Origin of the sequence: Nonomuraea sp. NPDC003709 (genome assembly GCF_040610775.1) — a bacterium.
Classification (GTDB): Bacteria; Actinomycetota; Actinomycetes; order Streptosporangiales; family Streptosporangiaceae; genus Nonomuraea; species Nonomuraea angiospora_A.
This window is the reverse complement of sequence record NZ_JBEXMW010000026.1, coordinates 112,741-167,567: the sequence shown is the minus strand read 5'-3', so window position 1 is coordinate 167,567 and position 54,827 is coordinate 112,741. Positions and strand designations below refer to the sequence as shown.

Annotated in this window: 57 protein-coding genes, 1 tRNA gene and 1 riboswitch (2 of these 59 only partly in view); of the genes, 29 read left to right on the top strand and 29 right to left on the bottom strand. The window is 70.3% G+C overall.

Annotated features, from left to right (window positions below; all coding sequences use genetic code 11):
- Window positions 1-431, bottom strand: the 5' portion of a protein-coding gene (locus ABZX61_RS52655) for a TetR family transcriptional regulator (RefSeq protein WP_350730083.1). Its footprint begins 178 nt before the window's first position; 431 of the gene's 609 nt are visible here — the first part of the coding sequence; its start codon is at window positions 429-431; the stop codon falls past the left edge of the window.
- 159 nt (window positions 432-590) lie between these two features.
- Here ABZX61_RS52655 and ABZX61_RS52650 point away from each other — a divergent pair, with 159 nt between their 5' ends.
- The 6 genes from ABZX61_RS52650 (at window position 591) to ABZX61_RS52625 (ending at window position 7,782) form a co-directional block, all read left to right on the top strand.
- Complete coding sequence (locus ABZX61_RS52650) at window positions 591-2,186, top strand: DHA2 family efflux MFS transporter permease subunit (RefSeq protein ID WP_355207302.1); 1,596 nt, start codon at window positions 591-593, stop codon at window positions 2,184-2,186.
- A gap of 50 nt (window positions 2,187-2,236) precedes the next feature.
- Window positions 2,237-2,539: a DUF3039 domain-containing protein gene (locus ABZX61_RS52645; RefSeq protein ID WP_355207299.1), complete on the top strand. Its 303-nt coding sequence runs from the start codon at window positions 2,237-2,239 to the stop codon at window positions 2,537-2,539.
- An 89-nt stretch (window positions 2,540-2,628) separates the two neighbouring features.
- Window positions 2,629-3,501, top strand: a complete 873-nt coding sequence (locus tag ABZX61_RS52640) for a zinc metalloprotease (RefSeq protein WP_355207296.1) — start codon at window positions 2,629-2,631, stop codon at window positions 3,499-3,501.
- Window positions 3,502-3,526: 25 nt separating this feature from the next.
- Window positions 3,527-4,909 carry an MFS transporter gene (locus ABZX61_RS52635; RefSeq protein WP_355207294.1) on the top strand — a complete coding sequence of 461 codons (1,383 nt, stop codon included), beginning with the start codon at window positions 3,527-3,529 and terminating at the stop codon, window positions 4,907-4,909.
- 82 nt (window positions 4,910-4,991) lie between these two features.
- Complete coding sequence (locus tag ABZX61_RS52630) at window positions 4,992-5,906, top strand: hypothetical protein (RefSeq protein WP_350730091.1); 915 nt, start codon at window positions 4,992-4,994, stop codon at window positions 5,904-5,906.
- A 124-nt stretch (window positions 5,907-6,030) separates the two neighbouring features.
- Complete coding sequence (locus ABZX61_RS52625) at window positions 6,031-7,782, top strand: DEAD/DEAH box helicase (protein ID WP_355207290.1); 1,752 nt, start codon at window positions 6,031-6,033, stop codon at window positions 7,780-7,782.
- Window positions 7,783-7,791: 9 nt separating this feature from the next.
- On the opposite strand, the gene ABZX61_RS52620 is transcribed toward ABZX61_RS52625, so the two are convergent.
- The 3 genes from ABZX61_RS52620 to ABZX61_RS52610 form a co-directional block, all read right to left on the bottom strand.
- Window positions 7,792-8,244 carry a GNAT family N-acetyltransferase gene (locus ABZX61_RS52620; RefSeq protein ID WP_350730095.1) on the bottom strand — a complete coding sequence of 151 codons (453 nt, stop codon included), beginning with the start codon at window positions 8,242-8,244 and terminating at the stop codon, window positions 7,792-7,794.
- 74 nt (window positions 8,245-8,318) lie between these two features.
- On the bottom strand, window positions 8,319-9,458 hold the full coding sequence (locus tag ABZX61_RS52615; protein ID WP_355207287.1) for a hypothetical protein: 1,140 nt from the start codon (window positions 9,456-9,458) through the stop codon (window positions 8,319-8,321).
- Window positions 9,448-10,542 (bottom strand): helix-turn-helix domain-containing protein, encoded by a 1,095-nt coding sequence (locus tag ABZX61_RS52610; protein ID WP_355207284.1) that lies wholly within the window; start codon window positions 10,540-10,542, stop codon window positions 9,448-9,450. Before ABZX61_RS52610 ends, ABZX61_RS52615 begins: the two co-directional genes overlap by 11 nt.
- Window positions 10,543-11,020: 478 nt before the next feature.
- Between ABZX61_RS52610 and ABZX61_RS52605 the strand changes: the two genes are divergently transcribed.
- Both ABZX61_RS52605 and ABZX61_RS52600 read left to right on the top strand, forming a co-directional pair.
- A complete protein-coding gene (locus ABZX61_RS52605; protein WP_350730099.1) occupies window positions 11,021-11,161 on the top strand; it encodes a hypothetical protein in 141 nt (46 codons plus the stop codon).
- A 174-nt stretch (window positions 11,162-11,335) separates the two neighbouring features.
- Window positions 11,336-11,713: an STAS domain-containing protein gene (locus ABZX61_RS52600; RefSeq protein ID WP_350730101.1), complete on the top strand. Its 378-nt coding sequence runs from the start codon at window positions 11,336-11,338 to the stop codon at window positions 11,711-11,713.
- On the opposite strand, the gene ABZX61_RS52595 is transcribed toward ABZX61_RS52600, so the two are convergent.
- The 3 genes from ABZX61_RS52595 to ABZX61_RS52585 form a co-directional block, all read right to left on the bottom strand.
- The gene (locus ABZX61_RS52595; protein WP_355207280.1) at window positions 11,714-12,226 is read right to left on the bottom strand and encodes a hypothetical protein; all 513 of its coding nucleotides are present in this window, start codon (window positions 12,224-12,226) and stop codon (window positions 11,714-11,716) included.
- 147 nt (window positions 12,227-12,373) lie between these two features.
- Window positions 12,374-12,943 carry a nicotinamidase gene (locus tag ABZX61_RS52590; protein WP_350730104.1) on the bottom strand — a complete coding sequence of 190 codons (570 nt, stop codon included), beginning with the start codon at window positions 12,941-12,943 and terminating at the stop codon, window positions 12,374-12,376.
- Window positions 12,944-13,004: 61 nt separating this feature from the next.
- Window positions 13,005-14,294 carry a nicotinate phosphoribosyltransferase gene (locus ABZX61_RS52585; protein ID WP_350730106.1) on the bottom strand — a complete coding sequence of 430 codons (1,290 nt, stop codon included), beginning with the start codon at window positions 14,292-14,294 and terminating at the stop codon, window positions 13,005-13,007.
- Window positions 14,295-14,334: 40 nt separating this feature from the next.
- Here ABZX61_RS52585 and clpS point away from each other — a divergent pair, with 40 nt between their 5' ends.
- The 5 genes from clpS to ABZX61_RS52560 all read left to right on the top strand — a co-directional run bounded on the left by clpS (window position 14,335) and on the right by ABZX61_RS52560 (window position 17,021).
- Complete coding sequence (clpS, locus tag ABZX61_RS52580) at window positions 14,335-14,628, top strand: ATP-dependent Clp protease adapter ClpS (RefSeq protein WP_185071427.1); 294 nt, start codon at window positions 14,335-14,337, stop codon at window positions 14,626-14,628.
- Between the two features lie 28 nt (window positions 14,629-14,656).
- The gene (locus tag ABZX61_RS52575; protein ID WP_350730108.1) at window positions 14,657-15,181 is read left to right on the top strand and encodes a DUF2017 domain-containing protein; all 525 of its coding nucleotides are present in this window, start codon (window positions 14,657-14,659) and stop codon (window positions 15,179-15,181) included.
- Window positions 15,182-15,190: 9 nt separating this feature from the next.
- Complete coding sequence (locus tag ABZX61_RS52570) at window positions 15,191-15,592, top strand: M67 family metallopeptidase (RefSeq protein WP_355207274.1); 402 nt, start codon at window positions 15,191-15,193, stop codon at window positions 15,590-15,592.
- 207 nt (window positions 15,593-15,799) lie between these two features.
- On the top strand, window positions 15,800-16,072 hold the full coding sequence (locus ABZX61_RS52565; RefSeq protein WP_185071430.1) for a MoaD/ThiS family protein: 273 nt from the start codon (window positions 15,800-15,802) through the stop codon (window positions 16,070-16,072).
- 1 nt (window position 16,073) lies between these two features.
- Entirely contained in the window at window positions 16,074-17,021 is a 948-nt protein-coding gene (locus tag ABZX61_RS52560; RefSeq protein ID WP_355207272.1) for a cysteine synthase, read from the top strand.
- A gap of 58 nt (window positions 17,022-17,079) precedes the next feature.
- On the opposite strand, the gene ABZX61_RS52555 is transcribed toward ABZX61_RS52560, so the two are convergent.
- Together ABZX61_RS52555 and ABZX61_RS52550 are read right to left on the bottom strand one after the other, a co-directional pair.
- Entirely contained in the window at window positions 17,080-18,906 is a 1,827-nt protein-coding gene (locus ABZX61_RS52555; RefSeq protein WP_350730112.1) for a hypothetical protein, read from the bottom strand.
- Between the two features lie 178 nt (window positions 18,907-19,084).
- Window positions 19,085-19,411 carry a hypothetical protein gene (locus ABZX61_RS52550; RefSeq protein ID WP_350730114.1) on the bottom strand — a complete coding sequence of 109 codons (327 nt, stop codon included), beginning with the start codon at window positions 19,409-19,411 and terminating at the stop codon, window positions 19,085-19,087.
- A gap of 110 nt (window positions 19,412-19,521) precedes the next feature.
- Between ABZX61_RS52550 and ABZX61_RS52545 the strand changes: the two genes are divergently transcribed.
- The 3 genes from ABZX61_RS52545 (at window position 19,522) to ABZX61_RS52535 (ending at window position 22,078) form a co-directional block, all read left to right on the top strand.
- Window positions 19,522-20,313, top strand: coding sequence for a thioesterase family protein (locus tag ABZX61_RS52545; protein WP_355207267.1), 792 nt, complete (start codon window positions 19,522-19,524; stop codon window positions 20,311-20,313).
- 104 nt (window positions 20,314-20,417) lie between these two features.
- Window positions 20,418-21,329 carry a glutamate racemase gene (gene murI, locus ABZX61_RS52540; protein ID WP_350730117.1) on the top strand — a complete coding sequence of 304 codons (912 nt, stop codon included), beginning with the start codon at window positions 20,418-20,420 and terminating at the stop codon, window positions 21,327-21,329.
- Complete coding sequence (locus ABZX61_RS52535) at window positions 21,326-22,078, top strand: MBL fold metallo-hydrolase (RefSeq protein WP_350730119.1); 753 nt, start codon at window positions 21,326-21,328, stop codon at window positions 22,076-22,078. Before murI ends, ABZX61_RS52535 begins: the two co-directional genes overlap by 4 nt.
- Here the strand turns inward: ABZX61_RS52535 and ABZX61_RS52530 are convergent.
- Entirely contained in the window at window positions 22,063-23,301 is a 1,239-nt protein-coding gene (locus ABZX61_RS52530) for an MFS transporter (RefSeq protein ID WP_355207264.1), read from the bottom strand. The genes ABZX61_RS52535 and ABZX61_RS52530 overlap by 16 nt on opposite strands.
- 68 nt (window positions 23,302-23,369) lie before the next feature.
- Between ABZX61_RS52530 and rph the strand changes: the two genes are divergently transcribed.
- From rph to ABZX61_RS52505, 5 genes are all read left to right on the top strand, one after another.
- The gene (gene rph / locus ABZX61_RS52525) at window positions 23,370-24,089 is read left to right on the top strand and encodes a ribonuclease PH (protein ID WP_350730356.1); all 720 of its coding nucleotides are present in this window, start codon (window positions 23,370-23,372) and stop codon (window positions 24,087-24,089) included.
- On the top strand, window positions 24,086-24,676 hold the full coding sequence (rdgB, locus tag ABZX61_RS52520; protein WP_350730123.1) for an RdgB/HAM1 family non-canonical purine NTP pyrophosphatase: 591 nt from the start codon (window positions 24,086-24,088) through the stop codon (window positions 24,674-24,676). Before rph ends, rdgB begins: the two co-directional genes overlap by 4 nt.
- Window positions 24,677-24,722: 46 nt before the next feature.
- Window positions 24,723-26,489: a molybdopterin-dependent oxidoreductase gene (locus tag ABZX61_RS52515; RefSeq protein WP_355207259.1), complete on the top strand. Its 1,767-nt coding sequence runs from the start codon at window positions 24,723-24,725 to the stop codon at window positions 26,487-26,489.
- A gap of 702 nt (window positions 26,490-27,191) precedes the next feature.
- A complete protein-coding gene (locus tag ABZX61_RS52510; RefSeq protein ID WP_355207256.1) occupies window positions 27,192-27,842 on the top strand; it encodes a toxin glutamine deamidase domain-containing protein in 651 nt (216 codons plus the stop codon).
- Window positions 27,839-28,108: a hypothetical protein gene (locus ABZX61_RS52505; protein ID WP_355207253.1), complete on the top strand. Its 270-nt coding sequence runs from the start codon at window positions 27,839-27,841 to the stop codon at window positions 28,106-28,108. The genes ABZX61_RS52510 and ABZX61_RS52505 overlap by 4 nt, the downstream gene beginning before the upstream one ends.
- Window positions 28,109-28,252: 144 nt before the next feature.
- Here ABZX61_RS52505 and ABZX61_RS52500 read toward each other — a convergent pair whose 3' ends face one another.
- From ABZX61_RS52500 to ABZX61_RS52485, 4 genes are all read right to left on the bottom strand, one after another.
- The gene (locus tag ABZX61_RS52500) at window positions 28,253-30,742 is read right to left on the bottom strand and encodes an FtsX-like permease family protein (protein WP_355207251.1); all 2,490 of its coding nucleotides are present in this window, start codon (window positions 30,740-30,742) and stop codon (window positions 28,253-28,255) included.
- Between the two features lie 4 nt (window positions 30,743-30,746).
- Complete coding sequence (locus tag ABZX61_RS52495; protein WP_355207249.1) at window positions 30,747-31,502, bottom strand: ABC transporter ATP-binding protein; 756 nt, start codon at window positions 31,500-31,502, stop codon at window positions 30,747-30,749.
- A gap of 91 nt (window positions 31,503-31,593) precedes the next feature.
- Entirely contained in the window at window positions 31,594-32,289 is a 696-nt protein-coding gene (locus tag ABZX61_RS52490) for a response regulator transcription factor (RefSeq protein ID WP_355207246.1), read from the bottom strand.
- 13 nt (window positions 32,290-32,302) lie between these two features.
- Window positions 32,303-33,475, bottom strand: coding sequence for a histidine kinase (locus ABZX61_RS52485; protein ID WP_355207243.1), 1,173 nt, complete (start codon window positions 33,473-33,475; stop codon window positions 32,303-32,305).
- 176 nt (window positions 33,476-33,651) lie between these two features.
- On the opposite strand from ABZX61_RS52485, the gene ABZX61_RS52480 reads away from it, so the two are divergent.
- A complete protein-coding gene (locus tag ABZX61_RS52480) occupies window positions 33,652-34,137 on the top strand; it encodes a hypothetical protein (protein WP_355207240.1) in 486 nt (161 codons plus the stop codon).
- 80 nt (window positions 34,138-34,217) lie between these two features.
- Here the strand turns inward: ABZX61_RS52480 and ABZX61_RS52475 are convergent.
- Window positions 34,218-34,300: transfer RNA gene (locus tag ABZX61_RS52475), tRNA-Leu, on the bottom strand.
- Between the two features lie 105 nt (window positions 34,301-34,405).
- Entirely contained in the window at window positions 34,406-34,879 is a 474-nt protein-coding gene (gene bcp / locus ABZX61_RS52470) for a thioredoxin-dependent thiol peroxidase (protein ID WP_355207238.1), read from the bottom strand.
- Between the two features lie 152 nt (window positions 34,880-35,031).
- Here bcp and ABZX61_RS52465 point away from each other — a divergent pair, with 152 nt between their 5' ends.
- The gene (locus ABZX61_RS52465; protein ID WP_350730141.1) at window positions 35,032-35,361 is read left to right on the top strand and encodes a DUF3618 domain-containing protein; all 330 of its coding nucleotides are present in this window, start codon (window positions 35,032-35,034) and stop codon (window positions 35,359-35,361) included.
- 25 nt (window positions 35,362-35,386) lie between these two features.
- Here the strand turns inward: ABZX61_RS52465 and ABZX61_RS52460 are convergent, their stop codons facing one another.
- A complete protein-coding gene (locus ABZX61_RS52460) occupies window positions 35,387-36,580 on the bottom strand; it encodes an amino acid deaminase/aldolase (RefSeq protein ID WP_350730143.1) in 1,194 nt (397 codons plus the stop codon).
- Window positions 36,581-36,716: 136 nt separating this feature from the next.
- Here ABZX61_RS52460 and ABZX61_RS52455 point away from each other — a divergent pair, with 136 nt between their 5' ends.
- Window positions 36,717-37,316: a DUF6286 domain-containing protein gene (locus ABZX61_RS52455; protein ID WP_350730145.1), complete on the top strand. Its 600-nt coding sequence runs from the start codon at window positions 36,717-36,719 to the stop codon at window positions 37,314-37,316.
- A 46-nt stretch (window positions 37,317-37,362) separates the two neighbouring features.
- Entirely contained in the window at window positions 37,363-37,911 is a 549-nt protein-coding gene (locus tag ABZX61_RS52450; RefSeq protein ID WP_355207234.1) for a hypothetical protein, read from the top strand.
- A 22-nt stretch (window positions 37,912-37,933) separates the two neighbouring features.
- On the opposite strand, the gene ABZX61_RS52445 is transcribed toward ABZX61_RS52450, so the two are convergent.
- Genes ABZX61_RS52445 through gcvT form a run of 3 tightly spaced genes read right to left on the bottom strand, consistent with a single transcriptional unit; the run spans window position 37,934 to window position 40,837 of the window.
- The gene (locus ABZX61_RS52445) at window positions 37,934-39,310 is read right to left on the bottom strand and encodes an L-serine ammonia-lyase (protein ID WP_355207232.1); all 1,377 of its coding nucleotides are present in this window, start codon (window positions 39,308-39,310) and stop codon (window positions 37,934-37,936) included.
- Window positions 39,311-39,365: 55 nt separating this feature from the next.
- Window positions 39,366-39,755, bottom strand: a complete 390-nt coding sequence (gcvH, locus tag ABZX61_RS52440; protein ID WP_350730150.1) for a glycine cleavage system protein GcvH — start codon at window positions 39,753-39,755, stop codon at window positions 39,366-39,368.
- Window positions 39,752-40,837, bottom strand: coding sequence for a glycine cleavage system aminomethyltransferase GcvT (gene gcvT / locus ABZX61_RS52435; RefSeq protein ID WP_355207230.1), 1,086 nt, complete (start codon window positions 40,835-40,837; stop codon window positions 39,752-39,754). Before gcvT ends, gcvH begins: the two co-directional genes overlap by 4 nt.
- Before the next feature lie 132 nt (window positions 40,838-40,969).
- Window positions 40,970-41,067: riboswitch (glycine riboswitch) on the bottom strand.
- A 94-nt stretch (window positions 41,068-41,161) separates the two neighbouring features.
- On the opposite strand from gcvT, the gene ABZX61_RS52430 reads away from it, so the two are divergent.
- Window positions 41,162-41,992 carry a hypothetical protein gene (locus ABZX61_RS52430; RefSeq protein WP_355207227.1) on the top strand — a complete coding sequence of 277 codons (831 nt, stop codon included), beginning with the start codon at window positions 41,162-41,164 and terminating at the stop codon, window positions 41,990-41,992.
- Between the two features lie 14 nt (window positions 41,993-42,006).
- On the opposite strand, the gene ABZX61_RS52425 is transcribed toward ABZX61_RS52430, so the two are convergent.
- From ABZX61_RS52425 to ABZX61_RS52410, 4 genes are read right to left on the bottom strand one after another with little or no spacing between them, the layout of a single operon-like run.
- Window positions 42,007-42,696, bottom strand: coding sequence for a gamma-glutamyl-gamma-aminobutyrate hydrolase family protein (locus tag ABZX61_RS52425; RefSeq protein WP_355207225.1), 690 nt, complete (start codon window positions 42,694-42,696; stop codon window positions 42,007-42,009).
- A gap of 34 nt (window positions 42,697-42,730) precedes the next feature.
- Window positions 42,731-43,495 carry a 3-oxoacyl-ACP reductase gene (locus ABZX61_RS52420; protein WP_355207222.1) on the bottom strand — a complete coding sequence of 255 codons (765 nt, stop codon included), beginning with the start codon at window positions 43,493-43,495 and terminating at the stop codon, window positions 42,731-42,733.
- Between the two features lie 2 nt (window positions 43,496-43,497).
- Entirely contained in the window at window positions 43,498-44,841 is a 1,344-nt protein-coding gene (locus tag ABZX61_RS52415; RefSeq protein WP_355207219.1) for an aldehyde dehydrogenase family protein, read from the bottom strand.
- A gap of 9 nt (window positions 44,842-44,850) precedes the next feature.
- The gene (locus ABZX61_RS52410) at window positions 44,851-46,221 is read right to left on the bottom strand and encodes a glutamine synthetase family protein (RefSeq protein ID WP_350730160.1); all 1,371 of its coding nucleotides are present in this window, start codon (window positions 46,219-46,221) and stop codon (window positions 44,851-44,853) included.
- Window positions 46,222-46,345: 124 nt separating this feature from the next.
- Between ABZX61_RS52410 and ABZX61_RS52405 the strand changes: the two genes are divergently transcribed.
- Entirely contained in the window at window positions 46,346-47,050 is a 705-nt protein-coding gene (locus ABZX61_RS52405; RefSeq protein ID WP_355207216.1) for an FCD domain-containing protein, read from the top strand.
- Between the two features lie 46 nt (window positions 47,051-47,096).
- Complete coding sequence (locus tag ABZX61_RS52400) at window positions 47,097-47,852, top strand: hypothetical protein (RefSeq protein WP_355207214.1); 756 nt, start codon at window positions 47,097-47,099, stop codon at window positions 47,850-47,852.
- A gap of 21 nt (window positions 47,853-47,873) precedes the next feature.
- Here ABZX61_RS52400 and ABZX61_RS52395 read toward each other — a convergent pair whose 3' ends face one another.
- The 5 genes from ABZX61_RS52395 to ABZX61_RS52375 all read right to left on the bottom strand — a co-directional run bounded on the left by ABZX61_RS52395 (window position 47,874) and on the right by ABZX61_RS52375 (window position 53,520).
- Complete coding sequence (locus ABZX61_RS52395) at window positions 47,874-48,674, bottom strand: SGNH/GDSL hydrolase family protein (RefSeq protein WP_355207211.1); 801 nt, start codon at window positions 48,672-48,674, stop codon at window positions 47,874-47,876.
- The gene (locus tag ABZX61_RS52390) at window positions 48,671-49,246 is read right to left on the bottom strand and encodes a PadR family transcriptional regulator (RefSeq protein ID WP_355207208.1); all 576 of its coding nucleotides are present in this window, start codon (window positions 49,244-49,246) and stop codon (window positions 48,671-48,673) included. The genes ABZX61_RS52395 and ABZX61_RS52390 overlap by 4 nt, the downstream gene beginning before the upstream one ends.
- Window positions 49,247-49,305: 59 nt before the next feature.
- Window positions 49,306-50,793 carry a High-affinity nickel-transporter gene (locus ABZX61_RS52385; RefSeq protein ID WP_355207205.1) on the bottom strand — a complete coding sequence of 496 codons (1,488 nt, stop codon included), beginning with the start codon at window positions 50,791-50,793 and terminating at the stop codon, window positions 49,306-49,308.
- Complete coding sequence (locus ABZX61_RS52380) at window positions 50,790-51,989, bottom strand: tetratricopeptide repeat protein (RefSeq protein ID WP_355207202.1); 1,200 nt, start codon at window positions 51,987-51,989, stop codon at window positions 50,790-50,792. The genes ABZX61_RS52385 and ABZX61_RS52380 overlap by 4 nt, the downstream gene beginning before the upstream one ends.
- 154 nt (window positions 51,990-52,143) lie before the next feature.
- The gene (locus ABZX61_RS52375; RefSeq protein ID WP_355207199.1) at window positions 52,144-53,520 is read right to left on the bottom strand and encodes a DUF4331 domain-containing protein; all 1,377 of its coding nucleotides are present in this window, start codon (window positions 53,518-53,520) and stop codon (window positions 52,144-52,146) included.
- 229 nt (window positions 53,521-53,749) lie between these two features.
- Between ABZX61_RS52375 and ABZX61_RS52370 the strand changes: the two genes are divergently transcribed.
- On the top strand, window positions 53,750-54,827 hold the 5' portion of the coding sequence (locus ABZX61_RS52370) for an ABC transporter ATP-binding protein (RefSeq protein ID WP_350730173.1). Its footprint extends 629 nt past the window's final position; 1,078 of the gene's 1,707 nt are visible here — the first part of the coding sequence; its start codon is at window positions 53,750-53,752; its stop codon lies beyond the right edge, outside the window.

The window sequence follows — 54,827 nt, the reverse complement described above, 5'->3', positions numbered from 1 at the left end:
CTGCGTGCGGCGATCACCTCGATGAGGCGGCGCTCGGTCGCCGCGCCCCTGGCCACGGACATGCCCACCAGCCTCGGGTGGTCCTCCATGAGCCGCCGCAGCTTCAGGAACCTCGCCCTGTCCTCGCCCGTTGAACCCTCCAGGTCGCCGACGACCGCGCGCATGGCGTGCATGAGCGAGGTGAAGGACGACTCATCTTCCGGGCGGGACGCCAGCGTCTCGAGCATGATCTCCTCGCCGTGGTCGTGGTGCCACAGCGCCAGGTGATCCTTGCTGTTGAAGTAGCGGAAGAAGGTGCGCGGGGAGATTTCGACGGCCCCCGCGATCTGCTCCACCGTGGTCGACTCGTATCCTTGTTCGAGGAACAGGTCGAGCGCGGCGTCGAGGATCGCCAGGCGCGTCTTCTCCTTCTTGCGTTCCCGTAGACCCACAGCAGTCACTCCCTCGAAACCTTTCTGTCACAGTGTGCCATAAGTCATACGACGACGAATAAAACTCGTTTGTCATTAGTCAGCGACTGTCATAGATTACCTGAGGCTTACGAGATCTATGCCCCGGTATGGGGCGGTTCGTGTACTTAGGGGGACTTCATGGCTCACGCGAAGGCGGTGGATGCGCCGTCATCGCACGGCCCGGTGAAAACGGGGACCGGCGGCAATCCTTGGCTCGTGCTGCTGGCGGTCAGCTTGGGCGTCATCATGGTCATGCTCGACGGCACGGTCGTGGGCATCGCCAACCCGTCGATCCAGGCCGACCTCAAGGCCTCGCTGTCCGACCTGCAGTGGGTGACCAGCGGTTACCTGCTGGCCCTGGCGGTGTTCCTGATCACCGCCGGCAAGCTCGGCGACCTGTTCGGGCACAAGCGGGTCTTCCTGATCGGCGTGGCGGGGTTCGCCATCTCCTCGGTGGGCATCGGACTCAGCGCCGAGCTGGCCGACATCATTCCCGGCCTCTCCCCGGTGGGCGCGCTGATCGCCCTGCGGGTGCTGCAGGGCCTGTTCGGCGCGCTGCTCCAGCCAGCCGCCCTGGCGCTGCTGCGTGGAGCGTTCCCGGGTGAGAAGCTCAACCAGGCCATGGGCGCCTGGGGTGCGATCATCGGCCTGTCCAGCGCCGCCGGCCCGATCGTGGGCGGCCTCCTGGTCGAGAACGCGAGCTGGGAGACGGTCTTCTTCATCAACGCCCCCGTCGGCCTCGCCGCCCTCGTCCTCGGCACCATCCTGATCAAGGACAACCGCGCGCAGACGCTGGCGCGGATCGACTGGCTCGGCGTGCTGCTGCTGTCCGGCGCGATGTTCTCGCTCGTCTGGACGATCATCAAGGCTCCGGAGTGGGGCTGGGGCGACAGCACGACGCTGACCTTCGCGGGCCTGTTCGTGGTGCTGATCGGCGCGTTCATCTTCTGGCAGAGCAGGGCGAGCCAGCCGCTGGTGCCGCTGTCGCTGTTCAAGAACGCCTCGATCTCCATCGGCACCGTGCTGATGATGATGGTCGCGTTCGCCATGTTCGGCGCGATGTTCTTCCTCGGCTTCTTCTTCCAGGGTGTGCACGGCCTGTCCCCGCTGGAGGCCGGCCTGCGCATGCTGCCGATGAGTGCCGGCATGATCGTCGCCTCGCCGCTGGCGGGCATGGCGATCGGCAGGCTGGGGCCGAAGATCACGATGGCCACGGGCCTGCTGATCACCGCGTTCTCGATGTTCCTCATGTCCCAGCTCAGCATCGACGCGTCGTTCATCGAGAGCGGCATCCCGTTCCTGCTGCTGGCCTTCGGCATGTCGCCGGTGTTCGTGGGCGCCACGGAGATCATCGTGGGCAACGCCCCGGTGAATCTGACCGGCGTCGCGGGTGGCGTGCAGCAGTCGGCCATGCAGGTCGGCGGCGCGCTCGGCACCGCGATCCTGGGCGCCGTGATGGCCGGCGAGATCTCCGACAAGCTGCCCGGCTACCTCGGCCCGGCGGCCCAGGCCATCCCGCCCGCCCAGCTGACGGGGCTGGAGAAGGCCGCCGCGTTCGGCACCGTCCCGCCCGGCGTGCCGCAGCAGATCGGCGACGCCGTGCACAACGCCTTCATGGACGGCATGCACGTGGCCTTCCTGGTCAGCACCGGCATCGCGGTGCTGACGGCCGTACTGACGCTGTTCGTCAAGGCCGGCAGGAAGACCGAGGGCGCGCCCGTCCACATGGGCTGAGCCTGATTCCACGTACGGCCCCCGCCACGCGGCGGGGGCCGTATCGCTATATGGGGGACCTGGTCGTCGTCGGGCATAAACTCTGTGGGGTGAGCACGACGAAGATCCTCCCAGAGCAGGAGACCACGCCCCGGACGTCGCACGGCGACGGCGATCACGAGCGGTTCGCCCACTACGCGGACAAGCACAAGATCACGGAGAGCATGGTCACGGGCACGCCCATCCGGGCGCTGTGCGGCAAGGTCTGGGTGCCCAGCCGCGATCCGAAGAAATATCCGGTATGCCCGGAGTGCAAGGAGATCTACGAGGGCCTGCCCCCGGGTGGCGGCGACGGCGGCGACAACAAGCAGTGAGTGTTGCTGACCGGTAATCTCCCCAGGTCAAGCTACGGTCGGTAGCCAGACCGGCTCGATACGTAGTGGGGGATTGCATGGTCCGGCGCGTGACCGCCGTCTCGTTGGCATGTCTGCTCGCGGTCGGGTTCACGCCGCCGCTCCGTACCGAGGCGGCGCAGGTGTCGCGTTGCGCGGGCCACGTCCCCCGCAGGACGGGGCCGCGCTCGCCCAAGCCCGAAGACGTGGCCAAGGTCCTCGTCGAGCTGGGCAAGCGGCTCGCCGGCGTGACGACGCCCACCCAGGTCACCGTGCCCACGCGCGTGCACGTCATCACGCGCGGTGAGCGCAAGGTGACCGACGACGACGTCAAGGCCCAGATCGACGCGCTCAACTCCGCGTACGGCGGCACCTACGGCGGCGTCGACACCGGCGTGCGCTTCCGCCTGGACGGCGTCTCGGTCACCGACAACGCCCTGTGGTTCAACGACCCCGTCGGCAACGAGCGGCCGATGAAGGTGGCGCTGCACCAGGGCGGCGCCGACACGCTCAACCTCTACATCGCCCAGCTCAGCGAGCAGATGCTGGGCTTCGCCAGCTACCCGTACTGGTATGACGAGACGCCCAGGCTGGACGGCGTCGTGATCGACTGGCGCAGCCTGCCCGGTGGCGCGATGACCAACTACAACCGCGGCTTCACCGGCGTGCACGAGATCGGGCACTGGCTCGGCCTCTTCCACACGTTCGAGAACGGCTGCGAGCTGCCCGGCGACGGCATCGCCGACACCCCGATGGAGGCCCGGCCGACCGAGGCCTGCCCGGCGGGCAAGGACAGCTGCGCGCAGCACCCCGGCCTGGATCCGGCGCACAACTTCATGGACTACGCGCACGACAAGTGCATGTCGGAGTTCACCGCGGGGCAGGCGGAGCGCATGCATCAGATGTGGGCGGTGTACCGGAACGCGACCACCCCGGCAGCCTAGATTTCCGGCAAATTACGATATGTAGGTGACAGGTCCAAAGGCACTCGACACTCCCTACGAATCCACCCGCATCCTCAGCCCCGAATACCGCGTCGCGACAGTCGGTATCGTGCTGACGATCACCCTGGTCGCCTTCGAGGGCATGTCCGTCGGGGTCGTCATGCCGGCGGTGGCCCACGAGCTGAACGCCCTCGACCTGTACGGGATCAGTTTCTCCGCCTTCCTCATCGCCAGCCTCTTCGCGAACGTGGTGGCGGGCCTCTGGTCGGACCGCCGCGGCTACCAGTTGCCGTTCCTGTCAGGGGTGGTGCTGTTCGTGGCGGGGATGGCACTGGCCGGGGCGGCGCACTCGGCGGGGATGTTCCTCGTGGCGCGGGCCGTGCAGGGGCTGGGCGCGGGCGCCTCGATCGTGGCGCTGCTCGTGATGATCGCGCGGGTCTATCCGGAGGCCCTGCGGCCCAAGGTCTTCGCGGCCGTCTCCGCGGCCTGGGTGGTGCCCGCCATGGTGGGGCCGGCCGTGGCCGGGTTCGTGGCCGTGCAGTGGGGCTGGCGGTACGTCTTCTACGGGATCATCCCGCTGGTCGTGCCCGCGCTGGTGATGCTCGTGCCCGCGCTGCGCATGCCGTCCTCCTCCCATGAGCCGTCCACCGGCCCGCGCTCCAGGCCGGTCGCGATGACGCTGGCCGCCACCGCCACGGCGGGCGGGGCCGGGGCGCTGCTGCAGGGCGTGGACCTCCTGCACAGGCGCCCCGTGGTCGGGGCGCTGGAGGCCGTCGCGGGCCTGGCGTTCCTGGTCTACGGGCTGTACCGGCTGCTGCCTCCCGACGCGCTGCGGTTCGCGCGCGGGCTGCCCACGACCGTGCTGATGCGGGGCTTCTTCTCGGCCGCCTTCTTCGGGGTGAACTCCTTCATCCCGCTCGCGCTGCAGGAGGTGAAGTCCTTCGACCTCAAGCTCGCGGGGATCGCGCTGACGACCGGGGCGCTGGGGTGGTCCGCGGGGTCGTTCCTGCAGAGCAGGCGGGAGGGGGAGGCGTACAGGCGGATCCGGCTGGGGGCGGGGTGCGTCACCGTCTCGATCCTGATCTGCATGCTGTGCGTCGTTCCCGGGGTGACCGGCTGGGTCGCGGTGCCCGCGTGGATCGTGGCCGGGTTCGGGATGGGGTTCGGCATGACCACGGTCAGCGTCACCGCGTTGCGGCAGTCCCCTCTGAACGAGCAGGGGGCGAACTCCGCCGCCCTGTCGGTCACGGACATGCTCGGGTCCGCCCTGGCGATCGGGGTCGGGGGCGCGCTGGTCAATCTGATCGGTCACGCCCCGGACGAGATCGCCACCGGGTTCGTCGTGATCTCGTTCCTCATGGCCGCCGTCGCCCTCGGCGCCACGCTCCTCGCCGGACGCACCCGCTGATTTCCGCCCCTCCTGTCACACCGATCACGGTTCTCCTGACCATCGCCGCGCGAGGTGATAGGACAGCGGTCAGGGAGGTGCCATGGAGGATGACACCGAGGACGACCGCCGGGTCTGGCCGCCTCAGCCCGCTCCCAGGCATCGCCGTACTCCTCCGCGGTACGCGTGGGGCGCGCCCCACGAGGAGGAGTCGCGGCGGGGGCGCACGGGCCCTCTTGAGGCCGTGCCGGACCCCGACCCGGAGCCGGTACGGCGGCATGCCCGGTCCAGCGGTCCTGAGCCGGTCCGCGGCGAGCCCGACCCGCTGGACCTCGGGCCCGAGGAGCCGTGGAACCCGCAGATCCGCAGGACGGCCTCGTACGGCCTGGACCGCGAGTTCGAGCCCTGGGAGTCGCTTCCCCCGTCCGCGCGCCTCTACGGCTCCCCGGCGGACCCCGGGCGGCGCACGGGCGTGTCCGGGAGGACGCTGCGGCGCTGGGTGGTCGTGTCGGTGGCCCTGCTGGCAGGCGTGGGCCTGGTGGTGGGGGCGACCGTCGTGGTGCTGCGGATCACCGCGCCTTCGGCGGAGAGCGGGCAGCTGAGCGACTCCCTGGCCAAGGTGTCGGTGGCGCTGCCACAGGGGTGGAGCCAGGCGCCGGTGCCGCCCGTGACGGGTTTCACCTCCGTGGCCAGGGACGGCGGCGGCGGGCTCGTCATGGCCAGGCCGGTCACAGGGGCCGTGGCGGACGCCAAGAAGGCCACGGCGGAGGCGGCGGAGCTCTACTCCCGGCTGCTGCTCAAAGGAGACCGGGTGACCGTCGTCGAGGACAAGGAGCTCCCCGGAGGGCACACCCGGGCGCTGCGGGCGGAATATCAGGATGTGGCCAACCGGCCGGCGTTCCTGAGAGTGACGCTTCTCACTCGCGCGGGCTCCGCGGTCATGCTCCTCGGGCTGCTCCAACCCGAGGAAACCGCACGCAGACAGGCCCTCGACACGGTCATGACGAAGATCAAATGACCCGCATAGCACGCGGGGAAGAGCTTGGCCAGAATCCTCAACTCACGGCACGTCTTGTCGGTCGGCCCGATTACTATCGGGTCACTGTGAGAGAGCGAAGCACACTAACCCCAGAGGTGATGCGGTGAGCACCTTCGCCGCGTCCCATCTTTCGCCTTCCTATCCCGACCGAGCAGCATGGGGCACCGCCCCCAAGCTCCGCGCGTGGCAGCAGGAGGCGTTCGACCTCTACTTCAGGCGCGAGCCGCGTGACTTCCTCACCGTGGCGACCCCGGGCGCGGGCAAGACGACCTACGCCCTGCGCATCGCCAGCGAGCTGATCGCCAACGGCGTGATCAGGTCGATCACGATCGTCACGCCCACCGAGCACCTCAAGCGGCAGTGGGCCGACGCCGCCGCGCGGGTCGGCATCGGCATCGACCCCGAGTTCAAGAACAGCCAGGGCACGACCTCGCGCGACTACACCGGGGTGGCGGTGACGTACGCGCAGGTCGCCATGCACCCCGCGCTGCACAGGGCGCGCACGGAGGCGCGCAAGACGCTGGTGATCTTCGACGAGATCCACCACGCGGGCGACGCCAAGTCGTGGGGCGACGGCGTGAGCGAGGCGTTCGAGCCCGCCACGCGCCGCCTCCAGCTCACCGGCACGCCGTTCAGGTCCGACGACAACCCGATCCCGTTCGTCGGCTACGAGGAGGACGCCGAGGGCCTCAAGCGCAGCGTCGCCGACTACTCCTACGGCTACGGCCCCGCGCTCGACGACGGCGTCGTGCGCCCGGTCATCTTCCTGGCCTATTCCGGCGAGATGAAGTGGCGCACGCGGGCGGGCGACGAGATCGCCGCGACGCTCGGCACGCCGCTCACCAAGGACCAGCTCTCACAGGCGTGGCGGGCCGCGCTCGACCCGAAGGGCGACTGGATCCGCCAGGTCATGCAGGCCGCCGACCGGCGGCTCACCGAGGTGCGCAGGGGCGTGCCCGACGCGGGCGGCCTGGTCATCGCCACCGACCACGAGACGGCCCGGGCCTACGCCCGCCACCTGCGCAACATCACCGGCGAGGGCGCCACCGTGGTCCTCTCCGACGACCCCGGCGCGTCGAAGAAGATCAAGCAGTTCGCGACCTCGCCGGACCGCTGGCTGGTGGCCGTGCGCATGGTGTCGGAGGGCGTCGACATCCCCCGCCTGTGCGTGGGCGTCTACGCCACCTCCACCTCTACCCCGCTCTTCTTCGCCCAGGCCGTGGGCCGCTTCGTGCGGGCCCGCAAGCGCGGCGAGACCGCCTCGGTCTTCCTCCCCTCGGTGCCCACGCTCATGGGGCTGGCCAACGAGATGGAGGTCGAGCGCGACCACGTGCTCAACAAGCGGCCTCCCGAGGACGGGCTCGACGACAGCCTCCTGGAGCAGGCCAACCGCCAGAAGGACAATCCCGACGTCCTGGGTGACGAGCTCCCGTTCGAGACGATGGAGACGTCGGCCACGTTCGACCGGGTGCTGTTCGACGGCGGCGAGTTCGGCACGGGCGCGGCGGTCGGCTCGGCGGAGGAAGAGGACTTCCTGGGCCTGCCCGGGCTGCTGGAGCCCGACCAGGTGGCGACGCTGCTGCGCAAGCGGCAGTCCGACCAGCAGGCGGCCAGGCGCAAGCAGGAGGAGGAGCAGCCGCGCGAGACGCTGGCGCCGCACGAGCAGATCGCGGACCTGCGGCGCGAGCTCAACGGCCTGGTGGGCGCCTGGAACCACCGCACGGGTCAGCCGCACGGGGTCATCCACTCGGACCTGCGCCGCTCGTGCGGCGGGCCGCCGATCGCGCAGGCGACGGCGGAGCAGATCCAGGAGCGGATCGACACCATCCGCCGCTGGGCCACCCAGCGCCGCTAGCCGGCGCGCTCAGCCGAGCTTTCTGACGAGGATGCGGCACAGCTCGGGCCGGAGCTCGAGCCCGCCGTTCGGGTGGTAGACGACGTCGGTGGTCGCCACCTCGCCGTGCGGCCATTCGGCGTAGCCGCGGCGCTGGTACAACCGCAGGGCGTCGGGGTTGTCCAGGCCCACGCCGAGGGCGACCTGGTCGTGGCCGTCGGCCAGGAGCCGCTCCTCGGCGGCCCAGAGCAGCGCGGTGCCGATGCCCCGGTTGCGCATCCAGGGCACGACCTCCAGGTGCGTGAGCAGCGCCACGCCCGGTAAGTGGGTACGCAGCTCGGGCTCCTCCGCGGGCCCCAGCCACATGTAGACGTCGCCGACCGCCACCCCGCGCTCCCAGGCGACGAGCAGGGCCCCGTGACCGGAGTCCTGCCTGGCGAGCCGGTCGGTGAAGTAGCCCTCCTGCCCGAGCGAGTCGACCATCGCAGGGAGGTCCGTATGGACGGCCTGACGGATATCACGTGGCCCCACGGACGACAGATTCCCGGTTCGCCCACTTATGAATCAAATGAGGTCCACTGGCGCAATAGTGGTGCACCAGGTCTGACCAGCCATTTCATGGCATCGGCCACGCTCGGCCCGAGTTGCGGGATCCTGGCGAAGTGATCGGCCCACCGGTCGCGGTCCGCCGCCCACGCCTCCAGGTACTTGACGCAGAACTGCGGCGTGATGCGGTTGAGGCGGCCCAGCGCGGCCAGCAGGGACTCCTCCATGGCCCGGCGGCTCGTCGTCGCGTCCGGCGGGAGCTCCCGGACGCGGCGCAGCACGTCCTTGACGAAGTCGCCGCGCCTGGCGAGGGCGCCGACCCAGTAGGCCGGATCGGCGGCGGCCTGCCAGCCCGTGCCCCCGCCCCCGTCGAGCAGCCAGTAGACGCCCTCGGCCAGCACGTCGCCGAGCTCCTGGTCCCGCGCGCGCATGGGGCGGTCGAAAGGGTCGTACGGGCGCTGCTTGACCATCCCCGTGACCGCGAGCGGGCGCACCGACTTCTCGCCCAGCAGGTAGAACCAGTCCTCGTTGTAGATGTTCGGGAAGAACGAGGGGCCGCGGGTCGTCTCGACGGCCAGGGCGCCGCCGCCCACGAACGACTCCTGATGCCCGCCGGTCAGCCGGTGGGCGTGGCACACCACCGAGTTGTCCGGGTAGCCGCCGATGTGCATGCCCACGGCGTCGTACGAGTCGAGCAGGGCGGCCGCGTGCGCGACCTCCTCGTGCCCGCCGACCTCGATGTCGTCGTCCAGGAAGACGATGCGCCGCCAGCCCATCAGGCGGGCCAGCAGCAGCCCTGTGTTCCGCTTGGCGCTGAGGTCGGTCGCGCGGGCGAACGGCGTGCCCTTCAGCAGGGCCGTGGTCGCGAAGTCCGGCAGGTTGAGCCGGGCCACGTTGTCGATGTCCACGGAGATGAACTGCAAGCCGGCCGGCATCAGGAGGAGGTCCGGTTTGCTCCACTTGCTGTGCAGGGTCACGAGGGGGCAGTCCAGGGCGATCGCCAGCCGGATCGCGTGGCTCAGCCAGACCGGATGCCTGATGGTCGGCACGACGATGGCGTCGACGCGGCCGGACTTCGCGACTCGCGGGTAGACCTCGATCAGATCCCGGTGGGAGCCGTGGTGATGCTCCGATCCGACCTCAGTCCCCACGAGAGGGCTCCGACCACTCATGCAGCCGGAACGTGTTCAGGGTCCAATCAGGAGTGACGACCACGCGGTCCCTGATCCTGACGCGCGTGAGAATGCTGTAGGCCGCGGCGGTGCCGAAACGTGCCCGCAGATAGACGGCGTTGCGGTCGCGGAATCGCTCGTCGGTCAGGGCCCGCACCGCACCGTAGACGCCTCTGCCGTACATCCCATTGCAAATGGTCAACGTGCGCTCGACATTGTCGGGATTGACGCCGCGGTAGAAGAACCCGACGTCCTCAAGGAGTTGCAGATTATCGCCGGACCCGCCGGTGACGGTGTAGTGCCGGCGCGTGTCGCCCCCCTCGATGACCTCGAAATACGGACCCTTTTCCCCCTCCCAGTCGGGCACCTGCCGCACCGGGAGTTCTGCTTGCGCGAGCACCGCCCCGGTCACCGCGTTGTAGTCGACGCCGCCCAGGAGCACCACGTGCGTCGTCAGGTCGTCGGAACGCAGATCCTCGGTGGAGACCAGCTTCACCGGGCTGCGCGGATTCGCGGCCCGGAGATGGCCCCACAGCTCGAAGAGGGAGTCGAGGTCGGAGTACTTGTACAGCTCGATGTAGTCGGGGCTCGACGGGTCCGCGTACGGGATCTTGGTCCGGTCCTCCTCCGGGACCTGCGAGCAGATGACCGTGATCGGCTCCCCGTCCCGAAAGTGCCAGGGGCCGGTCTGGAGCGCGTCCCGCGCCGCCGGCTCGGCGTTCTCACCCGACGCCTGGGACTTCAGCGCGGCCTGGCGCAGCCGGTCCAGCTCGGCGAGCAGGTGGCGGTGGTCCTCGAGCTCGCCCGCCGTCAGGTCGGACACGGGGAGCACGCGTGCCGTCCCGTTGGAGATCGATCGCTTGGTCGCGAAGAACGCGGCGTACTTCTCCAGCCGGTGTAAGGGCGGGATCTTGCTCGCATGAGCCGACTCCCACGACGAGATCAGCGCGACGCTGACCTGGAACGCCTCGCGCAGCTGTGCCTGGGTGACGCGCCGGTCAGGCCAGTGGCTTTCGCGCAGCTCGCGCAGTCGGCGCGCCAGCGCGGAATTGACGCCGCTCATGCCAGCCCCATTGGTGTGAACTTCAGTAATCTCTAGTGAACATCAACCTGGCGGCAGAATCGATGAAGAATCCGCAGCTAAGGCCTAACAGAACAGCCAACGTGCACAAACGGGTGAGCACAAGAGCCATCAGTCTAACCATTCAGCTGTCACCGCCGTGTACGAATAGGGCGGTTCAGTCGGGGTAAACCTCTAATTGGAGAAGATTCACTGAAGTTAGCTGAATATGGGTGGAGGTGGTTCGTGGCGAGGGTCCGATGAGCCACACCCGGCAGGAGCGGCATCCCCATGCAGAAAGACAGCGGAACACCCCCGCGACGAGCCCAATCATCGGCGGAGGTGCCCGCGAGCGAGGTTTCTGTCAGAGCGCGTCTCCGCACCAGGGAAAACCTTCATGACCACACTAGTCCTCCACCTCTCGGTGGCAATACCAACATCAACCGATACCAGAGCCTTGACCCTCTTCCTCCTGACGACCTTGATCACACTGGCAGCGGCGGCCATCCGCTGGATGGTGAAGCGGGCGAATGTCGTCATGGTGATCAGCGGCACGGGCGTCCTGGTGATCGTCCTGTCCGTGCTGCTCGCCGCCTACGTGATCACCTTCGGGACAGCCTGAGGGAGCCGTCGCGCGCGGCGCTCCGCCCCCCGGCGCTGCGCGCGTGCCGGTCGCGTGTGACGATGGGTGACTCTGTGCGTTTGGCCACAGAGCGGCGCTCATCTGTTAGAAACTCGACGGAAGAGGCAACAACCACTCTTGGCTTGTCTCGGGATACGCAGAAGGACTTTGCCCATGTCGTCTGAGGTCACCAGAAAGCCGATGCTGACCGTGACTTCCGGCCTCTCGCGAAACGCCGTCATCCTCAAGCTCGAGGGCGAGCTCGACGTCAACGTCCTGCAGGTGCTGCGTGAGCACCTCGAACCCGTCTGGGCCCTTCCTCCCAAGCCCTTCCTGATCCTGGACCTGGGCGAGCTCTCGTTCTGCGACTCCATGGGGATGAACGAGCTCGTCGGCGTCATGCAGCGGTGCGAGTCCAGAGGGACCCGGCTGCTGCTCGGTGGGGTTCAGGGGGTCATGGCCAGGGTGCTGTCGATCACCGGGCTGCGGCACGCGTTCGAGGTCTTCGCCCGGCTCGACGACGCGCTGCGGCTCGCGGTGGCCAAGCCCTGACTACGTCTGGGGGATGCGCCGCCCGGTGCGGCCATCGGTCAGGACGTAATCCGGTTTCTCCCGCAGGGGCAGCTTCAGCGCGGCCCGGCCGCTCTCGACGCGCACCGGCAGCGTGAACACGCGCTGGTGGTGGCCCGTGAGCGCGGCCGGGTGGCTGCCGACGTTGGGCCCCTCGTACAGCCATAGACGCAGTCTGCGCCCCTCGGCCCGGACCACGACCTCGGCCGCCCCGCACTCCTGCGGCGCCGCCGCCCAGGTCAGCACGATCTCGTGGGCCACCTTCGCCGAATGGGGGACCGGGACGCGCTCCTGGCAGGAGGCCACGAGGTTGGCCACGATCGCCGGAGGGGCGGGGGCGGGCCGCTCTTCGGCGCCCATCGCGATCGTCCCGCCTTCCAGCAGCGCCAGCGTGACGACCGCGGCCACCCGCTCGCCGGCGCTCCCCCGGACGAGCAGCCACAGGCAGAGAGGACCGAGGACGAGCCAGGCCGCACCCAGGGAGATGGCCAGCATGAATCTACCTCCCGCGAAAAGGAGTTTGTGACTCTCCGTATTACTACGGCTCCGGAGGGGGTTCGTCCTCTTGAATATCACATGAACGCAGCGTTGCCTACCGCATACGCCTCGTGATCAATGGTGATCCCGGTCACCCCTGAACGGTCACCCCAGAACGGGCGCCCCCCGGAGGGTGGCGCCTGCGTCCTTCAGCTCCGCCAGCGCCACCTCCGTGGTCGTCGGGGCCACGCCGGCCGTCAGGTCCAGCAGCACCCGCACCGCCAGCCCGTGCTTGACCGCGTCGAGCGCCGTCGCGCGCACGCAGTGGTCCGTGGCGATCCCGACCACGTCCACCTCGTGCACCCCGCGCTGCCCGAGCCACTCGGCCAGCGGGACCCCGTCGCTCGAAAGGCCCTCGAAACCGCTGTACGCGGCGGCGTAGGCGCCCTTGCTGAACACCTCCTCCACCGCCGCCACGTCGAACGACGGGTGGAAGTCGGCTCCCGGGGTCCCGGCCACGCAGTGCGCCGGCCACCTGGAGACGTAGTCGGGCGATTCGGCGAAGTGGTCGCCGGGCGAGATGTGGTAGTCGCGGGTCGCCACCACGTGGTCATAGCCGTGTTCGGCCATGTGGCGAGTGATCGCCGCCGCCACCTCCGAGCCGCCGGCCACGGGCAGGCTGCCGCCTTCGCAGAAGTCGTTCTGCACATCGACGATGATCAATGCGGTCCCCATATTCAGCACTCTAATAACAGGGCCCGCTGTTCGACCCGGCGCCCCGCTGCCGCGGGGAGGGTCAGGCGAACTCTGTGGGGATGGCCGCGTACCCCCTGCCGAGGTGCAGGGCCTCCTGGGGGAGGGTGGCGACGGCGGCGGCGTGGCGCTCGCGGGCGGCGGGCAGCGGCTCCCTGCCCACGACCTGCCCGTCGCGCACCAGCTCGTGCAGCAAGGGGATGCCGCCTTCCGGGGCCAGGCCGCCGGTGGTGATCAGCTCGGTCTCCACGTTGCCCACGTCGTCCAGGAGCCGGTACGCCTGCTTGCGGCCCCCGCGCGACGGCTTGCCCACCGAGCGCTTGGCCACGGCCTCCAGCTTGCCCGTGGCCGTCTCCCTCGCCACCAGCTTGTACACCAGGGCCGCCGTGGGCACGCCGGACCCGGTCACCAGGGACGTGCCGACGCCGTAACCGTCGACGGGGGCGGCGGCGAGCGCGGCGATGGCGTACTCGTCCAGGTCGGAGGTGACCAGGATGCGGGTCTCGAAGGCCCCGAGCGCGTCGAGCTGCTCGCGCACCTCCTGCGCGGCGGCGGCCAGGTCGCCGGAGTCGATGCGGACCGCGCCCAGCTCCGGCCCCGCCAGCTCCACGGCCGTGCGCACCGCCTCGGCCACGTCGTACGTGTCCACCAGCAGCGTCGTCTTGCGGCCGAGCGAGGCGATCTGGGCCTCGAACGCGTCCTTCTCCGAGTCGTGCAGCAACGTGAACGCGTGCGCCGCCGTGCCGGCCGTGGGCACGCCGTAGGCGTACCCGGCCATGAGGTTGGAGGTGGAGGCGAAACCGGCGATGTACGCGGCCCGGGCGGCGGCCACGGCGGCGCTCTCGTGGGTGCGGCGCGAGCCCATCTCGATGATCGGCCGCTTGCCCGCGGCGTTGGTCATGCGGGAGGCCGCTGAGGCGATGGCGCAGTCGTGGTTCAGGATCGACAAGGTGAGGGTCTCGAGCAGCACGGCCTCCGCGAAGGTGCCCTCCACGATCATGATCGGGGAGGCGGGGAAGTAGAGGTCGCCCTCGCGGTAGCCGTAGACGTTCCCGGAAAACCGGTAATCGGCGAGAAACGCCAGAGTGTCGTCGTCGACGACCTGCCTCTTCCGCAAATAGGTGAGTTCTTCCTCACTGAAACGGAAGCGTTCTAGCTCGTCCAGGACACGTCCGGTCCCGGCGACAACCCCGTAGCGCCTGCCACCCGGCAGATGTCTGGCGAACACCTCGAAAACGGCGCGCCTGTGCGCCGCCCCGCTCCGGAGCGCCGCCTGCAGCATCGTCAGCTCATAGTGATCTGTGAGCAACGCAGTGCTCATGGTCATTGTCACGACTCGAAGACTACGGCCCAGATAGGGCAGACTCGGGGATGTGGGTAGCACCGCTCCAATCGCCGTTGAGCGTCCGTCATCGGACGTCCGGCCCGATCTGCCATGGGTGACCATCGTCTGGAACGACCCGGTCAACCTCATGTCCTACGTGACCTATGTCTTCCAATCGGTCTTCGGCTACACGAGAGAGAAGGCCGAAAAACTCATGCTGGACGTACACCACAAGGGCAAGGCCGTCGTGTCCAGTGGCACGCGGGAAGAGATGGAACGCGATGTGCAGATTCTCCACTCCTACGGCCTGTGGGCGACGGTCCAGCCGGACTCGGTCAAGTGAGGCACATGAGGTCAGTGAGGCGGCACGCGTGACATCGGGGTTTTCGTCGGGCAAGGGCGGCGTCGTCGTCGCGGAGTTCGAGGCCGCGGAGGTCTCGCTCCTGCGCTCGCTCGTGTCGATGATGCTGGGCATCGTGGAGCCGGGGCGGACCAGCGACGACCCGCTGGAGCGGGCGCTGGGCATCGGCGGGGGAGAGGCGCCGACCGACCCGGTGCTGGCCAGGCTGTTCCCGTCGGCGTACGAGGACGAGAAGGATTCGGCGGAGTTCCGCCGCTACACCGAGGCCACCCTGCGCGACGGCAAGCGGGCCGACGCGCAGACCGTCTTCGACACCGCCAGGTCGGGCCGCGCGGAGCTCTCGCCCGAGCAGGCCCAGGCCTGGCTGCGCTCGCTCAACGACGTGCGCCTGACGCTCGGCACCAAGCTCGACGTGACCGAGGAGGTTCACGACGAGATCGCCGTGATGTCCGAGGACGACCCCCGCTACCCGGCCTACCTCACCTACGACTGGCTGACCTACCTCCAGGACAGCCTGGTCCGGGCGCTCTGGTAACTTCCGGGCATGCTGTCGATCTCGCAGGAACTGGTGGACAAGATCGTCGCCCATGCCCGTGCCGACCACCCCGACGAGGCGTGCGGGGTGATCGCCGGCAGGAACGGTGTCCCCGAGCGGTTCGTCCCGATGGAGAACGCCGAACGCTCGCCCACCTTCTACCGCTTCGACTCCATGGAGCAGCTGCGCGTCTGGCGTGAGATGGACGACCGCGACGAGGAGCCCGTCGTGATCTACCACTCCCACACGGCCACCGAGGCGTACCCGTCGCGCACCGACGTCTCCTATGCCTCCGAGCCGGACGCCCACTACGTCCTGGTCTCCACGCGGGACGAGGAGAAGGTGGAGTTCCGCTCGTACCGGATCCTCGACGGAGTGATTACCGAGGAAGAGGTAAGGTTTCTCCCATGATGGTCAGGCCGGTGCAGAGTTTCCTCTTCGCGCATACTCCTGCCGTCGTCGTCTACGACTGTCGGATGAGAAACCTGCAGCTCCACTGCCGCTAAGGCGGCATCCCTGACGAGCAGGTTTCTTACCGGAAGATCCCGCGGAATCCGCATGTAGCCATCGGCGTTGCTGCCGATGGGACGACGACCTGATCTGAGGAGACTGAGCGCGATGGCCATCGAGGTTCGCATTCCGACCATCCTGCGTAATTACACCGGCGGCGCCAAGGCCGTCGACGCCGAGGGCGCCACCCTCGAAGAGCTGATCAGCAATCTGGAGTCGCGCCACCCCGGCATCAAGGAGCGCCTGGTCGACGCGGGCAGCCTGCGCCGCTTCGTCAACGTCTACCTGAACGACGAGGACGTGCGCTTCCTGGGCGGCCTGGGCACGCCGCTGTCCGACGGCGACACGGTGACCGTGCTGCCTGCCGTCGCCGGCGGGTGACATGCGGTTCGACTCGCTGATCGACTCGGTCGGCCGCACGCCCCTCGTGGGGCTGCCGAGGTTGTCGCCCTCCGCCGACGTGCGGATCTGGGCCAAGCTCGAAGACCGCAACCCGACCGGGTCGATCAAGGACAGGCCCGCCCTGTGGATGATCCAGGAGGCCGAGAAGGACGGCCGGCTCACGCCCGGCTGCACGATCCTCGAGCCCACCAGCGGTAACACGGGCATCTCGCTCGCCATGTCGGCCAAGCTCAAGGGCTACAAGCTGATCTGCGTGATGCCCGAGAACACCTCGGAGGAGCGCCGTCAGCTCCTGCGCATGTGGGGCGCGGAGATCATCTCCTCGCCCGCGGCGGGCGGCTCCAACGAGGCCGTGCGCGTGGCCAAGGAGCTGGCGGCCCAGAATCCCTCCTGGGTGATGCTCTACCAGTACGGAAACCCGGCCAACTGGCGCTCACACTACGAGACCACCGGCCCGGAGATCCTCGAGGACCTGCCCACCATCACCCACTTCGTGGCCGGGCTCGGCACGACGGGCACGCTGATGGGCGTCGGGCGGTTCCTGCGCGAGCGGGTGCCCGGCGTGCAGATCGTCGCCGCCGAGCCGCGCTACGGCGAGCTGGTCTACGGGCTGCGCAACGTGGACGAGGGCTTCATCCCCGAGCTCTACGACGAGTCCGTGCTGACCACCCGCTTCTCCGTGGGCTCGGCCGACGCGCTGCGGCGCACGCGCGAGCTGCTGGCCTCCGAGGGCATCTTCGCCGGAGTCTCGACCGGCGCGGCGCTGCACGCGGCGCTGGGCGTGGCCAAGAAGGCGGTCAAGGCGGGCGAGCGCGCCGACGTCGCGTTCGTGGTGGCCGACGGCGGCTGGAAATACCTGTCCACGGGCGCCTACGAAGGCACCCTGGAGGAGGCGGAAGAGCGCCTCGAAGGCCAGCTCTGGGCCTGATACAGCAGGAAACAGGCGGCCGGTCCACAAGGGGCCGGCCGCCTGTTCCGTTCGTCGCTCAGTTGAACAGGACCCGCAGCGAGAACGTCGCCTCGGTGTCGGTCTGCGTGCCGCTCATCCCGACGGCCCGCAGCACCTGGAGGTTGGCCTTGTCGTCGCCCTGCATGGACTTGAGGTAGAGGCTCTCCACCTTGTCCAGGTCCACGAAGACCGCGTAGTTGGCGTCGTCCGCGTTGGGGATCGCCGTCTGGAACGTCTCCGAGTCGCCCAGCGTGCCCTCACCGGCCAGCTGCTTGGCGTACTCGTCCGACGTCGCCACGGTGAAGACGCCGTCGCCGGCGACCTTGGCGATCTGCGGCGCGCCCTGACCCTGGGAGGTCAGCGCCTGCTGGACCTTGTCGACGATGGCCTGCGCCTTGGCCGGGTCGGTGACGATGCGCACGCCGCCCTTGATCTGGTCGCCGCCCAGGCCCTGGCTGTCCACGGCGAGCGTGAAGTTCTTGCCGAAGATCGTGGCCAGGTCGCCGGGCAGCTGGATCCCGAGCTGGCTCTGCGCCTGCTCCAGCATCTGCTTGACCTCGGCGCCGCCGCTCGCCGCGGCCTGCTTCTGGATCTGGTCCCACTGCTTGGTGACCATCTGGTCGAGGCCGGAGATCGACACCGCGCCCGCCGTGGTGGCGGGCAGCGTGCCCAGGTTGGCCTTGGGCAGGTCACCCTCGGGGGTCATGCCCTTGGCGCCGCGCACGAGGCCGGCGAGCTCGACATACGCGCTGTCGAAGCGCAGCGCGCCGGCGAACCTGGCGTCCTTGACCTGGTCCACGAGGGCGGCCTGCTCGGCCGGGACCTCCTTCTTGGCCACCTCCATGAGCCCGCCCATGTCGGCCCAGAACGACAGCACGCCCTGCTCGCCGACCGCGCCCATGTCGTCGTTGAACTCGGCGTTGTCGGCCAGGCTGCCCTCGGACTTCGCGAACTTGTCGGCCAGCGCCTGGGTCGAGCTCAGCAGCGCGTAGTCGTCACGGAAGGCGAGACCGTACTTCTCGCCCTTCATCAGCTTGGCGATGCCGGCCTTGGCCTGCGCCTCGTCCTTGATCTGGACGGCCACCGCGAAGTCGGGCTCCTCCTTGCCCGACGGCACGGCGGCGAAGCCGACCCTGCTGCCCAGCCAGGGGTCGACGTCCTTGGCGAAGTCGACCTTGGAGTCGGAGTCGGAGTTGATCGTGTCGAAGAGCGCCTTGCGCGGGTCCTCGCCGGTGAAGGAGTCCTTGGTGACCGTGAACTTCCTGGCGATCTGGAACAGCGCCAGCTTCTGGTTCGCGGCCGGGTCCAGGTCGAGCCGGGCGTAGGCGATCGAGTTGGCGGGCAGGACCTCGTTCGGCTGCGTACCGCCGCCGCCGATGGCGCCCATGGCCCACACGGTGCCGCCGCCGAGCAGGATCACCGCGAGCGCGGCGGCCGCGGCGATGATCCAGGTCTTACGGCCCTTCTTGGCCGGTTGCGCCGGGCCGAACCCCTCGGGCCCCTGCTGCTGCCAGCCGCTCTGGGCGTACTGGTCGTTCTGCCAACCTTGCTGCTGCTGTTCCTGCTGCCAGCCCTGGCCCTGCTGTTGCCAGCCCTGCTGCTCCTGCTGCCAACCCTGCTGTGGCTGCTGCTGTTGCCAGCCGCCCTGGGCCTGCTGGCCCTGCTGCTGGCCCTGCTGCCAGTTTTGCTGCTGGCCGTACGAACCCTGCTGGCCGTAGCCGGCGTCGTAGGTCGGCTGCTGCTGCCCGTACCCCTGCTGGGGGTTGTACGGCTGCTGCTGCTGTCCGTAGGACGCCTGCTGGCCGTAGCCCCCCTGCTGGTAGGGCTGCTGCGGCGGGTACGGCTGTCCCGATGACTGAGGCATCGTCGGGGGGTTCTCCGGCTGCTGCCCCTGGTTCCAGTTGTACGCCGTGGTCCGGTCAGGATCTTGGCCGTAGGGGGGATTATTCGCAGACATCACTCAACTCACAATGTGGACTTTTGACCACAGAGAAGTTAGCTGATGTTGCTAGACGGGCGCTTGCAATGTGCTGAAGTGAGATTCAGACCCTGCTGAGTTCCTTTCTGAGCGCATTGATGTGGACCTCGCCGCTTCCGTAGTCGATCACGCACGACCACGGCACGAATGTGCAGCCCACATAGACCAGACGGGACAGCGAGCGGGAGAGCCAGGACGCGCGGCCCTGGTTCTCCCGGGTGAGGCCGAGCAGCAGCGGCGCGCGGCGGCTGGAGACGATCAGCCCGTAGACGGTGTGGCTCTTCTGGAGCTCGCCCCTGTGCTTGATCACGCGGATGTCGACCACGTGGCCGACCCATATCCCGTCGGAGTCCCAAACGGACTGACCGAGGAGTTCGGTGACACTTGCCATGATCGAACTTTCTCAACCGAATCATGTTTTCGCAGGTAGGCGCGCTGATAGGGGGATGCCATAGACTATGCGGGCGCTAGAACATAATTCCGGAGTTGAGGCGGGCGCGGATGACCAAGTTCGACGAGGCGACTCAGGCGATCAGGATCGACGAGGGCACGTACGACGTGTGCCTCGACCCCGGATACGCCATCGGCGGCCCCCTCAACGGCGGCTACCTCATGGCCGTGATCCTGCGCGCGGCGGTGGACGCCTCGCCGTTCGAGCATCCGGTGAGCACGACGGCGCAGTTCCTGAAGGCGCCGGTCGCCGGGCCCGCGCAGGTCAGGATCGAGCCGCTCAAGGCGGGCAGGACGGCCGCGTTCGCCAGGGCCACGCTCGTGCAGGACGACGTGGCGCACATCGAGGGGCTGATCACGACGGCCACGTTGCACGAGGTCGAGCCGATTTATGCCGAAGAATCGGCGTACGAGATGCCCAGCATCGAGGACTGCGCCAAGCTCCCCGACCCCAAGCCCGAGTCGGGCATGAACCTGAACGCCCGGATGGAGCTGCTCTTCGACCCGCCCACGATCGGCTGGCTGAAGGGCGAGCCCTCCGGCAGGCCGGAGTCGCGGGCGTACTTCAGGATGGCCGAGCCGCAGGACCCGGACCCGTACGTGCTGGCGCTGGCCGTGGACGCGCTGCCGCCGGTGGTGTTCTCGGCGGGCGCGCGGGGCTGGGCGCCGACCGTGGACCTCACCTGGCACCTGCGGGCGCTGCCCGCCCTCGGCTGGCTCACGCTGCTCGGCAGCGGCCGGCTGGTCTCGGACGGCTGGTTCGACGAGGAGGTCGAGGTACGCGACTCCACAGGCCGCCTCGTGGCCCAGTCGCGCCAGCTCGCCCGGGTCGGACGCGGCTGACCGGCCCGGATGTGACCAAGACAACACCCCCCGCACGCCGCCGTGTCGTACCTGTGAGCATTCTTACGCAGAGTTGATCGTGCAGGTCGCCTACCCTCTAGAGCGTGCCGGACGCGAGTATTGGGATCTTCGACAGCGGGGTCGGCGGCCTGACGGTCGCGCGCGCGATCATCGACCAGTTGCCCTATGAGTCCATTACGTACGTGGCCGACACGGCCCGTCAGCCGTACGGGCCGAAACGCATCGCCGAGGTCCGCGCCTACGCCCTTGAGGTGATGGACCACCTCGTCGACCACGGCGTGAAGATGCTCGTGATCGCCTGCAACAGCGCCAGCGCCGCGGTGCTGCGCGACGCCCGCGAGCGTTACGACGTGCCGGTCGTCGAGGTGATCCAGCCCGCCACCAGGCGAGCGGTGCGCGCCACCCGTACGGGCAGGGTCGGCGTGATCGCCACCAGGGCCACCATCGAGTCCATGGCCTACCACGACGCCTTCACCGCGGCGCCCGACGTGCAGCTCACCGGCGTGGCCGCCCCACGCCTGGTGGAGTACGTCGAGCGCGGGGAGACGATGAGCGACGAGCTCATCGAGGTCCTGGGCGAGTACCTGGAGCCCATCAGGGCCGCCGGGTGCGACACCCTCATCCTCGGCTGCACCCACTACCCGCTGCTCACCGGCGCCATCTCCTATGTCGTCGGCGACGGTGTCACGCTGGTCTCCAGCGCCGAGGAGACGGCCAAGGACGTCTACCGGATCCTGCACGACCGCGATCTGGCGGCAGGAGGCGAGGCCACCCCCCGGCACCGCTTCCGCGCCACCGGCGACTCCCTGCTCTTCGCCCGGCTCGGGCGACGGTTCCTGGGGCCGGAGATCGATGTGGTCGAAGTCGCACCAGTGGGGGGTACTACCTCTAACGGCCACTCGGCCGCGCCGGTGTCGGGACTGACGAGCGACGACACCGGATTTCGGCGGCCGGGTAGCGACGCGGAGCGTCGCATCGGGAAGGAGCCCACATGAAGGTGACCATCGTCGGGTGTTCGGGCAGCTTCCCCGGGCCCGACAGCCCCGCGTCCTGCTACCTCATCGAGGCGGACGGGTTCAAGCTGCTGCTCGACCTCGGCAACGGGTCGCTCGGCGCGCTCCAACGCCACATCAGCGTGTACGACGTGGACGCGATCTGTCTGTCGCACCTGCATGCCGACCACTGTCTCGACCTGTGCTCCTACCACGTGGTCCGCACGTACGGGCCCGGCGCGCCGTACCCCACCCTGCCCGTCTACGCGCCGGCCGACGCGCCCACCCGGCTGTCGGCCGCGTACGGGATGCCGGACGAGCCGGGCCTGGAGACCGCGTTCGACTTCGTGCCGCTGGCGCCGGGCTCGTTCGAGATCGGGCCGTTCACGCTGACCGCCGGGCTGGTCAACCACCCGGTCGAGGCGTACGGCTTCCGCGTGACCGGCGGCGGCCGGTGCGTGGCCTACTCCGGCGACACCGGCGAGTCGAGCGAGCTGGTGAAGCTGGCCACGGGCGCCGACCTGCTGCTGTGCGAGGCGTCGTTCGTGGAGGGCCCGGACCTGCCCGCCGACCTGCACCTGACCGGCCGCCAGGCCGCCCGGCACGCGGCCGAGGCCGGCGTCGGACGGCTCGTGCTCACCCACCTCGTCCCGTGGAACGACCAGGCCACCGTGCTCGAGGAGGCGATGGGAGGCGGTTTCGACGGCCCGATCGAGCTGGCCCGCAGCGGCGCGGTCTACGACCTGGCCTGAGCCTGGGTGAAGTCGCGCATGCGGGGCAACGGGGAGAACAGCAGCGGCACGAAGGTCAGCAGCCGGGCCCCCATGATCACCCACAGGGCCTCGCGCACCCCGATCTGCTGGGCCAAGAGCCCGCCGAAGAGCGCTCCCAGCGGCATGATGCCCCAGGTCATGAACCTCACCGACGCGTTGACCCGGCCGAGCAGATGCTCGGGGGTCACGGTCTGGCGGTAGGTGACCTGGCCCACGTTCAACAATGTCGCGCTCCAAGTGAGCGCGATCGAAGTGATCGCGAAGCACACCACCCGCCAGTCGGCCTGCGTCATCGGCAGTAACAGGCCGAAGGGCGAGCCCAGGATGACCGCCAGCCAGGTCATCCTGGCGGTGCCGTACCGCCTGGACAGCCAGGAGCCGGTGAAGCCGCCGATCAGGCCGCCGATGCCGCCCGACATGAGCAGCAGGCCGATGGTGCTCGGGGGCAGCTTGACCACCTGGGCCAGGAACAGCACCGACAGGCCGAGCACGGCGCTGGTGCACAGGTTTCCGGCCACCGTCGAGGTGGCTAACATGCGCAGCAGCCGGTCGCGCCACAGGAACGACAGGCCCTCGCGGATGCCGCGCAGCAGCGGGGTGCGCTCGGTGACGGCGGGCGGCTTGTCGGGGGCCTTGATCGTGCCCAGGAAGATCACCGAGGCGAGCGCGCCGAGCGCGGTGGCGAACAGCGTGCGCGGCGCCCCCAGCAGCTGCACCAGCGCGCCCCCCACGGCCGGCCCGGACAGGAACGAGCCCGACCGCACGATCTCCAGCTTGGAGTTGCCGTCGGTGAGCTGCCCGGTGCCGACCAGCTCCGGCAGGTACGTCTGGTCCGCCACGTCGTTGAAGACCTGGGCCACGCCGGCCAGCAGCGCGATGGCGAACATCAGGCCGATCGTCAGCAGCCCCAGCTCCGCGGCCAGCGGGATGCTGGCGAGCAGCAGGAACCTGACCAGGTCGGAGGCCAGCATCACGCGCCGCCGGCGCATCCGGTCGACCCACACCCCCGCGGGCAGACCGATCAGCAGGAAGGCCGTCGTCTGCAGTGCTGACAGGACCCCGATCTCCACCGGACCGGCGTTCAGCGCGAGCACGGCCGCCAGCGGAAGCGCAACACGGGAGATATTCGCGCCTAGTTCACTGGCAACGTGCGAACTGAGGAACCGCAGGAAGTCAGGGTTACGCAACACCCCCGTTGTCATTGCGTAAGGATCCATGTGGCGGACACATTTGGTCAAGAGTGTCGTGGCGCGGAGATAGGGTGATCTGCATGTCCCGACAGGATGGCCGCAACCCTGACCAGCTTCGTCCCATAACCATCACCAGGCAGTGGCTCGCTCACGCCGAGGGATCGGTGCTGGTCGAATTCGGCAACACGCGGGTGCTGTGCGCGGCCTCGGTCCAGGACAGCGTGCCCCGGTGGCGAAGGGGCAGCGGCCAGGGGTGGGTTACGGCCGAATATGCCATGCTGCCCCGGGCGACCAATACTCGTAACGATCGCGAATCGGTCCGCGGCAAAATCGGCGGCCGGACCCACGAGATTTCCCGGTTGATCGGGCGTTCCCTCCGCGCTTGCGTCGATTACAAGGCGTTGGGGGAAAACTCCATTCTGCTCGACTGTGACGTGCTGGACGCCGACGGCGGCACCAGGACCGCCGCGATCACCGGTGCCTATGTCGCGCTCGCCGACGCGATCGCCTGGATGCGCGAGCGCCGCATGTGCCCGGGCGAGCCGCTGATCGGCTCGGTCGCGGCCGTGTCCGTCGGGGTGGTCGGCTCGGTGCCGCTGCTCGACCTCTGCTACACCGAGGACGTGGCCGCCGAGACCGACATGAACGTCGTGATGACCGGCGAGGGCAGCTTCGTCGAGGTGCAGGGCACCGCCGAGGGCGCCCCCTTCGACCGCGCGGCGCTCAACCAGCTCCTCGACCTGGCGACGGCCGGCTGCGAGGAGCTCACGCTGATCCAGCAGGAAGCCCTGGGCTCATGAGGATCGTGCTGGCCACCCGCAACGCGGGCAAGATCGCGGAGCTGCGCCGGATCCTGTCCGGGTTCGACATCGTCGGGCTCGAGGAGTTCCCCTCGATCGGCGACGTCGCCGAGACCGGTGTCACGTTCGAGGAAAACGCGCTGCTCAAGGCGCACGCCGTGGCTCAGGGGTCGGGCCTGCCCGCGGTGGCCGACGACTCGGGGCTCTGCGTCGACGTGCTGGGCGGCATGCCGGGCGTCTTCTCCGCCCGCTGGTCGGGGCGGCACGGCGACGACCAGGCCAACCTGGACCTGCTGCTCGCGCAGGTCTCCGACGTGCCCGCCGACAAGCTGACCGCGCACTTCGCCTGCGCCGCCGCGCTGGCGCTGCCCTCGGGGGAGTCCCGGGTGGTGGAGGGCGCGCTCCAGGGCCATCTGATCTCCGCCCGCCGGGGGTCCAACGGGTTCGGGTACGACCCGATCTTCGTGCCCGACGGCGAGGAGCGCACGACGGCCGAGCTGTCGCCGGAGGAGAAGGACGCGATCAGCCACCGGGGCCGGGCCTTCCGCGCGCTGGCGCCCGTCGTGCGCGATCTGCTCAGCTCGTAACCACCGTGTAAGAACCGCTCGGGGCCGGGCGGCGTAACGTCGGACTGTGCAGAGTAATTCGGTGGTGCCCGCCTGGGCGCGGGCCCTGATGGGGCTGGTGGCCGGGGGCGTGGCCCTCGGGATCGCGCAGCTCGTGGCCGCGTTCGCCGGGGCCAAGTCGTCGCCCGTGGTGGCGGTGGGCGACGCGACGATCGACCTGACGCCCGCTCCGGTCAAGGACTTCGCGATCAGGACGTTCGGCGAGAACGACAAGACGGTCCTCATCGCGGGCGTGCTGATCGTGGTGCTCGGCGTGATCGCGCCTCTCATCGGGACGCTGGCCGTCCGCAGGCTCGCCTACGGCTTCGCCGGGCTGGCCGTTTTCGCGGCGATCGGCCTGGTGGCGGTGCTGACCCGGCCGGAGGCCGGGATCCTGGACGCGCTGCCGACCTTGGTGGGGGTGGCGGCCGGCGCCTGGACGCTGGGATGGCTGGTACGACGGGCAGCAGGCGAGCCCCTCACCCTTCCGGCGTCCCCACCCGCCAACGCCACCCAGCCCACCGGCACCGCCGCGACCGGGTCCGCCGGTGTCGCCGAGTCCGCCAATGCGACCGAGTCCACCGAGCCCACTGACGCCACCCAGCCCACCGGCGCTCCCCGGCCCACCGGCGCCACCGAGTCCGCCGGTGCCAGGAGGGACGGCAGCGGTGAGGCCCGTGACGGCGTGGAGCGGCCTGCGGTCATGCTGGCCGGGGCGGACCTGTGGACGTTCGACCGGCGGCGGCTGCTGACCGGCGCCGCCGGTGGGGCGGTGGTCGCGATCGGCGGCGCCATGCTCGGGCAGGCGCTCGGCGGGCGGCGGGCCGTGGACGCCGCGCGGGTGAGGGTGGCGCTGCCCAGGCCCGCGATCCCCGCCAAACCCCTCCCGGCAGGAGCAGACCTCCACATCAGGGGTTTGTCTCCATTTATTACGAATAACCGGGACTTCTATAGGGTCGACACGGCGCTGGTAGTCCCCCAGGTGGATCCCAACTCCTGGACGCTGCGCATCCACGGCATGGTCGACCGGCCGGTCGAGCTCACGTACCAGGAGCTTCTCGGCATGCCGCTCACCGAGGCCGACGTCACGCTCACCTGCGTCTCCAACGAGGTCGGCGGCGAGTACGTCGGCAACGCCCGCTGGCTCGGCGTCCGCATGGCCGAGGTGCTGCGCCGGGCCGGGCTCCGGTCCGGCGCCGACATGCTCCTGTCCACCTCGGCCGACGGCTTCACCTGCGGCACCCCGGTCGACGTGGTCATGGACGGCCGCGACGCGCTGTTCGCGATCGCGATGAACGGCGAGGCCCTCCCTGTGGCCCACGGCTTCCCCGTGCGCCAGGTGGTGCCCGGTCTGTACGGGTACGTGTCGGCCACCAAGTGGGTCGTGGACATCAAGGTGACCAGGTTCGACCAGGACGAGGCGTACTGGACGCCGCGCGGCTGGGCGGCCAAGGGGCCCATCAAGACGCAGTCGCGGATCGACGTGCCCAAGTCGGGCGATTCCCTGAAGGCCGGGCGAGCCACGATCGCCGGTGTGGCCTGGGCCCAGCACACCGGGGTGGACGCCGTGGAGGTCAGGGTCGATCGGGGGCAGTGGCGGCAGGCGAGGCTGGCCGAGGTGCCGGGGCCCGACACCTGGCGACAGTGGTCGATCGACTGGGACGCCACGGCGGGGGAGCACACGATCCAGGTGCGGGCGACCGACGCCGCCGGGCGTACCCAGACCGACCAGGAGGCCCCGCCCCCGCCCGACGGCGCCACGGGCTGGCACACCATCACGGTGAAGGTGACCTGAGTCCCGCTTGTCCCTGTTTCCGCAGGTACGGCCCATGGTTCTGGCGGAGAATCTTGCCGACTTCCCCTCCCTGCCCCGGCGACCCCTCTACGATCGGTCGTCGAGCAGGACAGGGGGTAGGACGTGTTCCGCGAGCGCAAGCCGGGCGTCCGGTGGGTCCTTCCAGACGGACAGTACAACCCTGTGGTGGCGGAGGGGGTGCGGTGGCTCGACTACGAGCGCGCCGCCGAGACCGGCACCGCTCCCGCGCGCTCTTCGGGAGGCCCGGCCACCTTAGAGCCCGGAGCACCCGCCGACCCCCGAACCGGTCCCGATCCCCGATCCGACCGCGATCCTCAGTCCGACCGCGACCACCGGACCGGGGACCGCGATCCTCGGTCCGGTGGTCGCAGGTCCGGGCACAAGCAGGGGCTCGACCGCGACCCTCGGCCCGACCGCGATCACCGGACGGAGGACCGTGACCCTTGGTCCGATCGCGATCGCCGGACGGAGGACCGTGACCCTTGGTCCGATCGCGATCGCCGGACGGAGGACCGTGACCCTTGGTCCGATCGCGATCGCCGGACGGGGGATCGTGATCCTCGCTCCGACCGTGACCACCGGACTGGGGATCGTGATCCTCGGTCCGATCGCGATCGCCGGTCCGGGCACGATCGCTGGCCCGACGGTGATCAGCGGTCCGAGCGCCCCGACATATCCGATATGCCGGGTGACCTCCTCGACGTGGAGGAGGGCGACTGGTTCGACCGGACGCGCCGGCCGTCCAGGCTCGCCGACTCCAGGCCGTACGGGATGCCGGGTGGGCTCGCACAGCCGGACCCGCAGGTGGAGCAGGACCTCGCCGAGGCGCTGCGGCCCGGCGATCGCTTCCCCGACCCGCGCGGCACCTGGGTGCGGCTGATCAACGGCGGCGGGCCCGCCGACGACCCGTTCCGGGCCTCCAACGCGGCAGACTGCGCGCTGGCCGTGCTGTCCACCTGGCACGGCGAGCCCGTCGCGGCCGCCCCCAGATTCCCGGAGTACGACCGGATCGGCCGGCCGCTGCTGACCGGCGAGGAGGGGAGCCTGGCCAGGATCGAGCGGTGGGTCGGGCAGCGCTTCCAGTGCGCGGGGCAGGGGCGGCACGCCTATCCGATGATCGCGCGGCGGCTGCGCGACGCCGGGCACGGGGCCGCTGCCGCCATCGTGGTGCGCTGGCCCGGAGGCGGCTCCCACGCCTGGAACGCGGTGAACTATGACGGCGAGGTGATCTGGATCGACGCTCAGCGGGGGCACATGTCCGTCGAACCGGCCTATATGACGGTGACCGGGGTGTTCTGCGTGATTCTCGACCGGCAGGGATGGCCGCGATGAACCTCGACCAGGCCAGGGCGCTGGCCGAGGAGTACTTCAACGGCGTGCTGGCGGCCGACGAGGCGGTGTCGGTGGGGGTGCATGGGTTCCGCGACGGATATGTGGCGTGGGTACGCGAGCTCGAACCCGACGACCCGGCCACGCTGCCGGAGACGATCGGGGGCGGGTGCATCGTGATCGACCGTGCAACGGGCGAGGTGGTGGCCCGCCCGCTCCTCGACCCCGAGTCGGTCGCCGACCTCTGGCCCGGCCGCACACCACGCTGAAGAAGCTGCAGCCCCGCGCACGAGAGGCCGGGGCGCCGCGTACGAGAGGCCGGGGCCGCGCACGAGAGGCCGGGGCGCCGCGCACGTGAGGCTCAAGCGCTCCCGCGCGGGCGCCCCACCGGGTCGGCCGGGCGGACCGCAGGGTCAGCCGGCGGCGAGCGAGCCGACGATCGAGGCGCGTGCCGCGCGGCGGGCCGGGAGCACGGCGGCCAGCACGCCGGCCGCCCCGGACAGCAGCACGAACAGCGCGATCTGCCCGGTGGGCACCGACAGGACGGCCCCGTCCAGCATCACCCTGATCGCGGCCCAGCCGAAGACCCCGCCGAGCACCACCCCCACCAGCGCTCCGATCAGCCCGAGCACCAGCGCCTCGACGGACAGCATCCGGCGCAGCTGCGGCCGGGTCAGGCCCAGGGCGCGCAGCAGCGCCGACTCCCGGGTGCGCTCGTGGACCGACAGGGAGAGCGTGTTGGCGATGCCAAGGAGCGAGATCAGGATCGCCAGCCCCAGCAGCCCGGTGATGATCATGAGTAGCATGTCCAGCGTCTCGTCGAACTGGCCGCGTACCTCCGTCGAGCTGGACACCTGCACGGTCGGATAGGCCGCGACGGCGGCGTCCACCACCTTGCGGGCCCGCTCGGGCGCCACGCCGTCCTTGATGTTGATCAGGACGCGGGAGTCGGGCAGAGCGCCGAAGTACGTGTCGAACGCCGCCTCCGCGACCATGACCGACGGCAGCGTCGACTGGGCCCCGTCGAGCAGCGCCACCACCTTCAGCGAGACGACCCCGGCCTCCTTGGTCTTCAGCGAGACCGAGTCGCCGAGCCGCACACCCCGCTCCGTGGCCACGTTGTCGGCCACCGCCGCCTGCCCGGGGCCGAAGCCCTTCATGGAGCCGGCGGTCACGGACGGGTCGATCGCCCCGCTGAACGTGCCGACCTCGAGCCGCCGGTCCGAGAATTCGGCTTTGGTGGCGCGCACCTGCGCCACGGAGGCCAGCTCCGGCCTGCCGCGCAGCTCCGTGGCCACGGACCGGGGGATGACCGCCTCGCGCTGCTGGCCGGCCAGCATGTAGTCGATCGGGAACTGGTCGTCCAGCTTGGCCGTCAACGTCAGCCTGGTGGACGCGGTGACCACCGAGATCAGCGTCATGAGCGTCACGCCGATGGTCAGCGCGATCGTGGTGGTCGCGGCCCGCTTGGGGTTGCGGCCCGAGTTGTCCACCGCGAGCCGTCCCGGCACCCCGAAGAGTCTGCCGGGGATCCAGCCGACCAGCGTGCTCAGCGGCTTGACCATCACCGGGCCCAGGATCAGCACGGCCAGGAACGTCAGCGCGCCCCCGGCCATGACGACGAAGAGCGAGACCTGCTGGCCGGGCGTGAGCGCGAAGACGCCGACGGCCGTCGTGCCGAGCCCCGCCACCAGGAAGAGCGCGGCGAAGACACCGCGTACGAGGCTCGCGCGGAACGTCTGCTCCTCGGCCTGGCTCCGCAGCGCCGCGATCGGCGCGACCCGGGTGGCCGACCTGGCGGGCAGCAGGGCCGCGCACATCGTGACCGCCAGGCCGACGGCCAGGCCGATCCCGATCGTGGCGGGGCTGAGGGTGACGGCCGCGTCCGTGGGCAGCGGGGCGTCGAACGAGGCCAGGACCGTCAGCGTGAGCGAGGCCAGGCCGTACCCGATGACCAGGCCGAGCGCGGAGGCGATCAGCCCCACCACCGTGGACTCCAGCACGATCGAGCCGAACACCTGCCCGCGCGTGGCCCCGATGCACCGCAGCAGCGCCATCTCCCTGCTGCGCTGCGCGACGAGGATGTTGAAGGTGTTGTAGATGACCAGCGCGGCCACCATCATCGCCACGACGCCGAACATCAGCAGGCCCAGCGTGAACATGCGGGTCTCCACCCCGGCCGCCCTGGCCAGGTCGTCGGCCAGCTCGCCGCCGGTCTTGACCACGTACGCGCCGCCCACGGCCGCCGCGACGGCCTGCTTCAGCCCGGGGGCCCGGCCCGCCACGTCGATCTCGCGGTAGCCCTCCGCGCCCGTCATCCGCTGCGCGGTGGCGGTGGTGAAGCCGACCGCGCCGGTGTAGGAGAGCTCCTGGTCCACGCCGGGGTCGAGCAGTCCGACCAGCCTGAACCGGTGCTTGCGCTGCTTGGCGTCGAGCACCGTGAGCGTGTCGCCGAGCTTGAAGCCCTGGGCCTTGGCGGTGTTCTTGTCGAGCACGGCGACCTGGTCGTCGGTGCCGGGGCCGGTGCCCGAGACGATGTCGGTGCGGTCGAGCGGCCCCTGGACGATGGACAGGGCCGTGGTGGGGGCGTTCCCGACGGTCTTGCCGTCCTTGCCGAGCACGGGCGCGGCGGCGCGGATCAGGCCCTGCGCCTCGGTGACGCCGTCCAGCGCGCGCACCTGTTCCAGGACGCGCTCCGGCAGCACCGCGTCGGGGCCCTTGGGCAGCACGGCCACGTCCACCTTGCCCGCGTCGGCCGTGACGCGCTGCGCGAACCCGGCCTGCACGGTGTCGTTCAGCACGAACGTGCCCGCGATGAACCCCACGCCCAGCGTGATCGCCAGCGAGGTGAGCAGCAGCCTGAGCTTGTGCGCGCGCAGCCCGGCCAGTGCCGTCTTCAGCACCCCGTCACGCCCTTTCCAGCTGTACGAGCGTGTCCAGCACGGACTGCGGCGTCGGCGCGCCGATCTCGGTGACCAGCTCGCCGTCGCGCAGGAACACCACGCGGTCGGCGTACGAGGCGGCCACTGGGTCGTGCGTGACCATGACGATGGTCTGGCCCAGCTCGCGTACGGAGGTGCGCAGGAAGGACAGGACCTCTGCCCCGCTGCGGGAGTCCAGGTTCCCGGTGGGCTCGTCGGCGAAGATCACCTGCGGCTTGCTGATCAGTGCCCTGGCCACGGCCACGCGCTGCTGCTGGCCGCCGGACAGCTCGCTCGGCCGGTGCCCGAGCCGGTCCTTCAGCCCGACGGTCTCGATCACCCGGTCGAACAGCAGCTGGTCCGCCTGGCGGGCGGCGATGTCCAGCGGCAGGCGGATGTTCTGCTCGGCGGTGAGCGTGGGCAGCAGGTTGAAGGCCTGGAAGACGAACCCGATCCGCTCGCGGCGCAGCAGCGTGAGCTGCCGGTCGGTCAGCCCGGTCAGCTCCACGTCGCCGATGTGCACGGTGCCCGAGGTGGCGGCGTCGAGCCCGGCCAGGCAGTGCATCAGCGTGGACTTGCCGGAGCCCGACGGGCCCATGATCGCGGTGAAGGCCCCGGTGGCGAAGGACACGTTCACCGCGCGGAGGGCGTGCACCTGGGCGTCGCCTTCGCCGTACACCTTGGTCAGATCTCTGGCCACCACCGCGGGTGGGGCCTGGCGCCGGGTATCGGTGAGCGTCACTTTCACTCCTTGTCGCGGTTTTTCAACGCGAACCACGCTAGGAGTGGAAAGTTCAGGATTCGTGGGACCTGCGGATGGACTTCGTGTAGGACTACAGATGACTCCGGTCAGACTTTCGGTCGATGACTTCCGGCCGATGACTTCCGGGTCGATGCGACGGCACGATCAGCCCGGCCTCGTACGCGTACACCACGACCTGGGCCCGATCCCGCAGCCCCAGCTTGGCCAGCACCCGCCCCAGGTGCGTCTTCACCGTCGCCTCCGCCACCTGCAGGCGGCCGGCGATCTCCATGTTGGATAGGCCGCGGGCCACCATGAGCAGCACCTCCCGCTCGCGCGGTGTCAGGTCGGCCGTCGCCACCGGGTCGTCCGTCGGGAGCTGCGCGGCGAACCTGTCCAGCATCCGCCGTAACGTGCTCGGCGACACCACCGAGTCGCCCGCGTGCACGATCTTGATCGCGTCGACCAGGTCGGCCGGCGGCACGTCCTTCAGCAGGAACCCGGCCGCGCCCGCCTTGACCGCGGCGAACGCGTACTCGTCGAGGTCGAACGTGGTCAGGATCAGCACCTTCGGCCCCTGGATGCGGCTGGTGGCCTCGACGCCGTCCATGACCGGCATGCGCACGTCCATGAGCACGACGTCCACCTCGGTGGTCTCCAGCCGCTCCAGCGCCGCGGCGCCGTCGCCGGCCTCGGCCACCACCTCGATGTCCGGCTGGGCCGCGAGCACCATCCTGAATCCGGCGCGCAGCAACTCCTGATCGTCGACCAGCATCACGCGAATCACCCGGCCACCTCCTCTATGCCGCCTTGACCATGGGCAACCTGGCCAGCACCTCGAACCCGCCGCCCCGCAGGGGCTCCGCCGACATGGCGCCGCCGTACATGCCGACCCGCTCGCGCATGCCGATCAGGCCGTGACCGTCGGCGCTCCTGGGAGCCGCCGCGCCCCTGCCGTCGTCGGTCACGCGTACGACGAGCTCAGGGCCGCTGTAGTCGATCTCCACGAGCGCCTGGGCGCCCGGGCCGCCGTGCTTGAGCGCGTTCGTGAGGGCCTCCTGGACGATGCGGTAGACCGCGAGCTGCTGGCCCTCGGGCAGCTCGACGGGCACGCCGCCGACCTGGAGCCGCGCGGGCACGGCCGAGCCGCGTACCAGGTCCTCCAGCTGGCCGAGCCCCGGCTGCGGGGTGTAGTCGGTGCCGTCCTGCTCGCCCTCGCGCAGGACGCCGACCAGCCTGCGCATCTCGGCGAGCGCGGCGCGGCCGGTCTTGGAGATGGCCCGGACGGCCTCGCGGGCCTGCTCGGGATCGCTGTCGAGGGCGTAGCCCGCGCCGTCGGCCTGCACCACCATCACGCTGACGTTGTGGGCCACGACGTCGTGCAGCTCCCTGGCGATCCTGGCACGCTCGGCCGCGGCGGCCATCCTGGCCTGCTGGTCGCGCTCGCGTTCCGCCCGTTCCGCGCGCTCTTCGAGCCCTTCCAGGTATCGCCTGCGCGTGCTGGCGTACAGGCCGGTCAGCCAGACCGTCACGGTGAAGATCGAGGCGCTGAGGAACATCCCCAAGGTGGGCGTGTCCCACCTGGCCAGGGCCAGGAACACCCCCAGCTCCGTCACCAGGCCCGCGGCCAGGCTCCAGCGGAACGAGCACTGGTACGCCACCGCCCAGAGCGCGACCAGCACGGCGAGGTTGGCGGGCAGCGGGTTGACGCCCGCCAGCCACTGCCCGAAGCTGATCAGCGCGATCGCGGCGAACGAGGCGACCGGGCGGTCGCGCCAGAGCAGCGGCAGCAGCAGCACCGCCGAGAGGGCCAGATATCCGGCCACGCCGAGGTACGGGCCGACGGTCGCGGTCGGGGAGACGGTCGCGTACGGGATCGCCAGGATCGCGCACAGCGTGGCGAGCGGGGCGACCCGGAGGACGCCCGCCAGTTTCTCGTGGCGTCTCGACCACGCCCGCACCTTGCCGAACACACCATCACGATATGTACCGCTGTCTGACCGTTGTTCCGCCTGTAGGTGGAAGTGCGTCTACGACCCAGGTCTTACGTGGCGGGGAACAGGCCGGGGTCTTACGCCGGGCTTACGGTGACTTGGGCATTCTTGTCTCTGGGAGCGCCCCTCTAGTGGGCGAGTAAAGGGAGATCGTGATGGCGGATCATGATCGCGACGCCGGGTCGCGCGGTGAAGAGGAAGCACCGCGCGACCCGACCCCTGACGACGATCTTCACGATTCCGGGGCGCGGAGCCGGCTGAAGTACGGCGAGGCCCCTCCGGGCCCCGGATTCACCATGCCTCTCGCGCAGCCGCGGCATCCCGACTCCTACCGGGAGTTCTTCCGCCAGAAGCAGGCCCAGGTCCTCGGCGCCGGACTCATCGGCCTCGTGATCGGCGCCCTGCTGGGCGGCACCGCCGTGGCGGTGGTCAGCGGATTCGCGCACCGGGACGAGGTGCACGGGATGTACTGGCAGGAGCCGGACCGGATGCCCAGGCGCTTCCAGCTGCCCGAGCGCCTCGACGGCTCCGCCTGCGAGGAGAACGGGAAGGACCGCGTCTTTTGCGGCTGGGTGGTGCCGAAGGCCCCGCAGTCCGTCGCCCCACCGGCGCCGGTCCCGTTCCCGACCAGCAGCGGCTAGCCATTCTTTTCGCCAGGCCCGCAAATCATTCGCATATCGGCCACTGTTTTCGGGGAAATGGCCGGTCCGGTGCACAGGTGTGCGGGCGGGGGGACTCGAACCCCCACGGTGTCACCACCAACAGGACCTAAACCTGCCGCGTATGCCATTTCGCCACGCCCGCGCAGCCCCCGCTAATGCGGGCCTGACACAGTTTAGCGCTCTCAATGAGGAAGAGGAGCGTATGTGAAGGCGGGCGCGGGCCCTGCGGGAGGGCCCGCCGGGGTGGTCAGCTCAGGCCGAGCTTCTTCTTGAGCCCGGCCACGTGGCCCGTGGCCTTCACGTTGTAGAGCGCCTGCTCCACCTTTCCGTCCGCGTCGATGACGAACGTCGAGCGGATGACCCCCACGACCTCCTTGCCGTACAGCTTCTTCGGGCCGTACGCGCCGTAGGCCTGATGCACGGTCAGGTCGGGGTCGGACAACAAGGGGAAGGTCAGGGCGTCACGTTCGGCGAATTTGGCAAGTTTTTCCGGTTTGTCCTTAGACACGCCGAGAACGACGAAACCTTCGGCCGTCAACTGGCCGAGGTTGTCGCGGAAGTCGCAGGCCTGCTTGGTGCAGCCGGGCGTCATCGCGGCAGGGTAGAAATAGAGGATCACCCGCTTGCCGCGGTAGGCGTCAAGCGAGACGGCCTCGCCGTCGGCGGTGGGTAGCGTGAACTCGGGCGCGGCGTCGCCGGGCGCGAGCTTGGTTTCGGTCAATGGGCCCTCCTGAGTTCCTTCCCGCCAACCTACCGGCCTGGCCGGCGTGCCGTACGGCGCGCCGACCTGACAGACTGATCAGCACCACGAACGACGGAGCTCGCACGGCACGCGGAGCGGGCGCGGCCACGCATGAGGCCGAGAGGAGAGCCATGGCTGACACCGATCCGGACGAGTTGGAGCGGCGGATCGCGCGGACACGCGCGGAGTTGGCGGAGACGGTCGACGCCATAGCCGACCGGGTGAGCCCCAAGCGGGTCGCCGAGCGTACGGTGTCCGACGTCAAGAGCAGGGCCACGCACTTCGTGGCGTCCGTGGGCGACGCGCTGGGGGTGACGCCGCGGCCGGTCGAAGCCGGCGAGCATCCCGATGAGATGTGGGAAGAGGAGCGGCCCGACCTGGCACCGGTGCTGATCGGGATCGGCGCGGTGCTGGTCGTGGGGGCGGCCGTCATGCTCTGGCGCCGCCGCAGGCGCCGCTGACCCGCAGGGGGCTCGCCGGGGGCCGTCAGAGGAAGGTCCGGCCCTCGCCCCGGTACGTGGGCACCGACTCCACCAGCGTGTCGCCGTCGATGAGGTGGAGCGCGTCGAAGCGCTCGCACATCTCGCCCGCCTTGGCGTGCCTGAACCACACCCGGTCCCCGATCCGCAGGTCCTGGGCCGCCTGGCCGAGCAGCGGGGTCTGCACCTCGCCCGCCCCCTCGTCCCGGGCGTAGCGCAGCCCGGCCGGCAGGTACGGCTGCGGCAGGCGGCTCTGGCCCGGCGTGCCCGAGGCCAGGTAACCGCCGCCGAGCACGGTCACGGTGTCCACGCTCGGGCGGCGCACCACCGGCAGGGCGAAGAGCGCGGCCGGGTGCCCGGTGAAGCGGCGGTAGAAGTCGAACAGCCTCGGGTGGAAGAAGCCGGATCCGGCCGCCACCTCCGTGATGGCCTTCTCGCGTACGGTGCGCTCGACGGACCCGGTGCCGCCGCCGTTGACGAACTCCAGGTCGGTGATCTGGCGGACGGCGTTCACGATGCGGCCACGCCTGAGGATGAGGTCTCTGGCCGAGCGGGCCTGCATGATGCGGACGGCGCGGGTGTAGGCGGCGTTCGCGGGCGGGTCGTCGCCGAGCCCGGCGATCTGGGCCTCGTACGCCATCAGCCCGGCCACCCGGAACCCGGGGCGCTTGGCGACGGCGGCGGCCAGGTCGGCGGCCTCGTCGGGCTCGCGGATCGGCGAGCGGAGCACCCCAGCCCGAAATTTCCCGCCAAAGGCGATATATCCGGCGTCGATGTCGATGCAGGTCCGGATCTCGGCCCGGGGGCTCACCCCGGCCACGGCCGCCTCGGTGAAGTCCAGGTGGGCGGTCGAGTCGATGGCCAGGGTGATGTGCCTGGCCGCGTTCTCGTCCCCGGCCAGTTCGGCCAGCGCGTGCCGGTCGGCCGTCGGGTAGGCCACCAGGATGTCCGTGAACCCGTGGGAGGCCAGCCACAGCGCTTCGGGGAGCGTGAAGGCCATGATGCCGCGGAAGCCGTCCATGGCCAGGATGCGTTCGAGCACGGGGCGGCTGCGGATCGACTTGCTGGCCACCCGGATCGGCTTGCCCGCCGCCCGCCGTACGAGGTCCGCCGCGTTGGCCCGCATGGCCGCCAGATCGAGGATCGCGAACGGCGGCTCGAGGACCGCTGTGGCGCGGTCATAGCGCTGGCGGTCGTCCATATGGGCAGCGTAACGGCATATCGGGCAAATGAATATGAGTGTTGTTCACCTTGTTGGCCGCCCCGTAATGTTCGGGCAAACGGGCGGCGGGGGCGCGGTTCCGGCCCCGGGGGATCCGTGTACGTGTGTCGTTGTGATGACCACGCTTCAGCAGACAGTCCCCGGCGCCGCCGTCCCCGCGCGGCACACCGGGCTGCGCCGGGCGAGCAGGGCGCTCAGGCCGGCGCGAACCCTCCCTGGAGCCCTCGTCGCGCTCACGCTGGCCGCCGGGCTGGGGGCGACGGCGGCCGAGATCGTGTCAGGGCTGCTCGGCCACCGGCTCGGCTGGGTCCCCGTGAACAGACTGGTCGAGCTCGCAAGCAGGACCACCTGGCCCGAGCTGGCCACCGCCGCCGCGGGCATGGTGGGCGCGGGCACCTTCATGCTGCTGCTGGCGATCGTGCCCGGCCAGTCGAGGCTGGTGCCGGTGGAGACGTCCGACCCGCGGACCGTCATCGGCATCACCCGCTCGGGCCTGCGCCGCACGCTCCGCGCGGCCGCCCAGCAGGTGCCGGGGGTGGACCGGGCCCGGGTACGGCTGCGCAGGAGCACCATCGAGGTCACGGTCATGACGGGGACGGAGAGCTCCGGCACGATGCTCAGGCAGGTCGGCACGGCGGTGGGCGACCGGCTGGCGGGCGTGGGCACGCTGGGCACGGGCGAGGTCGTGGTCCGGCTGCGCAGAAAGGGGGCCTGATGCCCGAACGCACCGAGAGGCCCCGGCCACGCGGAGAGGCGGCCTGATGCCCGAACGCACCGACGCGCAACGGACACCCCCGCGCGGCAAGGGGACCGCGATGCGGCAGTACGCGGGCAACCGCGTCGGCCTGGCCATCGTGGGCGGCACCCTGCTGGGCCTGGGCGTGTACGCCTGGCTCCGCGGCCACGGCCGCTTCTTCGACCTGCCCGCCACCGCCAAGGTCCTCCCGAACCAGGTCCGCCGGGTGCTGGCCGACGAGCCCTGGCCCCTGTGGGTGCTGGCCCTGAGCTTCCTGCTCCTGTCGCTGGTCTCGCTCCGCTGGCTCCTGCTCAGCCTCGGCTGGGGCCGCCGCGGCGCCCGCAACGGCACGGGCACCGCGATGCTCTTCGTCGGGCTGAAGGGCGTGGAAGGGCTGGGCCGGTCGGCGGTGCGGGTCACCGAGAACGGCCTGCGCGTCACCCTGACGTGCCCGTCCACCGCGGACGTGGGCGCGGTGGTGAGCAAGCTGGACCACGACATCGTCGGCAGGATCCGCCGCGAGGTCCGCGACGACGAGGCGAGCACCGTCGTCCGCCTGCACGTCCGCCGTTGACCCGGCGGCCATCAGGGTGAGGTCAGCACTCGATCACGTTGACGGCCAGGCCGCCGCGTGAGGTCTCCTTGTACTTGTCCAGCATGTCCCGCCCGGTGTCCCGCATCGTCTTGATGGCACGATCCAGCGGCACGAAGTGGCGGCCGTCGCCGCGCAGGGCGATCCGGGCGGCCGTGATGGCCTTGTTGGAGGCAACCGCGTTCCGCTCGATGCACGGGATCTGGACCAGGCCGCCGATCGGGTCGCAGGTCAGGCCCAGGTTGTGCTCGATGCCGATCTCGGCCGCGTTCTCGACCTGCTCGGGCGTGCCGCCGAGGGCCTCAGTGAGGCCGGCCGAGGCCATCGAGCAGGCGGAGCCGACCTCGCCCTGGCAGCCCACCTCGGCGCCCGAGATCGAGGCGTTCTCCTTGAACAGCACGCCGATCGCGCCCGCCGTCAGCAGGAAGCGGACCACGCCCTCCTCATCCGCGTGCGGGACGAAGCGGGTGTAGTACGTCAGGACGGCCGGGATGATGCCGGCGGCGCCGTTGGTGGGGGCGGTGACGATGCGGCCCCCGGCGGCGTTCTCCTCGTTGACCGCCAGTGCGAACAGCGCGACCCAGTCCATGGCCTGCAGCGGGTCCTTCTCCGCCGGCTCCGACTGCAGGCGGCGGTGGAGCTGGTTGGCGCGGCGCTTGACCTTGAGACCGCCGGGCAGGACGCCCTCCTTGGAGATGCCCCGGCGCACGCACTCCGACATGACCGCCCAGAGCCGCAGCAGGCCCGAGCGGATCTCCTCCTCGGTGCGGCCGAACGCCTTCTCGTTCTCCAGCATCAGCGCCGAGATCGACAGACCCGTGTTGGAGCAGTGCTTGAGCAGCTCCTCGCCCGTGGTGAAGGGGTAGGGCAGGACGGTGTCGTCCGGCTTGATGCGGTCGGCGCCCGTGGCCTTCTCGTCGACGACGAAGCCGCCGCCCACCGAGAAATAGACCTTCTCCTTCAGCTGCCCGCCGTCGGCGTCGTACGCGGTGAAGCGCATGCCGTTCGGGTGCTCGGGCAGCGAGATCTTGCGCTCGAAGACGAGGTGCTCGCCCACGACGAAGCGGATCTCGTGCGTCCCGTACAGCTTGACCGTGCCCGACTCGCGCATCTCGGCCAGGCGGCCGTCGATGGAGTCGACGTCGACGAGCTCGGGCTTCTCGCCGGACAGGCCGAGCAGGACCGCCTTGTCGCTGCCGTGGCCCTTGCCGGTCAGGCCGAGCGAGCCGTACAGGATGGCCTCGACCCGCGTGACCCGGGAGAGCAGGCCGTCGTCGTGCAGCCCGCGGGCGAACTTGTGCGCGGCCGCCATCGGGCCTCCCGTGTGGGAGCTCGACGGGCCGATGCCGATCTTGAAGAGGTCGAAGACGCTGATCGCCATTGATGGCGCCTCTCATGCTGGGGCCGGGGCCCGTCGCAGGGCCCCGGCAAAAAGGTCAGGAATCGCCTGAGGTGAGTGCCTTGTACTCCTCGGCGGAGAGCACGTCCTCGGCGTCGCCCTCGACGCGCACCCGGAACATCCAACCGTCACCGTACGGGTCACTGTTGACCAGGCTCGGGTCGTCGACCACGGCCTGGTTCACCTCGACGATCTCACCCCCGACGGGGGTGTAGATCTCGTTCACCGACTTGGTCGACTCCACCTCGCCGACGGATTCGCCCGGCTCGACGCTCGAGCCGACGTCGGGGAGCTGCACAAAGACGACGTCACCAAGAGATTCGGCGGCGAAGGCCGTGACGCCGATGGTCACGGTGAGGCCGTCGTCGAGGCCGGCCACCCACTCGTGCTCCTTGGTGTAGCTCAGGTCGTCAGGGATGTTGCTCACTTGTTCCTCCTGTAGAAGGGCAGCTCTACCAGGTCCATAGGTTCATGGCTGCCCCGGATGTCCACGGCCAGGCCTGACTCGGCCTCGGTGTCCACGTAGGCCATCGCGATGGGCCTGCCCATGCTCTGGGAGGGCGCACCGCTGGTGACCTCGCCGACGACGGCGCCGTCTTTGGTGACCGGGTAGCCGTGGCGCGGCACCCGGCGTCCCCGCGCGACCAGGCCGACGAGCCGGCGCCGGGGCGGGTCGTCCTTGATCGCCTCGAGCGCCGACCGGCCGACGAAGTCGCCCGGCTTGTCGAATTTCACCACCCTGCCCAGCCCCGCGTCGAACGGGGTCAGCTCGACGCCCAGTTCGTTGCCGTAGAGCGGCATGCCGGCCTCGAGCCTGAGGGTGTCGCGGCTGGACAGGCCGGCGGGCTTGAGGCCGTGCGGCTCGCCCGCCGCCATGAGCGCGTGCCAGAGCGGCGCCGCGTCCTGGTTGGCGACGAACAGCTCGAACCCGTCCTCGCCGGTGTAGCCGGTGCGGGCGATCAGCGCCTGCCGCCCGTCGACCAGGTCGGGCAGGCCCGCGTAGTACTTGAGCCCGTCGAGGTCGGCGTCGGTGAGCGTGGCGAGGATCTCCTGGGACCGGGGCCCCTGTACGGCGATCAGCGCGTACTGGTCCGACCGGTCCTCGACCAGCACGTCATACGCCTTCGACCGCTCAATCAGCTCTTTTGCTACTTTTTCGTAGTTCGAGGCGTTTGCCACGACCATGAACTCGTCGTCGTCGAGCCGGTAGACGATGAGGTCGTCGAGCACCCCGCCCCGCTCGTTGACGATCATCGTGTATCTGGCCCGCCCGGTCGCCAGCGCCGACAAATGGCCGACCAGCGCGTAGTCGAGCGCCTGCCCGGCCTGCGGCCCGGTCAGGAAGATTTCGCCCATGTGGGAGAGGTCGAACAGCCCGGCCGCCTGGCGAACGGCGTTGTGCTCCGCGGACTCGCTCCCGTACCGGAGCGGCATGAGCCACCCGGCGAAGTCGGTGAGCGTGGCGCCGAGGCTCTCGTGAACGTCTCGTAGCGGTGTTGGTCGTGACATTTGTCGCACCTCTGGACAGGATTGGATGCCAGCATCCTCCCCCTCTGTCATCGATGCCTGAGAGCTTCGCCCGAGTTTTGCCGGACTTTCACCTTCGGCGAGGCCCCGCGGGCCTGCTTTCCAGAGGTCACCAAAGGCCGTGCGGTCCTTTGCCTTGAGAGGTTTGCGGGGAGGGCTTGCTCCTTCAGGGGCCCTGACCGGCTGTCAGGGCGCTCTCCCGCACGGTTTCGCCGGTGATGTCCGTCAGCCTAGTGCCGCGATGGGGTTGTTGTCGCGTTCTGAGGACTCATGAACCACTCCGGGGGTCGCCGACGTCGAAGGGGTATGAATCGGCGAACGGCGGCCCTCGGCCTGCTGACCACCCTGGCCCTGGCGGGCTGCGGCGCGTCGGAGGCGGCGGCCCCACCCCGGTACGAGGCCAGCCTGACGGTGCTCGAAGGCGGCGGTCACGGGCCGCAGCTGTGCATGATGATCATGGAGTCGCTGCCCCCGCAGTGCGGCGGTCCGGACGTCGTCGGCTGGGACTGGAACAAGGTGGATCACCAGTCGCAGGGCGGCGTGAAGTGGGGCGACTACCGCGTCGTAGGCACCTGGGACGGCGCCCGGCTGACGCTCACCGAGCCGCCCGGCCCGTCCGCGAAGGCGGCCCCCGCTCGTCAGGTGGACTTCACCAGCCCGTGCCCGGCGCCGGAGGGCGGCTGGCGGCCCGTCGATCCCGCCAAGGCCACGCAGCAGGCGATGGAACAGGCGATGTCGCGGGCCGGCGCGGTCGAGGAGTTCGCGGGCGCCTGGATCGACCAGAGCTACATGGAGGGCAAGCCCGCGGAGTCACCCGAGGCCAACGACCCGCTGCGGCTGGTGCTCAACCTGAAGTTCACCGGCGACCTGTCCGGTCGTGAGGCGTGGATCCGCGAGGTGTGGGGCGGCGCGCTGTGCGTCAGCGGCGCGGCGCGCAGCGAGAGCGAGCTGCGGGAGATCCAGCGGGAGGTCGAGGCCGAGCTGGGCGGCGGTCTCGTCTCGGCCTCGACCAACGTGCTGCGCAACCAGGTGGACGTGCTGGTCTGGGTGGCCACCGACGAGCAGCGCCGCGGCATCGAGGCCAAGCACGGCGCCGGAGCCGTGGCGCTGGACGGCGTGCTCAAGCCGGTGGCGTGAGGCGCTCCGGCTGATCAGCAGGCCTCGACGAGTGCCTCGAAGAGGGCGCCGTCCTCGGCCGCCTCGGGGTGCCACTGCACGGCCACGGCGAAGGGGGCCGAGTTCAGCTCGACCGCCTCGATCGTGCCGTCGCCGGCGGTGGCGGTGACCGTGAGGCCGGGCGCGAGCCGGTCGATGGCCTGGTGGTGGTAGTGGGGGACGGTCACGGGCTCCGTGCCCAGCGCCTTGGCCAGGCGGCTGCCGGGGACGGGCGTGACGGGCAGCGGGCCGAACCGGCCGGGGGCGGGGGAGTGGCCGGTGTGCCCCACGACGTCGGGGAGGTGCTGGTGGAGGCTGCCTCCGAGGGCGACGTTGAGCACCTGGAGGCCGCGGCAGATGCCGAGGTACGGCAGGCCGGCGTCGAGGGCCGCCGTGATCAGCCCAAACTCCGCCTGATCCCGAAATTTGCGGATATAGCCGGTTTGATCCCCAGGCTCCTGCCCGTACCGGGCCGGGTCGACGTCCCCGCCACCGGCCAGGATCAGGCCGTCCAGGCGGCCGACGACCTGCGCGGGCTCGCCGGCCGGCGGCAGCACGATCGGCTGCCCGCCGGCGCGTACGACCTGCTCCACGTACATGTACGGCAGAAGCGCCACGGTCATGTCCCAGACCGTGAACTTCGCCGGCTCCACGTACGACGTGATGCCGATGACGGGACGCTGCACGATATGACCCCCGAGAAACCAGACCGGACCAGAGCTAGAGCGGCGTGACGTAGGCGCCGGAGATGCCCCCGTCCACCAGGAACTCACTACCCGTGATGAACGACGCGTCGTCGCTGGCCAGGAACGCCACCGCCGCCGCGATCTCCGAGGCCTCGGCGAAGCGCCCGACGGGGATGTGCACCAGCCGCCGCTGCGCCCGCTCCGGGTCCTTGGCGAACAGCTCCTGCAGCAGCGGCGTGTTCACCGGTCCGGGGCACAGCGCGTTCACCCTGATGCCCTCCCGGGCGAACTGCACGCCCAGCTCGCGCGACATCGCCAGCACGCCGCCCTTGGACGCCGTGTACGAGATCTGCGAGGTCGCCGACCCCATGACGGCCACGAACGACGCGGTGTTGATGATCGAGCCCTTGCCCTGCCGTTGCATGTACGGGATGGCGTGCTTGCAGCAGAGGTAGACGCTGGTCAGGTTCACCTCCTGGACCCGGCGCCAGGCGTCGATGCCGGTCTCCAGGATCGAGTCGTCGTCGGGCGGCGAGATGCCGGCGTTGTTGAAGGCGATGTCCACGCTGCCGTAGGTGTCGAAGGCGGTCCGGAACATCCTGACGACGTCGTCCTCGTCGGTGACGTCGGCCTTGACGAAGAGGCCGCCGACCTCGTTCGCGGCCTTGACGCCGGCCTCCTCGTCGACGTCCACGCAGACCACCTTGGCGCCCTCCTCGGCGAACCTGCGTGCCGTGGCCAGCCCGATGCCGCTGCCCGCGCCGGTGATGACGGCCACCCGATCCTGCAAACGCTGCACTTTCACTCCCAGGAGATGAAGACGTTCTTGGTCTCGGTGAACGCCGCCAGGGCGTCGGGGCCGAGCTCCCTGCCGAGACCGGACTGCTTGAAGCCGCCGAAGGGGGTCCAGTAGCGGACCGACGAGTGCGAGTTGACCGAGAGCGCGCCCGACTCGACGGCCCTGGCCACGCGTAGCGCCCGCCCGACGTCGCGGGTCCAGATGGAGCCGCTCAGGCCGTACGGGGTGTCGTTCGCGATGCGTACGGCCTCCGCCTCGTCCTCGAAGCGCGCCACGGACATGACAGGACCGAAGATCTCCTCGGTGAAGGCCGGGTCGGTGAGCTCCGGCGTCAGCACGGTCGGCGGGAACCAGAAGCCCCTGCCCTCGGGGCAGGATCCCTGCAGGTAGGGGGTGCCCTGGACGAAGCCGCGCACCCGGTCGAGGTGTTCGGCGCTGATCAGCGGGCCCATGTCGGTGCCCTCGTCGAGCGGGTCGCCGACCGTGACGCCCCGCACGGCCGCCGTCAGGCGCTCCATGAACTCGTCGTACACCTCGGCCTGGACGAGGAGGCGGGAGCGGGCGCAGCAGTCCTGGCCCGAGTTGTCGAAGACCGCGTACGGCGCGGTCCTCGCGGCCCTGTCGAGGTCCGCGTCGGCGAAGACGATGTTGGCGGACTTGCCGCCCAGCTCCAGCGTGACCCGCTTGACCTGCCGCGCCGCCTTGGCGGCGATCTCCTTGCCCACCTCGGTCGAGCCGGTGAACACGATCTTCGCCACGCCGGGATGCTCGACGAGCCGGGCCCCCGCGACCTCCCCTGCCCCAGGCAGCACCTGGAGCACCCCCTCGGGGAGGCCCGCGGCGAGGGCCAGCTCCGCCAGCCTCAGCGCGGTCAGCGGGGTCCATTCGGCCGGCTTGACGATCACCGTGTTGCCGGCCGCGAGCGCCGGGGCCACGCCCCAGGTCATGATCACCATGGGGAAGTTCCACGGCACGATGACGCCGACGACGCCCAGCGGCTCCTGGAACGTGATGTCCACGCCGCCCGGCACCGGGATCTGCTTGCCGTGGTTGCGCTCGGGGGCGCTGGCGTAGAAGTGCAGCACGTCGCGGACGTTGCCGGCCTCCCACCGGGCGTTCCCGATCGGGTGGCCGGAGTTGGCCAGCTCCAGCCGCGCCAGCTCCTCGCCGTGCTCGTCCACCAGGTCGGCGAACCTGCGCAGCAGCCGCGCCCGGTCCCCTGGCGACACCTCGCGCCAGGTCGCGTACGCGGCCCTGGCACGCTCCACCGCCCGGTCCACCTCGGCGGCGTCGGCCAGCTCGACGTCGGCGAGGACGTCCTCCGTCGCCGGATTAACGATCTTCATGTGCTTCTTTCACATCCGCTCGAAACCACGGAACAGCTCCCAATCCGTCACCGCCGCGTCGAACGCGGCCAGCTCCACGCGCGCGTTGTTCGCGTAGTGCTCGACCACGTCCTCGCCGAACGTCTCGCGGGCCAGTTTCGACCCCTCGAACAGCGCCAGCGCGTCCCGCAGCGTGTGGGGCACGCTCTCGGCGCCGGAGTCGTAGGCGTTGCCCTCGAACGCGCTCTCCAGCGGCAGCTCGTTGTCGATGCCGTGCAGCCCGGCCGCGATCAGCGCGGAGACCGCGAGGTAGGGGTTGACGTCGCCGCCCGGCACCCGGTTCTCCACGCGCAGCGACGGGCCGTGGCCGACGAGCCGGAGCGAGCAGGTGCGGTTGTCCACGCCCCACTTGACGGCCGTGGGCGCGAAGCTGCCGGGGACGTAGCGCTTGTAGGAGTTGATATTGGGGGCGTACAGGAGGGTGAGCTCGCGCAGGCAGGCGAGCTGCCCGGCGATGAAGCGGGCGCCGAGCGGGGAGAGCCCGTACGGCCCGTCGCCCGCCATCACCGGATCTCCGTCGCCGCCGCGCAGCGAGATGTGGATGTGGCAGGAGTTGCCCTCGCGCTGGTTGGGCTTGGCCATGAAGGTGATCGACCTGCCCTCCTGGGCGGCGATCTCCTTCGCGCCGTTCTTGTAGATGACGTGGTGGTCGCAGGTCCTGAGCGCCTCGTCGTAGCGGAAGGCGATCTCGTGCTGGCCCAGGTTGCACTCGCCCTTGGCGGACTCGACGTACAGGCCGGCGCCTTCCATGTTCTGGCGGATCCGCCGCAGCAGCGGCTCGATGCGGGCGGTGCCGAGCAGCGAATAGTCCACGTTGTAGAGGTTGGACGGTGACATGTCCCGGTAGCCGCGCTTCCAGGCGTCCTCGTAGCTGTCCTCGTAGACGATGAACTCCAGCTCGGTGCCCACGTACGCGGCCAGCCCCCGCTCGGCGAGGCGGGCGAGCTGCCTGCGCAGGATCTGCCGGGGCGAGGCGGTCACGTCGCCGCCGCCCTCCCAGGCGAGGTCGGCCATCAGCATCGCGGTCCCCTCGTGCCACGGCACCCTGCGCAGCGTCGCGAGGTCCGGCTTCATCACGAAGTCGCCGTAGCCCCGCTCCCAGGACGACATCGCGTAGCCGCCGACGGTGTTCATGTCCACGTCGACGGCGAGCAGGTAGTTGCACCCCTCGGAGCCGTGGTGCAGCACCTCTTCGAGGAAATAGCGGGCGGACAGCCGCTTGCCCTGCAGCCTGCCCTGCATGTCGGCGATCGCGAGGAGCACGGTGTCGATGCGCCCGAGCGCCACCTCGTCGCGCAGTTCGCTGACGGAAAGGAACCCGGTGCTCGATCGCTCGCTCACGCTATCCCCGCTCCGATCTGGTCAGAGGCGCTTTCCCGTTGATTGGGCTAGTCTTAGACCATTGATGTGTACGCGGGATCCGTTGTCAAGACCTGAGGACACGTTGGACGAGTCGGCGCGTTTGATGACGGTGTTGCGCCCGGTGCGGGCCGGCAACGCCTTCGAGGAGACGGTGGAACGGCTGCTCCAGGCCATCAAGCTCGGTGTGGTCCCGCCCGGCGACAAGCTCCCGCCGGAGCGCGAGCTGGCCGTGCGGCTCGGCATCAGCCGGGTCACCCTGCGCGAGGCGATCCGCGCGCTGTCGGACGCGGGCTACCTCGACGTGCGGAGGGGCCGCTACGGGGGAGCCTTCGTCACGTACGTTCCCCCCAAACCGGACGCGGGCGAGCTGCGGCAGGTCGTGGCGGAGATGGGCAGCGACGACCTGTCGGACGCCCTCACGTTCCGCCTGGCGGTGGAGTGCGGGGCGGCCCAGGTGCTGGCCGCGTCCCGCCTCGCGGAGGACAGGCGGGAGGCGCTGCTCCGCCGGCTGTCGGAGCTGAACGAGGCCCCGATCGAGGACTACCGCCGCCTCGACACGGCCTTCCACCTGTCCATCGCCGAGCTGACCGGCTCCACCCTGCTCGCCACGGCGTGCGCGGACGCCCGCTCGCGGGTGAGCGACCTGCTGAACGCGATCCCCATGCTCCAGGTCAACCTCGATCATGCCGCAAGCCAGCACCAGGCGATCGTGGACGCCATCCTGGCCGGAGACCCGGACGGGGCCCGCCGGGCGGTCACCGAGCACCTGGAGGGCACAGCAGCCCTTTTGCGGGCCTTCCTCGCTTGACGGTCTAGAAGGTGCAGGGGCCCTCGTACCATCTCTTTCTAGAGTCATGGAGAACTGGTTCGAGCACAACATCGTCGCTACAGGACGGCTGCCGCTGTTCTGTTATTTCGTCACGCTCATCGTGGCGTTCATCGCCACGCGCATCAACGTCCGCCTGATCAGGGCGAAGGTCGGCTGGTTCCGCAACCTGAACGTGGGCGAGATGCACATCCACCACATCGTGTTCGGCGTCGTGCTGATGCTGGTCGGCGGGGTCAGCGGGCTCATCGTGTCCTCCGCCTCGCAGGTCGGCTACGCCGTCGCGGCCTCCATCTTCGGCATCGGGTCGGCGCTCGTGCTGGACGAGTTCGCGCTGATCCTGCACCTGCACGACGTGTACTGGGAGGAGGAGGGGCGCACCTCGGTGGACGCGGTCTTCATCGCGATCGCCGTCACCGGCCTGCTCCTCATCGGCCTGCGCCCCCTGACCTGGGACTACGGCACCCTGGTCAACCCCGGCGCGCTCATCGTGGCCAACCTGGCGCTCGCCGTCGTCACCCTGCTCAAGGGCAAGATCTGGACGGGGATGGCCGGCCTGTTCGTGCCGCCGATGCTGGTGGTGGGCGCGCTACGGCTGGCCCGCCCCGGCTCCCCGTGGGCCCGCTGGTTCTTCGCCCAGCGCTCGCCGCGCAAGATGGCCAAGGCCATCCACCGGGAGGAACGGTGGCGGCGGCCGGCGATCAGGGCCAAGATCGCCTTCCAGGAGTTCCTCTCAGGGCGTCACGATCTCCCTTCCACGCGGCGCGGCCGTCGGCACACCTGAGCCGGATGGCGGGGACATCGGCTACGACGACCCGGACGTGCCGGACATCGGCTGACCTCCGGCGATCACCGGGGTGAGCAGCGGGCGTTTGGCGGTGCGGCCGTCGCCGGAGGACCGGCCGCGCAGGCGGCGGCCGATCCACGGGCCGGCGAAGGTGGCCAGCCAGCGCAGCTCCGTCGACGCCGCGCGCCAGGCGCCCGGGGCGGGCAACGGCGTCAGGGGCGCCATCCACGTCTCGTCGCTGCCGGGCAGGCCCAGGGCGTGGGCGACGGCGGCGGCGAAGCGGGTGTGCCCGGCCGGGCTCGCGTGCAGCCGGTCGGCGCTCCACATCCGGGCGTCCGTGAAGTCGACCGCGAACGTGTCCAGCAGCGTGACCCCCGGGCGGGCGGCGGCGGCACGTACACGGGCGTTGAACTCGATCAGCCTGGGCCGGAGCGGGCGGGCCATCGGCGCGATCCTGGCGATGTCGGGGAAGGTCATGGTGACCACGTGCACGCCCTCGGCGGTCAGCCGGACGATCATGTCCTCCACGATGCCCGCCACTATGGCGGCGTCGAAGCCGGGGCGGATGATGTCGTTCATGCCCGCCATGACCGTGACCAGGTCGGGGCGCAGCGCCAGGGCGGCGGGCAGCTGCTCGGCCTGGATCTCGGCCGCCTGGCGGCCGCGGACCGCGAGGTTGGCGTAGAGCAGGTCCGGGTCGGCGGCGGCCAGGTGCTCGGCGAGGCGGTCGGCCCAGCCGCGGTGGCCGGTGACGTCGTCGCCGTCCCCGAGGCCCTCGGTCTGGCTGTCGCCGATGGCGACATAACGCACGTAGGTCATGGCGTCGTCCTCTCCGCGTGAGCCGCGCGTTCGGTCAGGGTCCGGGCGGTCTCCAGGCACCAGTCGCGCATCTCGCGCTCCAGGCGGCAGCCGGCCAGGCAGGACAGGTAGGGGCCGACGTTCGCGCCCCGGCGCAGGAACGTCTCCTCGTCCAGGTCACCGCGTATGCGCAGGAGGGTCTGCTCGAAGAAGGCGAGCCTGACCGCGGCCTCCTCGGCCCGCTCCCGGAGCTGCTCGATCACGGGCCCGGGATCGACGTGATCCACGGCGTGCACCTTGACGGCGAGGTCGTCGCGGATGAGCAGGGGCTTGGGCGGGGTCGCGGCGAAGGCCGCCAGCTCGGCGGCCCCGGCCTCGGTGACCGTGAACACCCGCTTGTTGGGCCGGCCCGTCTGGACGACCTCCCGCCCCGCGATCAGCCCGTGGGCCTCCAGCTTGGTCAGCTCCGCGTAGAGCTGCTGAGGGGCGGCGTACCAGAAGTTGGAGACGCCGACGTCGAAGATCTTGGTGAGCTGGTAGCCGCTGTACTCGCCGCCGAGCAGGGCCGCCAGCACGGCATGCCTCAAAGCCATGAGTAGTCATGTCCATGAGTAGTCATGGACATGACTATAAAGGCGTAGATGTACGGACGCTAGAGGGTGGCCACCGAGCGGAGGGCCAGGCCCGCGCCGAGCAGCACCACCATCGCGGCCGTGCCCACCGGGGCCAGGCCCGAGAGCCTGGCGGCCAGGCGGCGGCCCGCCGAGGCGCGCTGTTCCAGGCGGTCCACCAGCTTGACCAGCAGGAGGCCGGTGGCGGTGAGGGTGGCGGCCATGCCGATGCCGTACGCGGTCACCAGCGCCACGCCGAACCAGGTGCGGCCGAGCGCGATGGCGCCGAGGAGCACGACGAGGGCCGACGGGCTGGGGACGAGCCCGCCCGCGATGCCGAGCCCCACCAGCCCTGCCCGTTTCGTCGCCTCCTCGCCGTCGTGTCCATGCCCGTGTCCATGCCCGTGTCCATGCCCATGCCCGTGACCATGCCCGTGGGCGTGGGCGTGGGCGTGGGCGTGGCCGTGTGGGGAGGTGCCGCGGCGGGCGTTCAGGAGGAGGCGGAAGCCGATGACGGCGATCAGCGCGCCGCTGGCCACCCCCAGCCACGCCAGCACGGACTCGCCCGCCAGCGCCGTGAACGCGCTCAGCAGCAGCCCCACCACCAGCACCCCGACCGTGTGCGTGGCCGTCACCGTCGCGCCCACCACGAGCGCGTCGCGCGGGCGTCCCCGCCGTCCGGCCAGGTACGCGGCCATGATGGTCTTGCCGTGCCCGGGGATCAGCGCGTGCCCGGCGCCCAGCACCACGGCCAGCCCGACCGCCAGCAGCCCGAGCGGGAGCGTCAGCGAGTCGGAGCCGATCAGCCCGGCGAACGTCCGGTCCAGGGCGGCCAGCGCGTCCCCGATCGGCCCGCCGATGCCGATCCCGCCGGACACGGTGCGACCGGGAGCGCCGGAGCCGCCCTGGCCGGGCAGGCCCGCGCCGGGCGCGGCGGTCATCGTCGCGGTGCGCTGGTCGAGCGGATTCGCCAGCAGATCCTCGGGGTACGCGTGCAGCTCCTTGCTCACGCTCACCGACGGCACCGACGAGCGGACCAGGCGCACCCCGTCGCCCACCGCCGTGATCTCCCGCCAGCCGATCCTGTCCTGCTCGAACCCGTCGGCGAACTCCACGGCCCCCGAGGCGCGGACTCCGGCCACGAGCCGGCAGGTCAGCCGGCTGGTCTGGAGGCCCCCTTGGCCGGGGGCGTAGGCGAAGGCGGAGCCGGCCACCCGCCACGGCACCGTCCGGCCCGCCACCGTGAGCCGCTGGGCGGCGGCCAGCGCGCCGCAGCGGCGGGTCGCGTACGAGGCGTCCACCTGCGGCTTGGCCTGCAGCGTGGGCAGTTCGGCCGCATCCACGACGGCGAGGTTGCGCACGTCGGAGGGCGAGATCCGCAGCCCGTTGTAGTGGTTGACGGTGAAGTTGCCCAGCGGGTGCATCGCCACGGGCGCGGCCTTGGCCGCGGCGACCAGGACGACGCTCAGGCCCAGCGACAGCACCAGGCCCATCGCGACGGACAGCAGGCCGAGCCAGATGACTCTCATGAGAACCTCGCCAGTGCGGACAGTGTCGGGTCGAAGCCGGGGTCCACCTTGACGGACCGGCCCAGCGCCTGCTCGATCTTGGCGCGGTGGTACTTCAGCAGCGGGTTCTGCCAGCCGGTCGCCGTGGCCTTCTTGGCGTACGGCAGCGCCTCGGCCGGCTTGCCCGCCTTGAACAGGGCCCAGGCGAGGGCGTCGGCGGCGACGAGGTTCGGGTTGCGCGCGTACTCGGCCCTGGCGTGCTCGACCGCCAGCGCCGGGTCCCCGTGGTCGGCCTCGAACTCGGCCCAGGTCAGGTCGTCACGCACGCCCGCGGCCTGGAACAGCTTGCGCTGCGCCTTCAGCAGGGTCCAGTCGGCGGGCCGGCCCGCCTTGATCTGGGTCTCGCCCTGCTCGATCAGGTATTGGGGGAGCGGGAGGCGTTCGACGACGCTCTGGTAAAGGCCGAGCGCCTCGGTCAGCCGGCCGCTCAGCGCGGCGGTCCTGGCCTGGCCCGCGAGCGCCGGGGTGTAGCCGGGGTAGGCCTGCAGGGCCTTGGCGTACCAGCCGGCCGCCGTGGCCAGGTCGCCGGAGTGGAGGGCCAGCTCGCCGAGGTAGTAGCGGGCGTAGGCGAGGTCGGCCGGCTGCCACGCGTCGTTCTGCGCCATTTCGAGGTACTTGCGAGCTCCGGCCCTGTCGCCGCGCAGCTCGGCCGCGTACGAGGCGCGGGCGAAGGCCGCCACTCCGGGGCGCAGGCCCAGCATCTCGTCCACGGCCCGCCGCGCCCCGCGCAGGTCCCCGAGCTGGGTCCGCGCGTCGGCCAGCACGCCGTAGGCCGGGGCGCCGTACGGGTTGACGTCGATCGCGCGCTCGGCCAGCCGCACCGCCTCGGCGAAGTCGTGGCGTCCGGCGGCCAGCGCCGCCTGGCCGGTGAGCACCGCGTCGTCCTCGGCCCTCAGCTTGGCGGCCGTGGTGATCGCGCCCTCCGCCTTCGTGTAGTACGACGGGTCGCCGGTGATCCTGGCCTGGTCGACGTACTGGGAGGCGAGCTGGGCCCAGCCGCGGTAGTCGCCCGGCAGGCGCTTGAGCCGATCCTGCAGCGTCTCGGTGAACGGCTTGTCCGCCACCGGCCCCGGCGCGGGCGCCGCCGAGAACGAGAGGGTCGTGAAGGTCATGGCCCCGATGAGGGCAAGCCCGGCGAATATCACGAAGGCACGCATGTCCAAGGCTCCAGGGTGCTGGGGAGTTGGCCGGCCGGCCGTGACGGGGAGCACGGCCGGCCGGCCTCATGTCGGCGGCAGACGGTGGGAGAAGGGTGGTCTGCCGCCGGGGGCTGACCGGCCCGCTTGGAGAGGGAGCAGGCCGGTCGGGGAGTCAGCGCTGGTTCACCGCGACATTGCTGGGCAGCGGGATGTAGGGGAACGACTGGAGGATCGGCTTGTCGTTCCTGTCCACCTTGTCCGTCAGCCCGGGCACGAGCTTGCCGGTCACCGCGGCGCCGGCCACGGCCTGCAGCTCGATGTCCACGACGTCGTCGATGAGACGGCGGCCGTTCGGGAACCCCTGGAGGTCACCGGCCAGCACGCCGAGGCGGTTCGGGTCCTTCGCGGGCGGGATCGCCATGTTCAGCCGCAGCATCTCGGAGGGGCGCAGCTTGCCCGCGTCCTTGTTGAGCACCTGCGAGTTCAGGTCGGCCTTGATTGGGCCGTTCTGCTTGGCGATGCCGGTCAGGAAGATCTCGACCAGGTCGTTGCGCGGGGTCGCGGGGGCCTTGATGCCGTAGATGGCCTCCAGCAGCCTGGCCACCTCGGGGTCGATGACCCGCTTGACCAGCGGCGCCACATCGGCGTCCTTCTCCGGGGGCAGGGCGTTGAAGGCGTCCTTGAGCCCGGCGGGCGAGACGACCTCGTTCACCAGCGGGTTGCACAGGCGCGAGACCTGCACGTACCTGCTGCCGTTGAACTTGTCGGTGGTCGAGCAGACGCCGATCACCGGGTTGCGCTTGACGTCGCCCTTGAGCGCCAGCTCGGAGGAGGGCACCTGGAGGGCCACGCTGTTCACGTTGTAGCCCCGGGTGGTGTCCTGGCCGACCTCGGACAGGTTGCCGCCGTAGAGCAGGTCGAACACGCGCAGGTCCAGGAAGAACGCCTCGTCCGCCTGGCCGGCGAACGACTTGCCGCCGCCGGGCAGGCTCTTGATGGACTGGGCGCGCAGGGTGCCGTAGTCGGGCATCGAGGCCGGGCCGACGTTGCTCGGTGCGACGATGCCGTCGCCGACCAGCGTCCGGGTGCCGCTGGGAGTGATCTTCCTGAGCGTGTAGCGCTGGCGGAAGAGCAGGTTCGGGTCGTCGAGCGAGGTGACGGGGCCATTGTTGTACAGGAACGTGGTGTTGCCGCGCTTGTCCTCGTTGCGGAACGTCCACTCGTACGTGATGTCGGGCCTGGCGTCGCCGTCGTTGTCGATCTTTATGTTGTAGCGGGACTTGGTGGCGAACGGGTAGAAGTTCGGGCCGCCGTGGGGCTCCTCGAACGGGATCCAGTTGGCCAGCAGGGTCACCGTGTCGGCCTTGTCAGGGCTCACGAACGCGTACACGTCCGTGTTGTCGTGCTGGGGGTCGCCCGCGATCATGGGAGCCTCGCGGTGCGAGGAAGCGATGCCGGAGTCGGTGCGGAGCACGGCCAACGACGACGCGGCGACAGCTGCGGCGAGGCCAAGTCCGACTAGAGCGCGCCGGTTGATCCGGAGCTCCATTTTCGGTCCTTTCGGAAGGGCTGATCGTTTACTGCGAGGTTCCGGCCGGGTTCCTCGACGCCCTATTCGTCCGCCGGACGCTTCCGGATGTCGTCTCCTCCTCAAGAATGAGGGTCAACGAAAGTTGACATACTTAAGTCGTCAATCTAGGTTGACCCTGTCGAAGCGGTGCGGATCGCGCGGTCCCGTTCGTTAGAGCAAGTCGAGACATGTCGTGGAAGGAGATGTGGTGGTCAAGGAGTTGCTCTCCCACGTCCGCCCGCACCGGAAGATCCTGATCCTGGGCGGATTACTGGGCTTGATCGGCTCGGCGGCGGGTCTCGCCATGCCGTTGCTGGCCAAATACGTCGTGGACGCGTTCGGCGAGACCGGCTCGATGGCCGGGCCGTTGCTGGGGCTGACCGCGGCGGTGCTGATCGGCGCGGTCGTGTCGGCCGCCGGAAGCTATCTGATGGAGCGCACGGGCGAGGGCATCGTGCTCGGCGCCCGGCGCAAGCTCGTCGACCGGATGCTGCGGCTCAAGGTCGCCGACGTGGACCGGCTCAAGCCCGGCGACCTGCTGTCGCGGGTGACGGGTGACACGACCTTGCTGCGGGCCGTGCTGACCAACGGGATCGTCGAGTCCGTCAGCGCCACGTTCATGCTGGTCGGGGCGATCATCATGATGGCGACCATGGACGGCGTGCTGCTGCTGGTCACGCTGCTCGTGGTGGTGGTGATCGGCGGGCTCGTCGCGCTGATCATGCCGAGGATCCAGCGGGCGCAGACCCATGCCCAGGAGGCCGTGGGCGAGATGGGGGCCGTGCTGGACCGGGCGCTGCAGGCGTACCGGACCGTCAAGGCCAGCGGCGCGGAGGAGCGGGAGATCGCGGTGGTGGGCGACGCGGCGGTGCGCGCCCGCGACCGGGGGCTGCAGGTCGCCGGGTGGACGTCGCTCGCGGGAGTGGCGACGTGGATGGCGGTGCAGATCGCGTTCCTCGCGGTGCTGGCCGTCGGCGGGGCCCGGGTCGCGTCGGGGACGCTGGAGGTGTCGTCGCTGATCGCGTTCCTGCTGTACCTGTTCTACCTGGTGCCGCCGATCGGGCAGCTCGTCCAGGGCGGCGTCCAGCTCCAGCAGGGGCTGGCCGCGATGAAGCGGATCAAGGAGATCGAGGACCTGCCCGCGGAGCCGGTCGCCGCCGCCGTCGCGGGGACCTCCGAGCCGGTCGGGGTGACGTTCCGGGACGTGGTCTTCAAGTACGGCGACGACCGGCCGACCGTGCACGACGGGGTCACCTTCGAGGTGCCGCCCGGCGGGCTGACCGCGC

Excerpts from the sequence above, each read along its gene's own strand:
- ABZX61_RS52650 (WP_355207302.1), top strand. The coding sequence starts at position 591 with ATGGCTCACGCGAAGGCGGTGGATGCGCCGTCATCGCACGGCCCGGTG.
- ABZX61_RS52645 (WP_355207299.1), top strand. The coding sequence starts at position 2,237 with ATGGGGGACCTGGTCGTCGTCGGGCATAAACTCTGTGGGGTGAGCACG.
- ABZX61_RS52630 (WP_350730091.1), top strand. The coding sequence starts at position 4,992 with ATGGAGGATGACACCGAGGACGACCGCCGGGTCTGGCCGCCTCAGCCC.
- ABZX61_RS52620 (WP_350730095.1), bottom strand. The coding sequence starts at position 8,244 with ATGGTCGACTCGCTCGGGCAGGAGGGCTACTTCACCGACCGGCTCGCC.
- ABZX61_RS52610 (WP_355207284.1), bottom strand. The coding sequence starts at position 10,542 with ATGAGCGGCGTCAATTCCGCGCTGGCGCGCCGACTGCGCGAGCTGCGC.
- ABZX61_RS52600 (WP_350730101.1), top strand. The coding sequence starts at position 11,336 with ATGTCGTCTGAGGTCACCAGAAAGCCGATGCTGACCGTGACTTCCGGC.
- ABZX61_RS52595 (WP_355207280.1), bottom strand. The coding sequence starts at position 12,226 with ATGCTGGCCATCTCCCTGGGTGCGGCCTGGCTCGTCCTCGGTCCTCTC.
- ABZX61_RS52590 (WP_350730104.1), bottom strand. The coding sequence starts at position 12,943 with ATGGGGACCGCATTGATCATCGTCGATGTGCAGAACGACTTCTGCGAA.
- ABZX61_RS52570 (WP_355207274.1), top strand. The coding sequence starts at position 15,191 with ATGCTGTCGATCTCGCAGGAACTGGTGGACAAGATCGTCGCCCATGCC.
- ABZX61_RS52565 (WP_185071430.1), top strand. The coding sequence starts at position 15,800 with ATGGCCATCGAGGTTCGCATTCCGACCATCCTGCGTAATTACACCGGC.
- ABZX61_RS52560 (WP_355207272.1), top strand. The coding sequence starts at position 16,074 with ATGCGGTTCGACTCGCTGATCGACTCGGTCGGCCGCACGCCCCTCGTG.
- ABZX61_RS52555 (WP_350730112.1), bottom strand. The coding sequence starts at position 18,906 with ATGCCTCAGTCATCGGGACAGCCGTACCCGCCGCAGCAGCCCTACCAG.
- ABZX61_RS52550 (WP_350730114.1), bottom strand. The coding sequence starts at position 19,411 with ATGGCAAGTGTCACCGAACTCCTCGGTCAGTCCGTTTGGGACTCCGAC.
- ABZX61_RS52545 (WP_355207267.1), top strand. The coding sequence starts at position 19,522 with ATGACCAAGTTCGACGAGGCGACTCAGGCGATCAGGATCGACGAGGGC.
- ABZX61_RS52535 (WP_350730119.1), top strand. The coding sequence starts at position 21,326 with ATGAAGGTGACCATCGTCGGGTGTTCGGGCAGCTTCCCCGGGCCCGAC.
- ABZX61_RS52530 (WP_355207264.1), bottom strand. The coding sequence starts at position 23,301 with ATGACAACGGGGGTGTTGCGTAACCCTGACTTCCTGCGGTTCCTCAGT.
- rph (WP_350730356.1), top strand. The coding sequence starts at position 23,370 with ATGTCCCGACAGGATGGCCGCAACCCTGACCAGCTTCGTCCCATAACC.
- rdgB (WP_350730123.1), top strand. The coding sequence starts at position 24,086 with ATGAGGATCGTGCTGGCCACCCGCAACGCGGGCAAGATCGCGGAGCTG.
- ABZX61_RS52510 (WP_355207256.1), top strand. The coding sequence starts at position 27,192 with ATGCCGGGTGACCTCCTCGACGTGGAGGAGGGCGACTGGTTCGACCGG.
- ABZX61_RS52505 (WP_355207253.1), top strand. The coding sequence starts at position 27,839 with ATGAACCTCGACCAGGCCAGGGCGCTGGCCGAGGAGTACTTCAACGGC.
- ABZX61_RS52480 (WP_355207240.1), top strand. The coding sequence starts at position 33,652 with ATGGCGGATCATGATCGCGACGCCGGGTCGCGCGGTGAAGAGGAAGCA.
- ABZX61_RS52465 (WP_350730141.1), top strand. The coding sequence starts at position 35,032 with ATGGCTGACACCGATCCGGACGAGTTGGAGCGGCGGATCGCGCGGACA.
- ABZX61_RS52460 (WP_350730143.1), bottom strand. The coding sequence starts at position 36,580 with ATGGACGACCGCCAGCGCTATGACCGCGCCACAGCGGTCCTCGAGCCG.
- ABZX61_RS52455 (WP_350730145.1), top strand. The coding sequence starts at position 36,717 with ATGACCACGCTTCAGCAGACAGTCCCCGGCGCCGCCGTCCCCGCGCGG.
- ABZX61_RS52450 (WP_355207234.1), top strand. The coding sequence starts at position 37,363 with ATGCCCGAACGCACCGACGCGCAACGGACACCCCCGCGCGGCAAGGGG.
- ABZX61_RS52445 (WP_355207232.1), bottom strand. The coding sequence starts at position 39,310 with ATGGCGATCAGCGTCTTCGACCTCTTCAAGATCGGCATCGGCCCGTCG.
- gcvT (WP_355207230.1), bottom strand. The coding sequence starts at position 40,837 with ATGTCACGACCAACACCGCTACGAGACGTTCACGAGAGCCTCGGCGCC.
- ABZX61_RS52430 (WP_355207227.1), top strand. The coding sequence starts at position 41,162 with ATGAATCGGCGAACGGCGGCCCTCGGCCTGCTGACCACCCTGGCCCTG.
- ABZX61_RS52415 (WP_355207219.1), bottom strand. The coding sequence starts at position 44,841 with ATGAAGATCGTTAATCCGGCGACGGAGGACGTCCTCGCCGACGTCGAG.
- ABZX61_RS52405 (WP_355207216.1), top strand. The coding sequence starts at position 46,346 with ATGACGGTGTTGCGCCCGGTGCGGGCCGGCAACGCCTTCGAGGAGACG.
- ABZX61_RS52400 (WP_355207214.1), top strand. The coding sequence starts at position 47,097 with ATGGAGAACTGGTTCGAGCACAACATCGTCGCTACAGGACGGCTGCCG.
- ABZX61_RS52395 (WP_355207211.1), bottom strand. The coding sequence starts at position 48,674 with ATGACCTACGTGCGTTATGTCGCCATCGGCGACAGCCAGACCGAGGGC.
- ABZX61_RS52390 (WP_355207208.1), bottom strand. The coding sequence starts at position 49,246 with ATGGCTTTGAGGCATGCCGTGCTGGCGGCCCTGCTCGGCGGCGAGTAC.
- ABZX61_RS52385 (WP_355207205.1), bottom strand. The coding sequence starts at position 50,793 with ATGAGAGTCATCTGGCTCGGCCTGCTGTCCGTCGCGATGGGCCTGGTG.
- ABZX61_RS52380 (WP_355207202.1), bottom strand. The coding sequence starts at position 51,989 with ATGCGTGCCTTCGTGATATTCGCCGGGCTTGCCCTCATCGGGGCCATG.
- ABZX61_RS52375 (WP_355207199.1), bottom strand. The coding sequence starts at position 53,520 with ATGGAGCTCCGGATCAACCGGCGCGCTCTAGTCGGACTTGGCCTCGCC.